Raw genomic sequence first — 42236 nt, 5'->3', positions numbered from 1 at the left:
GCCCTGTCGCTGGCCAACCAGGCCGACCAGAGCATCCTCCAGCTGTTCTGATCGAACGGCTTTCGGAAGAAACGAAAACGGCGGCGGCGAACCTCGGTTCGCCGCCGTCTTTCTTTGTCGCCCGCGTCGCTCGCGCGGTGTTCGCGAAGATGCATCGCGCTCATGCCGGCGAACGATCCGCGCCCTCCCCCCTTGCGCGCCGCACCGTACTCTGTCACCGTTCGCCTCGTTCCGAGGGGTGTTCTCGTACGAGAGCTGAGATGGCGCGGGCCCCGCGCCGAACCCTTCGAACCTGATCCGGGTCATGCCGGCGAAGGGACGGGAACCATGCCGACCGACGTCATTCATCCCTCCGGATCCGCCCGCCCGTGCCGCATGGCCCGTGTCGGAGGATCCCCATGCCCACGACGCTGACGCGCCTCGCCGCGCGCGCCGCCCATGGCCTCGTGCCGCTCGCCGCTTTCCTCGCGGCGTGGTGGATCGCGGTCGCGCTCTTCGCCCCGCCGGTCTGGCTGCTGCCGGGCCCCGACCGCGTCGCCCGCGCCTTCGCCGCCAACCTGCCCCTCCTCCTCGACAACGGCCTCGTCACCGCCCTCGAGATCGTGCTCGGCCTCGTCTGCGGCGTCGTCTTCGGCGTCGCCGCGGCGATCGTCATGGCGCTCGTCCCCTGGACCGCCCGCCTCGTCCTGCCGGCGATCGTGGTGATCCAGACGCTGCCGGTCTTCGCGGTGGCGCCGCTCCTCGTGCTGTGGTTCGGCTTCGGCCTCGCCTCCAAGATCGTCATGGCGACGCTGGTGATCTTCTTCCCCGTCACGGCCAGCCTGCACGACGGCCTCGCGCGACTCGACCCCGGCCTCGTCGACCTCGCCCGCGTCCACGGCGCCTCGCGGCTCGACACGTTCCGCTTCCTGCGCCTGCCCTCCGCCGTGCCGGCGCTCATCTCGGGGCTGAAGATGGCGGCGACCGTCGCCCCCATCGGCGCCATCGTCGGCGAATGGGTCGGTGCCTCGCACGGCCTCGGCCTGATGATGATGCACGCCAACGCGCGGCTCCAGACCGACGTGATGTTCGCCGCCCTCGTCCTCCTCGCTCTGTTCGCCGTGGGTCTGCGCGCCCTCGTCGATCACCTCACCCGCCGCTGGGCCCCCTGGGCGGCGGAACCCGTCGTCCCTCGCTCCTGACAGGAACCCCGACATGAAGCGTCTCGCATCGCTCGCCCTGGCGAGCCTCCTCCTCGCCACGCCCGCCGCCGCCGCCGACAAGATGACGGTGCTGCTCGACTGGTTCGTGAACCCCGACCACGCCACCCTCTTCGTCGCCCGCGACAAGGGCTTCTTCGCCGCCCGCGGCCTGGAGGTCGAGCTCGTCGCCCCGGCCGACCCGTCGGCCCCGCCGCGCCTCGTCGCCGCCAAGCAGGCCGACGTCGCCGTCACCTATCAGCCCGAGCACCTGCTGGCGCTGAAGGAGGGCATGCCGCTCGTCCGCTTCGCCACGTTGATCGAGACGCCGCTCAACTCGGTGATGGCGCTGGAGGGCGGCTCGGTGAAGTCGCTCGCCGACCTCAAGGGCAAGAAGATCGGCTATTCCGTCTCCGGCTTCGAGGACGCCATCCTCGGCGCCATGCTGGAGAAGGGCGGGCTGAAGCTCTCCGACGTGACGCTGGTCAACGTCAACTTCGCCCTCACCGCCGCGCTGCTCACCAACCAGGTCGACGCCGTCGTCGGCGGCTACCGCAACTTCGAGGCGACCGAACTGGAACTCGCCGGCAGACGCGCGATCGCCTTCTTCCCCGAGGAGAACGGCGTGCCGCCCTACGACGAACTGATCCTCGTCGCCCACCGCGACGCGGTGAAGGACGCCCGTTTCGCGAAGTTCAACGCGGCGCTCGAAGAAGCGACGCTGTGGGCGACCAATCACCCGGCCGAGACCCGCGCGCTGATGGAGAAGGCCGACCCCAAGCTCGCCGACGAGCTCAACCGCCGGGCGCTGACCGACACGCTGCCGCGTTTCGCCAAGCGCCCCGGCGCGATCGACACCGTCCGCGCCGAGCGCTTCGCCGCCTTCCTCAAGGCGCGCGGCCTGATCGACACGATTCCGTCGCCCGAGAGCTACATGATCGAGCCGAAGTGATCGGAAGACCGGCATCGGCGCGGACGAGACGTGGCCGATCAGGAGGTCACGATGGATCTGAGCGAGATCGAGATCTCGTCGCCCAGACTGCGGCTGTCGGCCTTCGCGCCCACCGATGTCGCAGAGGTGTTCGCCGCGGTGACGCCGACGCTCACGCGCTTCACGGGGTTTGAGCCGTCGCCTTCGATCGAGGCGCTGGCTACCGTCTGCGCCGACTGGCCGCGGCAGGCGGTCGAGGGACGAACGCTTCATCTCACGGTTCGCCTCGCGCGGACCGGCGCCTTCGTCGGCATGTCCGGACTGCACGCGCTCACCTGCGACGAACCGATCGTCGGGATCTGGATTCGGGAGAGCGAACAGGGCGCGGGTTTGGGCCGCGAGACGGTTGCGGCACTGGCGCGATGGGCCGGCGAGGTTCTCGGCGTCGAGGCATTGCGTTATCCCGTGGCGGACGAAAATCTCGCCAGCCGCGCGATTCCCGAGCGGTTGGGCGGTATCATCGTCGGCCGCTCGCAGGCCCTGAAGGCGGACGGTCGCCGGTTGAGCCTGTCGATCTACCGCATCCCTATCCCGGTGGGGTCGGCATGCGATACAGATGCATCCGAAGGGACCAGCGTGATCCGATGACCCATCCGACCCCCGACGCCTCGAGCTTCGAGGACACCATCACCGTCCGCATCTACTGGGAAGACACCGACGCCGGCGGCATCGTCTATCATGCCAGCCACGTCCGCTTCTTCGAGCGCGGCCGCACCGAATATCTGCGCGCCCTCGACCTGTCGCAGTCGCAGATGCAGGCGATCCGCGGCATCGTCTTCGCGGTCCGCCGCATGGAGATCGACTACCTCCGTCCGGCGAAGCTCGACGACCTCCTGTCGGTGACCACCCGCACCCGCATGGTCGGCGGCGCCCGCGTCGTCATGGAGCAGGTGCTCGCCCGCGGCGAGGAGACGATCGCGAGCGCCGTCGTCACCGTCGTCTGCCTCGATGCCGAGGGAAGACCGCACCGCGTGCCGGCCGACCTCAGGTCGCTCTTCGGCCATCCCGAGTGAGATGCAGGCGCCGCAGCGCAGCATCGTAAACCGATCCTTAACCCTACCAATGGCTTGCTGGCTCGGCGCGGACCCGCTCGGGGTCCTCGTTTGGTCACATTCGCCGGGCAGAAGGAACGCGAGGTTCGAGATCGTCGCCGGTGATCGCGATCCGATGGCCGCTCGTCACGAGCGGGCGTCGGCGAAAGGCGTTCGTTTCTCGCTCGACGCCTCGCACCGCTCCCACCGTCGCCCGAGCCGTTCTCGGCCGAAAAGGTACCCGACACATGAATCCCGAAGTCGCTCAGGCCGCGCTGGCCGCGCCGCATTCCGACATGACGCTCCTCGCGATGTTCTGGAGCGCGCACATCGTCGTCAAACTGGTGATGCTCGGGCTGTTCTCCGCCTCGGTGTGGTGCTGGGCGATCATCGTCGACAAGGTCTTCCTCTACATGAAGACGCGTCGGCAGATGGACAACTTCGAGCAGATCTTCTGGTCGGGCCAGAGCCTCGAGGATCTCTACCGCACGCTGTCGGCGCGCGCCAACCACGGCATGCCGGCGCTCTTCGTCGCCGCGATGCGCGAGTGGAAGCGCTCCCACGAGGGCGGCCGCCCGGCGATCGGATCGCTGCAGCAGCGCATCGACAAGGTGATGGACGTCACCATCAACCGCGAGGTCGAACGCTTCCAGTCGAACCTGCTGGTGCTCGCCACGATCGGTTCGTCGAGCCCGTTCATCGGCCTCTTCGGCACGGTGTGGGGCATCATGACGGCGTTCCAGGGCATCGCGGCCTCCAAGAACACCTCGCTCGCGGTCGTCGCACCGGGCATCGCCGAGGCGCTCTTCGCCACCGCGATCGGCCTCGTCGCGGCCATCCCGGCGGTCATCGCCTACAACAAGCTCTCGGCCGACGCCGGCGCGCTCGGCGGCCGGCTCGAGACCTTCGCCGACGAGTTCTCCGCCATCCTGTCGCGTCAGATCGACGAGCGGCAGGCGGCCTGAGGAGGCGTACCCCATGGCGATGTCGGTCGGCGGATCGGGAGCACAGGGCGGGCGGCGCGGCCGTCGTCGCGCGCGCTCCGGCCCGATGAGCGAAATGAACATGACGCCGTTCATCGACGTCATGCTGGTGCTGCTCATCATCTTCATGGTGGCGGCGCCGATGATGACGGTCGGCGTGCCGGTCGACCTGCCCGAGACCCGCGCCAAGGCGATGGAGGGTCAGACCCAGCCGATCACCGTGTCGCTGGACGGCCAGGGCCGCATCTACATCCAGGACGCCGAGTTCAAGATCGACGATCTGGTTCCCAAGCTTCAGGCGATCGCCAAGAACGGCATCGACGAGCGCATCCTGGTGCGCGGCGACAAGACGACCGACTACGGCTCGATCCTGAAGGTGATGGGGCGGCTGAACGACGCCGGTTACAAGAAGATCGGCCTCGTCTCGCTTCCCGAAACGGCGTCGAGGTAAGGATCGATGCGTCCGGGTCTGCCGTCCTCCGCCGTGCTCCACGCGGCCCTTCTCGCCTGGATCCTGTTCGGATTCCCGGGCTTCGAGAAGCGCGAGGACCAGCCGGCGGTCGAGGCGATGCCGATCGAGTTCGTGCCGATCGCCGACGTCGCCGAGCTCAAGCTCGGCCAGAAGACGGCGAAGCCCAAGGAAGAACTCGTCCAGAAGGACACGGCCAAGTCCGCCAAGGAGGCCGAAGGCGCCCGCGCCGGCACCGACGCGCAGGAAGAGCCGCCGCCGCCGATGCCGGAGGCCAAGCCCAAGCCGCCGGAGCCCAAGGTCGAGCCGAAGCCCGAGAAGGTCGCCGAGATCCCCAAGGTCGAGCCGGTCAAGCAGCCCGAGCCGAAGCCCGTGGTGAAGCCCGAGCCGGTCAAGGCGCCCGAGCCCAAGCCCACACCGGTCAAGCCGCCCGAGCCCAAGCCCGATCTGCCCAAGGAGGCGGAGAAGGCCAAGGACACCGGCGAAGGCGCGCCGCCCAAGCCGAAGGATCCGCCGAAGGACACCAAGGCGCTCGACAAGCTGATCGAGGACCAGAAGAAGGTCGACGAGAAGAAGGCCGCCGACGCCAAGGCGGCCGCCGATGCCAAGGCCGCGGCCGATGCCAAGGCCAAGGCGGACGCCAAGGCCAAGGCCGACAAGGCGGCCGCCGATGCCAAGGCTGCGGCCGACGCGAAGGCCAAGGCCGACGCGGCGGCGAAGCAGGCGGCCAATTCCAAGGCCTTCTCCTCGCAGATGTCGGACATTCTCAACCGCAACCAGTCCGGCGCCTCGCAGGGCAAGGAGCAGAAGACGGCGAGCCTCGGTGCGCCTTCGGGCAAGCTCTCGGTGGTGCGGATGACCCAGGCCGAGACCGACGGACTGATCGGCCAGATCAAGAAGTGCTGGAACCCGCCGATCGGCTCGGCCGAGGCCGGGCTCAAGGTGACGCTGCGCTTCTCGCTCAACCAGGACGGTTCGCTCAACGGCCAGCCGACGGTGGTGGAGGGCCCGGCCCATCCGCTCGGCGTCAGCCTCGCGGCTTCCGCGCGGCGCGCGCTGATGCAGTGCGGCCCCTACAAGCTTCCCGCGGACAAGTTCTCGGCCTGGAGCCAGGTCGAGGCGACGTTCGATCCCAAGGATCTGTGATGTTTCGGGGGCAGTCTCGCGGACGGCGGGAACCCCCAGCGACGAGGACGACGATGACGACGACACCGAACCCGATCCGCTCCGCGAGCGAGGCCACGGCCGCGCCGCGGCTTCGTCGCGGCGGCGCGCTGCGGCGTGTTCTCGCCGCGGCGGCTCTTGCGCTGGCGACCGCCGCGGGCGCGCTCTCGCTCGCCACGGCACCGGCCGAGGCGCAGCTGCGCATCACGGTCACCCCCGGCGGCAGCTTCCAGCCGATGCCGATCGCGGTGCCGCAGTTCGGCGGCGATCCGGCGCTCGCCCAGCAGATCTCGCAGATCGTCGCCTCCGACATGAAGACGTCGGGCTACTTCAACGTCCTCGACCCGAACTCCTATCTGGAGAAGACGGTGGGCGCCGACGTGACGCCCAACTTCAACAACTGGAAGGGCATCGGCGCCCAGGCGGTGATCGCCGGCACGGTGTCGCGCCAGGGCGGTCAGGTCGTGGCGCAGATCCGCGTCTGGGACGTGTTCGGCGGCTCTCAGGTGGTCGGCACCCAGGTCGGCACATCGGGCGACAACATCCGCCGCCTCGCCCACATCGCGGCGGACGCGGCCTATGCCTCGCTGACCGGCTTCAAGGGCTTCTTCGACAGCCGCGTCGTCTTCGTCGACGAATCGGGACCGAAGTCCAACCGGGTGAAGAAGCTCGCGATCATGGACTGGGACGGCGCCAACGTGCGCTACCTCACCCGCGGCCAGGAACTGGTGCTGACGCCGCGCTTCTCGCCGTCGTCGCAGCAGGTCGCCTACATGGCCTACGGCCAGGGCGAGCCGAAGGTCTTCGTGCTCAACGTCGCCTCCGGCGCCCGCCAGCTCGTCGGCGACTTCCCCAACATGACCTTCTCGCCGCGCTTCTCGCCGGACGGCAACACGCTCGTCTTCTCGATGCAGAAGGAAGGCAACGCCAACATCTTCGCCATGGCGATGGGCGGCGGCGGCGTGCGCCAGCTCTCCGACGGCGCGGCGATCGACACCTCGCCCTCCTTCTCGCCCGACGGTTCGCAGATCGTCTTCGAGAGCGATCGCGGCGGCTCGCAGCAGCTCTACGTGATGAGCGCGTCGGGCGGTCCGGCCAAGCGCATCTCCTTCGGCTCCGGCCGCTACGCCACGCCGGTGTGGTCGCCCGATCCCGACAACCCGTTCATCGCCTTCACCAAGCAGGACGGTTCGGGCTTCAAGATCGGCGTCATGAAGCCGGACGGCTCGGGCGAGCGCATCCTCACCGAAGGCTTCCACGCCGAAGGCCCGACCTTCGCGCCGAACGGCCGCTACGTGATGTTCTTCAAGGAAGAGGGCGGCGACCCGGTGCTCTGGCTCGCCGACGTCACCGGCCACGTGCTGACGCAGATCCGCACGCCCGCCGGCGCCTCCGACCCGGCGTGGTCGCCGCTGCTGAAGTGATGCAATTCGGCAACATTGGCGCGGCGACGTCCCTCGCCGCGCCGACGCCGCGCGCCGGACACCTTTTGGCCATGCGCCGAGAGTGAATTCGGCCCCCGTCGAGTTTTGAAGAACGAGTCCTTTCGAAAATCGGTCGAAAACGGTTCGTTCACCACGTTCCTGAACCTCGATTTAACCACGGGCCGTCAAGGTTACCGGCAGGTCACTCGGGGTGGTCCGAAGGAGTTTCTGTAATGTTCACCTCCATCGCGCTGACGCGCGGTTTCAAGTTCGCGGCGGTCATCGCCACCTCGCTGACGCTCGCCGCCTGCGCGAGCCAGCAGGACAACGCCGGTGACGGCGCCGGCGGTCTGGGTGCCGGTGGTGCCGCCACGCCGGGTTCGCAGCAGGACTTCGTCGTCAACGTCGGCGACCGTGTCTTCTTCACCGTCGATTCGACCGATCTCACCACCGAGGCGCGCTCGACGCTCGACCGTCAGGCGGTGTGGCTGGCCAAGTATCCGCGCTACGCCGTGACCGTCGAAGGTCACGCCGACGAGCGCGGCACCCGCGAGTACAACATCGCGCTCGGCGCCCGCCGCGCCGCCGTCACCCGCGACTACCTGATGGCTCGCGGCGTCGCCTCGACCCGTCTCAAGACCATCTCCTACGGCAAGGAGCGCCCGGTGGCGGTCTGCGACGCGGAGAACTGCTGGAACCAGAACCGCCGCGCCGTGACCGTGCTCGGCGGCGCCCAGTGATCGAAGCGGCGCGTTTCGACGCCCGATCGGCATGAACGCGACGGCGGCCCCGCCAAACGGGGCCGCCGTTCGTCGTTTCCGCCCATCGAAATGCCGTGACGGCGACAAATTTTGGCCGAACCGCGCGCGCCATGCTAGATCGAGGCCGATCGGTCGCGATCGGCGCGATCGGCGGACACGAGGGGAAGGAGCGGCGTCTCCATGACGCAACGGAGTGAAGTCACGATCGGGGCTCTCGCCCGTCGGCTGCGCGGCATCGCCGCGTCGCTGGTCGTCGGCCTGGCGCTGACGCTCGGTGCGAGCGCCACGGCCTCGGCGCAGGGGTTCTTCGGCGGCGGCAACAGCCGCAACGGTGGCGGCGACGACGGCCAGGTGGCCGACATGTCGGTGCGCATCAACCAGCTCGAAGGCCAGATGCGCGGCCTCAACGGCCAGATCGAGCAGCTGACCTTCCAGATCCGCCAGTTGCAGGACCAGATGGCCCGGCAGCAGAAGGACATGGAGTTCCGCCTGCAGGAGCTCGAGAACGGTGGACGGGCCAAGGCGTCCGCACCGCAGAAGAAGTCGGAGGCGCCGGATGCCGGCGGCCCGGCGCTCGCCGCGGTGGCGCCGACGCCCGTCGCCGCGCCCCCGGCGGCGGCCCAGCCGCAGGCCGGCAATCGCGGCACCCCGCCGGCGAGCCTCGGCAATCTGTCGTCGAGCGACCCGATCGGCGGCCTGATCGGCTCGGCCGCGCCGATGGAGCTCGGCGCGACGCCGCGGCCGAAGCCGGCCGAGAGCCAGCCGGTGCCGGGCGTCGACCCGCGCTATGCCGCCGTCGCCCCGACGGCCAGCCCGCGCGACGAATACGACGCCGCCTACGGCTACATCCTGAACGGCGAATACGATCTCGCCGAACAGAGCTTCAAGACCTTCATGGGCAACCATCCGACCGACAAGCGGCTCGGCGCGGCGCAGTTCTGGCTCGGCGAGAGCTATTACGCGCGTGCCCGCTACAAGGAGGCGGCCGACAGTTTCCTCAAGAGCTACACCCAGTTTCCCGACGGGGCGAAGGCGCCCGACAGTCTGTTGAAGCTCGGCCTCGCCCTCAACGGGCTCGGCGAGAAGAAGGCCGCCTGCGCCTCCTGGGACGAACTGCTCGCCAAATATCCCAAGGCCTCGAAGGCGGTTCGCGATCGCGCCGCGACCGAGAAGGCCCGTGGCAAGTGCTGACGACGGCCCCGTCTCTCCGGTCGAGGCGCTCGCCGCCTTCGCGCCGTCGAAGGGACGCCGGGGCGTCGCGCTGGCCGTCTCCGGCGGCCCCGATTCGCTCGCACTGATGCATCTGTGGGCCGACGCCCGCACCCTCGATCCCGACCTGCCGCGCGCCGTCGTCCTGACCGTCGATCACGGCCTGCGCCCCGAGGCCCGCGCCGAAGCCGACTTCGTCGCGGCCCAGGCCGCCGCCCGCGGTCTCGACCACCGCGTCCTTCTCTGGACCGGCGCGAAGCCGACCGCCAATCTCCAGGCCGAAGCCCGCGCCGCACGTCGGCGGCTCCTCTTCGCCGAGGCCGCCCGCAACGGGCTCGACACGGTGATCCTCGCCCATCAGGCCGACGATCAGGCCGAGACCTTCCTCTCCCGCCTCGCCCGCGGCTCCGGCGTGCGCGGCCTCGCCGCCATGGCGCCGATGCGCGACGTCGACGGCCTGCTGCTCTTCCGCCCCTTCCTCGACCTCCCCCGCGCCCGCCTCGCCGCGACGCTGGCGGCCCGCGGCATCACGGCGGTCGAGGACCCGTCCAACCGCGATCCCCGCCACGAGAGGGCACGGCTGAGGGCCGCCGCCGATCTCTTCGCCGCCCATGGGCTCACCCGCGAGCGCCTCGTCGCCACGGCGGCGGCGATGGCACGGGCATCGCAGGCGATCGAGGCGGCGGTCGACGCGCTCTTCGCCCGCGCCGGGACCATTCATCCGCTCGGCTTCGCCCGGATCGACGCGGGCGCCTACGCGGCCGAACACGCCGAGATCCGCCTCAGGCTCCTCTCCCGCCTGATCGGGCATCTCGGCGACGCGGACCACGGGCCGCGGCTCGACGCCGTCGCGGCGATCGACGCGGTGCTGACGGGCGCGAGCGGCACGGTCGTCCGCACGCTCGGCGGCGTCCGGATCGAACGCCGCCGGGGGGCGCTCTGGTTCGCGCCCGAGGCGGGACGCGCGGCATCGATCGCGCTCGAGCCGGGGACACGACGGCGATTCGGCGGCTGGCTCTTCGAGCGGGCGCGCGATGCAGAACCGGCGGTCGAGATCGGCCCGCTCGGCGAGACCGAACGTCGCGCCCTGCGCGCCTCGGGGCGCCTCGCGCCGGACGTCGTCGGCGACCCCGCCCCTTCCGCCGCCCTCCTCTGTGGCATCGTCGTGCTGCGCGGCGCCGGCGAGCCGGCGTTGCTTCCCGGCGTCGACGCGATCCCCGCGCGGCTGGATGTCCGGGCACGGCCGCCACGACCGGGCGAAGGCGAACGGTAACGAATTCGTCATGCCTCGGCCCGACTTTCGGGCCGTCGTCTTGGCATTCGCGGGGGGGAGACCTATCTTCACCCGCAGTACAAGGGATCGGACGGCGTCCGCCGAGCATGTGGATGCGGGAACAGGATCTTCGATGAACGCGAATCTCAGGAATTTCGCCATTTGGGTGATCGTCGGTCTTCTGGTGATCGCGCTCTTCCAGCTCTTCCAGAATCCCGGACGCGGCGGCGGCTCGAACGAGATTGCGTTCTCGCAGTTCCTCGACGACGTCGAGAGCGGCAAGGTCAAGCAGGTCACCATCACCGACCAGCAGATCGCCGGCTCCTATCGTGCGCAGGGCACGTTCCAGACCTATGCGCCGCCCGGCGCCAATCTGGTCGACGAGCTGCGCAAGAAGGACGTCGCCATCGTCGCGCGGCCGGCGGGCGAGAACTTCAGCCTCCTCGGTGCGCTGATCTCGTGGATGCCGATGATCGTCATCATCGCCATCTGGCTCTTCGTCATGCGGCAGATGCAGGGCGGGGCCGGCGGCAAGGCGATGGGCTTCGGCAAGTCCAAGGCCAAGCTGCTGACCGAGGCCCACGGCCGCGTCACCTTCGAGGACGTCGCCGGCATCGACGAGGCCAAGGAGGATCTCCAGGAGATCGTCGAGTTCCTGCGCGATCCGCAGAAGTTCCAGCGCCTCGGCGGTCGCATCCCGCGCGGCGTGCTGCTGGTCGGCCCTCCGGGCACCGGCAAGACGCTGACCGCGCGCGCCGTGGCCGGTGAGGCCAACGTGCCCTTCTTCACCATCTCGGGCTCCGACTTCGTCGAGATGTTCGTCGGCGTCGGCGCCTCCCGCGTCCGCGACATGTTCGAGCAGGCCAAGAAGAACGCGCCCTGCATCATCTTCATCGACGAGATCGACGCGGTCGGTCGTCACCGCGGCGCCGGCCTCGGCGGCGGCAACGACGAGCGCGAGCAGACGCTGAACCAGCTGCTCGTCGAGATGGACGGCTTCGAACAGAACGAAGGCATCATCATCATCGCGGCCACCAACCGGCCCGACGTGCTCGACCCGGCGCTGCTGCGTCCCGGCCGTTTCGATCGCCAGATCACCGTGCCGAACCCGGACGTCAACGGCCGCGAGAAGATCCTCAAGGTCCATGTCCGCAAGGTGCCGATGGCACCCGACGTCGACCTGCGCATCCTCGCCCGCGGTACGCCCGGCTTCTCCGGCGCCGATCTGATGAACCTCGTCAACGAGGCGGCGCTGCTCGCCGCGCGGCGCAACAAGCGCCTCGTCACCATGGCCGAGTTCGAGGACGCCAAGGACAAGGTCATGATGGGCGCCGAGCGCAAGTCGATGGCCATGAGCGAGGAAGAGAAGAAGCTGACCGCCTATCACGAGGCCGGCCACGCCATCGTCGGCCTGACCGTGCCGGCGGGCCTGCCCGTCCACAAGGCGACGATCATCCCGCGCGGCCGCGCGCTGGGCATGGTCAAGTTCCTGCCCGAGGGCGACCGCTATTCGATGAAGTACAAGGAATACACCTCGCATCTCGCCGTCGCCATGGGCGGCCGCGTCGCCGAGGAACTGGTCTTCGGCAAGGAGAACATCACCTCCGGCGCCGTCGGCGACATCGATCAGGCCACCAAGATGGCCCGCGCCATGGTCACCCGCATGGGCTTCTCCGACGAGCTCGGCCTCGTCGCCTACGGCGAAAACCAGGACGAGGTCTTCCTCGGCATGTCGATGGGCCGCCAGCAGAACGTCTCGGAGGCGACCGCCCAGAAGATCGACCGCGAGGTCCGTCGTCTGATCGAGGAAGCCTACGAAGAGGCCAAGCGCATCCTCACCGAGAAGCACGACGCCCACATCCGTCTCGCCGAGGCGCTGCTCGAATACGAGACGCTGACCGGCGACGAGATCAAGGACCTGCTCGACGGCAAGCCGCCGAGCCGCGACGGCGGCACGACGACCAGCGCTCCGCGCTCCTCCTCGGCCGTGCCGCCGACCACCGGGCGCGATGCCAAGGGCGGCGAGCCGGGCACCGACCCGATGCCGCAGCCGAGCTGATCGTCCCGCGATCCGAAACGTCACGCGAAGCCCGCCCCTCCGGCGGGCTTCGTCGTTTCCGGACGACAGGATCGGCCGCACGTGCGACGCCCTCGCCGCTGTATACGATCTGGCCCGAGACTTGCGAGGCCATCGACATGGCGCCGAGCCCGTGGGGGGCGGGCGCATCCTGTTCGGAGGGATCCCGCATGTCGGACAAGGTCGAGCCGGTCGACGAACGTCTTCCGGCGCTGCGTCTCGGCGCACTCGGTCTGCAGCATGTCCTGGTGATGTACGCCGGCGCCGTCGCCGTGCCGCTGATCGTCGGTCGCGCCCTGAAACTGCCGCCGGAGCAGGTCGCGGCGCTGATCGGCGCCGACCTCTTCGCCGGCGGCATCGCCACGCTGATCCAGGCCTGGGCCTTCCCCGGCGTCGGCATCCGCCTGCCGGTGATGATGGGCGTGACCTTCGCCTCGGTCGGCCCGATGATCGCCATCGGCACCAATCCGGAGCTGGGGCTCCTCGGCGTCTACGGCGCGGTGATCGCGGCCGGCCTCTTCGGCATGCTGGTTGCACCTTTCGTGAGCAGGTTGTTGCCGCTCTTTCCGCCGGTGGTCACCGGCACGATCATCACGGTGATCGGCATCTCGCTGATGCGGGTGGGCGTCAACTGGGCCGGTGGCGGCATCGGCAACCCGGCCTTCGGCGACCTGCGCTTCCTCGGCATCGCCCTCTTCGTGCTGCTCGTCATCCTCGGCCTGTCGAAATGGGGCAAGGGCTTCGTCGCCAACGTCGCGGTGCTGGTCGGCATCGTCGCCGGCTGCCTCCTCGCCACGGCGACCGGGCTGATGAACTTCGACAAGGTCACCTCCGCCGGCTGGTTCGGGGTGGTGGTGCCCTTCCAGTTCGGCATGCCGAAGTTCGACCTCTTCTCGATCCTCACCATGTGTCTGGTGATGGTCGTGGTGATGATCGAATCGACCGGCATGTTCCTGGCGCTCGGCGAGATGACCGGCTCCAAGGTCGACGAGAAGCGGCTGACCGCGGGCCTGCGGGCCGACGGTCTCGGCACGCTGATCGGCGGCATCTTCAACACCTTCCCCTACACGTCCTTCTCGCAGAACGTCGGTCTGGTCGGCGTCACCGGCGTCAGGTCGCGCTGGGTGGCGGTCGTCGGCGGCTTCATCATGCTGGCCCTCGGTCTGCTGCCCAAGCTCTCGGCGCTGGTCGAGGCGGTGCCGCAGTTCGTGCTCGGCGGCGCCGGCCTCTGCATGTTCGGCATGGTCGCGGCGACCGGCATCCGCATCCTCTCGGCGGTCGACTTCAAGGCGGCGAAGAACAACCTCCTCGTCGTCGCCATCTCGATCGGCTTCGGCATGATCCCGCTGGTGGCGCCGAAGTTCTTCGAACACATGCCGAAGGCGATGGCGCCGCTGCTCGAGTCGGGCATCCTGCTCGCCTCGATCTCGGCGGTGGCGCTCAACGCCTTCTTCAACGGTTTCGGCCGCGGCGACGCCCTCGCCGAGGCCGCGGAGGCCGCCAAGGCCGTCGACCACGCCTGAGGGCTCCGCGTGGCTCCGCCCGTCGTTCACCCTGCCCGACGATCGTCGGGCGGGGCGCGCGACGGGTTTTTCGTCTCGACGCGATCGGTGCTATAGGAGGCCCTTCATCGATGAGGCGGGGCCGCCGAGGCGCCCCCGCGCGAGAGAGAGACTTCGACGATGGCGCGCAAATTCTTCGGCACCGACGGCATCCGCGGTCGCGCGAATGTCTGGCCGATCACGCCGGAACTGGCCATGAAGGTGGCGATGGCGGTGGGTCTGTCGTTCCGCAAGGGGACGCATCGCCACCGCGTGGTGATCGGCAAGGACACGCGCCTGTCGGGCTACATGATCGAGACGGCCATGGTCGCCGGCTTCACCGCGGTCGGCGTCGACGTCTTCATGACCGGCCCGATCCCGACGCCCGGCGTCGCCATGCTGACGCGGTCGCTCCGCTGCGACTTCGGCGTCATGATCTCGGCCTCGCACAATCCCTACCAGGACAACGGCATCAAGATCTTCGGACCGGACGGCTACAAGCTGTCCGACGAGATCGAGGCCGAGATCGAGGCGCTGCTCGAGGAGGACCTGACCGGCCGCCTCGCGCCCTCCGCCGACCTCGGCCGCGCCAAGCGCATCGACGGCGTCCAGGACCGCTACATCGAGTTCGCCAAGCGCACCCTGCCGCGCAACCAGTCGCTCGCCGGCCTGCGCGTCGTCATCGACTGCGGCCACGGCGCCGCCTATCGGGTGGCCCCGGACGCGCTGTGGGAACTCGGCGCCGAGGTCTTCAAGATCGGCGTCGAGCCGGACGGCCGCAACATCAACGACGGCTGCGGCTCGACCGCACCGGGCCTCTTGCAGAAGAAGGTCCACGAGGTGCGCGCCGACATCGGCATCGCGCTCGACGGCGACGCCGACCGCGTCATCATCGTCGACGAGAAGGGCCAGATCGTCGACGGCGACCAGCTGATGGCGGTGATCGCCGAGAGCTGGGCCGAGGAAGGCCTCCTCGCCCGCAAGGGCATCGTCGCCACCGTCATGTCCAACCTCGGGCTCGAGCGCCATCTCGGCGGCCTCGGCCTCGAACTGGTGCGCACCGGCGTCGGCGACCGCTACGTCGTCGAGGCGATGCGGGCGGGCGGCTACAACGTCGGCGGCGAACAGTCGGGCCACATCGTGCTCTCCGACCATTCCACCACCGGCGACGGGCTGATCGCCGCGCTGCAGCTGCTCGGCGTGGTGCAGCGGCGGGGCCGGCCGGTCTCCGAGATCTGCCATCGCTTCGATCCGGTGCCGCAGATCCTCAAGAACGTCCGCTTCAAGGGCGGCAAGCCGCTCGAGGATGCGTCCGTCAAGCAGGTCATCCGCGATGCCGAGGCGCGTCTCTCCGGTTGCGGACGCCTGGTGATTCGCCCCTCCGGCACCGAGCCGTTGATCCGCGTGATGGGCGAGGCCGACGACGCCTCGCTGCTCGGCGCGGTGGTCGACGACATCGTCGACGCCCTCGGACGCGTCGCCGCCTGAGATTGCATTTTTCGAAGCATCGCCGAAGCGGCGCGATCGCGCCTTCGCCCCCCGTGTCGCCACGGGGGGCTTTTTCGTCTTCGAACGATCGCCTTCAGTTTTCGTCAACCATGTTTCTCGTGGTTAATCGACACGGTTAAGAAATTATCGACGTTTCTACTCCAGAAACCGGCCTCGAAGCGCGGTGGAGAAACCATTCGCGTCGGGCGCGTTTCGGCGCTCTTCGGCAAAAATTCGCGGAAATCGGGGGTTTCGTCTCATCACCGCACGATCGCTCGAACGCGGGCTTCCGCGACGATCGACAGATGTCGGGTGACGACAACGATGATCATGGTGAACGCGGCATGCCGAACACTGTCGAGACTAAACGCTTCATTAACCAAATGCGTGCTGAAATCGGCTCGATCGAGACAGCGGGTCGGTTCGCCGTGCGAGCCTCCGAAAACGGCAGGAATGTTCCGATGACCAAGATCATGACGTCTCTTCTGGCCGGTACGGCCTTCTTCGGGCTCGCCGCAGCCGCTCAGGCGGCCGACATGGCGTCGCCCCTGCGCGGCCCGACCGTGGTCCCCTCCATGGCCGAGCCGGCGTCGACCGCCAGCGGCTGGTATCTGCGCGGCGACATCGGCGTCGTGATCGACAACAAGTCGGGCTTCTCCGAATACGAGCCGGGCATTCCGAAGTCGATCGTCTCCGACAAGCTGTGGACCGCGCCGTCGATCGGCCTCGGCGTCGGCTATCAGTTCAACGAATATCTGCGTGGCGATCTGACCGGCGAGTTCATCTCGACCCGCGCGATGAAGGCCACCGCCCGCTACACCGGCGGCACGCTGGCGGCCCCGACCAACAACACCAACGAGTACCACGGCGACGTCACCTCGGCCGTGCTGCTGGCCAACGTCTACGCCGAACTCGGCACCTATTCCGGCTTCACGCCCTATGTCGGCGCCGGTGCCGGTGTGGCCTACAACCACATGTCGAACATCTACGAGTACGCCTCGTGGACCGGCTCGTCGTCGGGCACCAACTTCGGCATCATCCCGGGCGGTTCGAAGTGGAACCCGGCCTGGGCGCTGCATGCCGGCTTCGCCTACGACCTGTCGCCGAACCTGAAGCTCGACGTCGGCTACTCCTACAAGGACCTCGGCAAGGTCGCGAGCGTCGGCAACTCGAACTGCAACACCTCGGGCTGTCTGCCGGAGTCGATCGAGCTGAAGCGCATCCAGAACCACTCGCTGCACGTCGGTGCGCGCTGGATGTTCGATGCCCCGGCTCCGCGCCAGCACTACTCGGCCCCGGTCATCGCCAAGTACTGATCCGGTCCGATCCGATCCCTTCGGAGGGCGCGACGAGCGATCGTCGCGCCCTTCGGCGTTCCGGGTAAGGGATTCCGCGTGCGACGAAAGCTCCCGCGGTGCAGCGACGGATTTGTTTGCTTCCCAGTCCGGAAACCGCTATCGGCGACGGCGGGACACCCCTCCCCACCGAGGGGCGCCCATCTGAAAGGATGGAATCAATGACGATTGCTCGCCCGGCCACCAAGCCCGCCTGCCCGAACTTCTCTTCCGGCCCCTGCGCCAAGCGCCCCGGTTGGTCTCTCGATGCTCTCTCCGGCGCCCTCGTCGGTCGCTCGCATCGCGCCAAGCCCGGCAAGGCCCGCCTCCAGCTCGCCATCGACCTGACCCGCGAAGTGCTCGGCGTCCCCGCCGACTACAAGATCGGCATCGTGCCGGCGTCCGACACCGGCGCCGTCGAGATGATCATGTGGTCCGCCCTCGGCGCCCGCGGCATCGACATGCTGGCCTGGGAGAGCTTCGGCGAAGGTTGGGTCACCGACGTCGCCAAGCAGCTGAAGCTCGAGGACGTGCGCGTCTTCAAGTCGGCCTACGGCGAGCTGCCGGACCTCTCGGCCGTCGACACCAAGACCCGCGACGTCGTCTTCACCTGGAACGGCACCACCTCCGGCGTCCGCGTGCCGAACGCCGACTGGATCGCCGCCGACCGTGAAGGCATCACCATCTGCGACGCGACCTCGGCCGCCTTCGCGCAGGACCTCGACTGGGCCAAGCTCGACGTCGTCACCTTCTCCTGGCAGAAGGTGCTGGGCGGCGAGGCGGCGCACGGCATGCTGATCCTCTCCCCGCGCGCGGTGGAGCGGCTCGAGAGCTACAAGCCGGCCTGGCCGCTGCCCAAGATCTTCCGCATGACCAAGGGCGGCAAGTTGATCGACGGCATCTTCGTCGGCGAGACCATCAACACGCCCTCCATGCTGGCGGTCGAGGACTATGTCGACGCGCTGAAGTGGGCGCAGTCGGTCGGTTCGCTGAAGGGCCTGATCGCCCGTGCCGACGCCAACACCAGGGTCATCGCCGACTGGGTGGCGGCGTCCAAGTCCTTCGCCTTCCTGCCGAAGGTCGAAGCGACGCGGTCGAACACCTCGGTCTGCCTGTCGATCGTCGATCCGCAAGTGGTCGCCAAGGGCGACGAGGTCGTCGCCAAGGTCGCCAAGGCGATCGTCGCGGCCCTCGACAAGGAAGGCGTCGCCTACGACATCGGCGCCTATCGCGACGCGCCTGCCGGCCTGCGCATCTGGTGCGGCGCCACGGTGGAAGCCTCCGACGTGAAGGCGCTCACCTCTTGGCTCGACTGGGCACTGGCCGAGGAAAAGGCCAAGCTCTGATCGCATGATCTCTCCGGCGACGCGCGGGTCGCGTCGCCGGCCTTTCCTCTCATCACCCATTTTCCAGGACGTCGCGGTCGCGGCGACACGACGCGCGCGGCTCCGTCCCGACGAGGTGCTCCCATGGCTCCGCGCGTACTCATCTCCGACAGCATGTCTTCCGCCGCCGTCCAGATCTTCAAGGATCGCGGCATCGAGGTCGATTACCTGCCGTCCCTCGGCAAGGACAAGGACAAGCTCGCCGAGGTCATCGGCGACTACGACGGCCTCGCCATCCGCTCCGCCACCAAGGTCACCGCCAAGCTGCTCGAGAAGGCGACCCGGCTGAAGGTCATCGGCCGCGCCGGCATCGGCGTCGACAACGTCGACATCCCGGCCGCTTCCGCCAAGGGCGTGATCGTCGAGAACACCCCCTTCGGCAACTCGATCACCACCGCCGAACACGCCATCGCGCTGATGTTCGCCGTCGCCCGCGAGATCCCCGCCGCCGATGCCTCCACCCAGGCCGGCAAGTGGGAGAAGAACCGCTTCATGGGCGTCGAGATCACCGGCAAGACGCTCGGCATCATCGGCTGCGGCAACATCGGCGCCATCGTCGCCGACCGCGCCCAGGGCCTGCGCATGAAGGTGATCGCCTTCGATCCCTTCCTGTCGCCGGAGCGTGCCGCCGACATCGGCGTCGAGAAGGTCGAGCTCGAGGACCTGCTGAAGCGCGCCGACTTCATCACCCTCCACACGCCGCTGACCGAGAAGACCCGCAACGTCCTCTCGGCCGAGAACCTCGCCAAGTGCAAGAAGGGCGTCCGCATCATCAACTGCGCCCGCGGCGGCCTGGTCGACGAGGCGGCGCTGCGCGCGGCGCTCGACAGCGGCCACGTGGCGGGTGCCGGCTTCGACGTCTTCGTCGAGGAACCGGCGACGGCGAACGTGCTCTTCGGCCATCCGAGCGTCGTCTGCACGCCGCATCTCGGCGCCTCGACCTCGGAAGCCCAGGAGAACGTCGCCCTGCAGGTCGCCGAACAGCTGTCGGACTACCTGCTGACCGGCGCCGTCACCAACGCGCTCAACATGCCGTCGGTCTCGGCCGAAGAAGCGCCGAAGCTGACGCCCTTCGTGCGGCTCGCCGAGATGCTCGGCTCCTTCGCCGGCCAGCTGACGGAGGCCGGCATCACCGGCGTGCGCATCGAATACGAGGGCGAGGTGTCGGGCATGAACACCCGCGCGCTGGGTGCGGCGGCGATCGCCGGCCTGCTCAAGCCGCAGCTCGACGCCGTCAACATGGTCTCGGCCCCGGTCATGGCCAAGGAGCGCGGCATCGCCGTCGAGGACGTCCGCCGCGATTCGGCCGGCACCTTCGACAGCCTGATCCGCCTCGTGGTGAAGACCGAAGGTCAGGAGCGTTCGGTCGCCGGCACCGTCTTCGCCGACGGCAAGCCGCGCATCGTCGAGATCAAGGGCATCCAGATGGACGCCGAGTTCGCGCCGTCGATGCTCTACGTCACCAACAAGGACAAGCCCGGCTTCATCGGCCGTCTCGGCACGCTGATGGGCGAGGTCGGCGCCAACATCGCCACCTTCGCGCTCGGCCGCAAGGCGGCGGGCGAGGACGCGATCTGCCTGATCGCCGTCGACGGCCCGGTGTCGGACAAACTCATCGCCCGCGTCGGCGCGCTCGAGGGCGTGGTGCATTCCAAGCGCCTGACCTTCTGAGATCGGCGCGAGCACGAACGAGAGCGGCGGCGGGAACGATCCCGCCGCCGTTTCTCATTTGATCAGACCCAACCGCCGCGGCAGACGCCCGTCGATCGCCGCGAGGCCGGCGCCGATCAGCACGACGCCGGCGATGTGCTGCGGCGCGAGCCTTTCGCCGAGCACGGCGAAACCGAGGAAGATGGCGCTCGGCGGGATCAGGAAGGTGACGAGCGTCGTGTTGGTCGGCCCGACCAGCGTGGTCAGGCGGAAGAACAGGATGTAGGCGACCGCCGTCGACAGGATCGCCAGCGCGACGACGCAAGCGATCGCCGCGGCACTCGGCACCGCCGCCGCCCAAGGCGGCGAGACGATCAACGCGACCGGCACCAGCACCACGCTCGACGCCGTGAACTGGCCGAGCGCCGTCGTGATCGGCGGGCGCCCGCGGAAGCGTCGGCTCCACAGGGCGGCGACGCCGTAGGAGAGCGCCGCGCCGAGGCAGGCGAGTTCGGCGGCGAGGTGATCGGCGAGACCGGCGAGCGCATCGATGCCGACCAGCACCACGACGCCGAGAAAGGCGACGGCGATGCCGACGATCTTCGCCGGCGGCGCCTTGTCGTCGGCGGTGAAGAGATGGGCGACGATCACCCCGAAGATCGGCGTGGTGGCGTTGAGGATCGAGGCGAGGCCGGCACCGATCGTCTTCTGGCCCCAGACGATGAGGCAGAAGGGAACGATCGTGTTGAGCACGCCCATGACCGCGTAGTCGCGCCACGAGGCCCGGTCGCGCGGCAGCGTCGCTCCGGTCACCCGCGCCGCGACGAAGAGCACGAGCGCGGCGAGGAAGACGCGGGCGGCGACGATGTCGAGCGTCGCGATCTCGGCGACGGCGACCCGGTTGAACAGGAAGGATCCGCCCCACAGGGTGGACAGGACGAGGAGCATTCCCCAGGCGGCGACGGGCATGTCGGCTCCGTTTCTCGTTGGTCGAGGGGCATGAATGGAGCGGCGCGGTCCACCGCGCCACCCGGTTTTCGACGTCAGCGCCGCTGCGCCAACACGATTCCCGCCATCACCAGAGTGAGGCCGGCGGCCTGATACCAACCGAAGGGCTCGCCGAGGAAGACGACCGCCATCGACGCCCCGAAGATCGGGATCAGGTTGACGAAGATGCCGGCCCGCCCCGGGCCGATCAGCTCGACGCCGCGGATGTAGAACACCTGCGCCAGGAACGACGGGAAGATGGACACCAGGATGGTGATGATCCAGCCCTCCGGTGTCGGCCAGAAGGTGCCGGAGGTCGCGGCCTCGGCGATCGTCAGCGGCAGGGAGGTGACGAGCGCCACGGCGACCAGCGCGGTGAAGAGCGACAGCGAGGCGACCCGCGGCCGATCCTCGAGCCCGACGGTGTAGATCGCGTAGGAGATCGTCGCACCGACCATGAAGAGGTCGCCGAGATTGAAGGCGAGCGTTCGGGCGACCTCCCAGTCGGCCCGTGTCGCCACGATCGCCACGCCGGCGACGCCGAGCGCCATGCCGAGCCCCTGCGCCAGCGAGATCTTCCGACCGCGCATCAGGAAGGCGAGCGAGAAGACGAAGGCCGGCATCGCGCCCTGGACGATCGACATGTTGGCGCCCGAGGTGTGATGGGCGGCGGCATAGAAGAAGGCGGTGAAGGCGGTGTAGCCGGTCAGCCCGAGCAGCGTCAGCAGCCAGGGCTTGGCCTTCAGCGCCGGCAGGTCGGGCGCGATCGCCCGGCCGTGGACGACCGCCAGCACCACCAGCACGATGCCCCAGCGCAGGGAGACGAGCAGCATCGGCGTGACGTGACCGACCGCGAGGCGTCCCGCCACGGTGTTCGCCGCCCATTGCAGCGAGGCGAGCGTCAGCAGGGCATAGGGGCTCGCCCACAGGGCGGAAGGAGAGGCACGCACGGGGTCGGTTCACCGCAGCTCGAGGGAGGCGAAGGGAAGCCGAGCGGCGCGCGAATGTAAAGCGGCGGCGTGCGGACAAGGCATGCGACGGCTCCCGGCCGCCGCGCCTCGACCTCAGCAGGCGAGATAGATCGTCTCGGGCTGGAGCACCGCCTCGCAGGCATGCGCCGCCGCGTCTTCGCCCGAGGCCGTGGTCTGGGCGGCGACGACGCGGTTGCGGCCACCGGTCTTGGCGGCGTAGAGCGCGACGTCGGCCTGTTTCAGCAACTGGTCGACCGTCTGGCCGTGACCGTGCTCGGCGACACCGATCGAGACGGTGACCGGAATCGCCTGGCCGCAGACCGAGATCGGCCGCTGGAGCACCAGTTGCCGGAGCCGCTCGGCCTCCTGATAGGCGTCGAGCAGATCCCAGCCCTCGAGCAGCACGGCGAATTCCTCCCCGCCGAGACGCGCGGCGAGCCCGGCGCGCGAGCGGAGCACGTCGGCGACGGCGCGCAGCACCTCGTCGCCGGCATCGTGGCCGAAGGTGTCGTTGACCCGTTTGAAGTGGTCGATGTCGAGCATCAGCACCGAGACCGGCTGTTCCGATCCGCCGCGGCGGGTCGCCTCGCCGGCACGATCGAAGAAGGCACGGCGGTTGGGCAGCTCGGTCAGCGCGTCGAGTGTCGCCATGCGCAGCAGTTCGCGGGCGGCGCGCGTGGCACGTTCGGCGGCGCGCAGACGGGCGAAGAGCTCGGCCGGGACCGGCGGCTTGGTGACGAAGTCGTCGGCGCCGGAATCGAGCGCCTCGATCAGGCGGTCGCGGTCGTGCGTCGACGACATGGCGATGACGTGGATCGGGCGGTGGGAATTGGCGATCAGGCGCGCTTCCCAACACAGTTCGAGGCCGGAGATGCCGGGAATCTCGAAGGAGGTCATCAGCACGTCGACGCTCTCGTCGGTGCGCAGGCAGTCGAGGACCGCGTGGCCGTCGCCGAACGCGAGAACCTCGTGCCCGCCGTCGGCGAGCATCTTCGTCATCAGACGCTGTCCGATGCGGCTGGGTTCTGCCAGGACGATTCGCATGACTTCCTCGTTCGCAACCCTGCGGCCGTTCCCGGAACGGTGCCGAGCCTCGATCAGCACGTCGTTGTGCGGTCGTAAGCCTGACGCTAACGTCACCGGGTTAAGGGGATCTTTCGGCGAGAAGGTTCTCCAGCGAAAACCCGTAGTGGAAACCCCCGAGGCTTGCGACCCGCCGTCGCAGGCGGAGAAGCCTTCGTGCTCACCCCGACAAGGGGAGGGTCGCGCGGGCTGGCGTTTGTCGCTATAGTCCGCGCGCCGTCGCCGGCCCGGTCGCGTCGCGCGGGCGAAAAGGCGGATCGATTCGATCGCTTCCCCCCTTCTTTCGTGCCCGATCACGAGGCGGAAAGGCGGGGCGAGGTGTCGTCGCGCGTCGTCGGCCGCAGTCGACGGATCGCACCGGTCGCCGCCGGTGCGGGTGTTGGAACATGCCGGCCGAGGCCGGTGCAGAGTTTGAATCATGCCGGCTCCCGCCGGCAGGGGAAAGGGCGCAATGGCCAACGTGGTTGTCGTCGGGTCGCAGTGGGGCGACGAGGGTAAGGGCAAGATCGTCGACTGGCTTTCCGAGCGCGCGGACGTGGTGGTCCGCTTCCAGGGCGGACACAACGCCGGCCATACGCTGGTCATCGACGAGGTCTCCTACAAGCTCTCGCTGCTCCCCTCCGGCGTCGTGCGTCCGGGCAAGCTCGGCGTCATCGGCAACGGCGTGGTCTTCGATCCGCATGCCTTCATCGCCGAGGTCGGCCGCATCTCCGCCCAGGGCGTGAAGATCTCGCCGGAGAACCTGCGCATCGCCGAGAACGTGACGCTGATCCTGTCGGTCCACCGCGAGCTCGACCAGCTGCGCGAGGCGGCGGCTTCGGCCAACGGCACCAAGATCGGCACCACCGGCCGCGGCATCGGTCCGGCCTACGAGGACAAGGTCGGCCGCCGTGCCATCCGTCTGATGGATCTCGGCGAACCGGCTTCGCTGCCGTCGAAGATCGACCGCCTGCTCGCCCATCACAACGCGCTGCGCCGTGGTCTCGGCCAGCCCGAGGTGGCGCCGGCGACGCTGCTCGAAGAGCTGACCTCGATCACCGACGCGGTGCTGCCCTACATGGACGTCACCTGGCGTCTGCTCGACGAGCGCCGCCGTGCCGGTGCCCGCATCCTGTTCGAGGGCGCCCAGGGCGCGATGCTCGACATCGACCACGGCACCTACCCCTACGTGACCTCGTCGAACACCGTGTCCGGCCAGGCCGCCACCGGTTCGGGCCTCGGACCGGGCGCCGTCGGCTACGTGCTCGGCATCACCAAGGCCTACACCACCCGCGTCGGCGAAGGCCCCTTCCCGACCGAGCTCAAGGACGCCGTCGGCGAGAAGATCGGCGAGCGCGGCCACGAGTTCGGCACCGTCACCGGCCGCAAGCGTCGTTGCGGCTGGTTCGACGCGGTGCTGGTGCGCCAGACCGTACAGGTCTCCGGCATCGACGGCATCGCGCTGACCAAGCTCGACGTGCTCGACGGCTTCGACGAGATCAAGGTCTGCGTGAAGTACCTGCTCGACGGTCGCGAGCTCGACCACCTGCCGGCGAGCCAGGCCGAACAGGCCCGTGTCGTGCCGGTGTGGGAGACCATCGAAGGCTGGAAGGGCTCGACCCAGGGCGCCCGCTCCTGGGCCGATCTGCCGGCGCAGGCGGTCAAGTACGTCCGTCGCATCGAGGAGCTGATCGGCGCGCCGGTGGCGATGCTGTCGACCTCGCCCGAGCGCGAGGACACGATCTTGGTGCAGGACCCGTTCCGCGACTGAACGGGAACTGAAATCTCGCGGAGCGGGCGGGCAGGTCCTGTTCGCTTCGCGTCACGGTTGGAGTAGGCTCTCGCCGGAACTCTCGGGAACGGGGGCGACGGCGGACGGGGCGTTTCCGGGGGGGTCTCGCGGCGAGCCCCTCGGCGGATTCTCGGAAGGCTCTGAATGGCTGACTATCATGCGATCCTGAAGCGGGCGATCTCGTCCCTTCCGTCCGCGAACGGCGAGGCTCGCCGCGCGGTCTACGAGAAGGCCCGTTCCGCGCTGGTCAACCAGCTCAAGGCCTTCGATCCGCCGCTCACCCCTTCCGAGATCACCCAGCAGCGCCTCCAGCTCGAAGAAGCCATCCGCAAGGTCGAGTCTGAGGCCGCCAAGGGCCTGCTGAAGCCGACGCCGCCGGTACCGCCGGTGCTGCCGCCCGATGCCCCCGCCGTGTCGCAGCCGGCGCCGCAGCCCCATGCCGGAACGCCGACCGGCCATGCCGAGGCGGCGGCGCACGAGATGCCCGCCCGTCCGCCGGTCGTCGACGACGCGCCCTCGCGCGAGACGCCGCCCCATGTCTCCGGCCCGACGGCGCCCACGGCGGCGCTGCGCACCGTGGTCGACGAAGCCGGCCAGCTCGGTTCGGCGACCAAGGAACTCGGCCGTCAGGCCCGCGATGCGCTGGCCGAGACCGGCATGCCGAGCTTCGGCCGCGAGAACGCCGAACCGCCGCGCCGCCGCGAGACGGCCGAGCGCCGCCGCCGGCGCGACGAGGCGGTCAACGGCGAACGCGGCCCCTCGCGCCTGCCGGTGGTGATCGGTCTCGGCGCCGCGATCGTCGTCTTCGTCATCGGCATCGTCGCGCTGTGGTCGCAGCGCGAGGCGATCTCCGCCTTCTTCGGCGGCCGCGGCGAGAAGGTGGTCGACATGGCCTCGCGCGGCGGCGAGAAGCTGACGCCGAAGGTCACGGATCGCATCGCCACGGACGACGCCGGCAAGAACGGTCCGGCCAAGCCCGTGCCGACCCAGACCATCACCGCCTCGCCGCAGTTGCAGAGCGCCGACGGCACGCGAACCGGCGACGGTGCCGTGCCGAAGCAGGCGGTGCCGCTGGTCGCCCAGAAGGCCATCCTCTACGAGGAGGGCAAGGCCGGCGCCCAGGCGATCATCTCGCCCGGCAAGGTGGTGTGGCAGGTGGTGCCCGACCCGACCGCCGGCCGCGACGCCGTGCTGCTTCGGGTGCGCGCCGAGATTCCCGACCGCAAGATGGTCGTGAACCTGTCGATGCGCCCCAACGCCGACACGTCCTTCCCGGCGAGCCATCTCGTCGAGATCAAGTTCCAGCTGCCGCCCGACTTCGACGGCAAGGCCGTCACCGGCGTGCCGGGCATGATCATGAAGGCGACCGAACAGTCGCGCGGCGATCCGCTGATCGCGGCGTCGGCCAAGGTCGCCGACAACTTCTTCTGGATCGCGCTGGGCTCGGCGGAGACCGATCGCGAGCGGAACTTCAAGCTCATCAAGGAGCGTGGCTGGATCGACATCCCGATCCTCTACGACAACGGCCGACGCGGCATCCTGACGCTCGAGAAGTCCGGCGCGGGCGACGCCGCCTTCGCCGACGCCTTCGCCGCCTGGGGCCAGGCCAACTGATCCGATCGATCGGCATTCCTGTGGCCCCGTCCGTCGAGGCCCGAACCGCGAGTCCATCATGAGCACCCACGCAGAAGTCCGGCGCCGCACCGTCCGCGACATCCGCAACGCCAAGGGCAAGACGCCGATCGTCTCGCTCACCGCCTACACCGCGCCGATGGCACAGATGCTCGACGACGAGGTCGACTTCCTGCTCGTCGGCGATTCGCTCGGCATGGTCGTCTACGGCCTGCCGTCGACGCTCGCCGTCACGCTCGACATGATGATCGCCCACGGCGCCGCCGTGGTGCGCGGCTCGAAGCGCGCCATGGTCGTCGTCGACCTGCCCTTCGGCGCCTATCAGGAGAGCCCGGAACAGGCCTTCCGCGCCTCGGCCCGCGTGCTCGCCGAGACCGGCGCCCAGGCGGTCAAGCTCGAGGGCGGCACCGAGATGGCGCCGACCATCCGCTTCCTCGTCGAACGCGGCGTGCCGGTGATGGCCCATGTCGGCCTGACGCCCCAGGCGGTCAACGCCTTCGGCGGCTTCCGCACCCAGGGCCGCAACCCGGAAGAGGCGGCGAAGATCTTCGCCGATGCCGTCGCCGTCGCCGAGGCCGGCGCCTTCGCCGTGGTGGTCGAGGGCACGGTCGAGCCGCTCGCCCGCAGCATCACCGAGGCGATCGCCATCCCCACCATCGGCATCGGCGCCTCGGTCGCCTGCGACGGTCAGGTGCTGGTGATCGACGACCTGCTCGGCGTCTTCTCCGACTTCACCCCGAAGTTCGTGAAGCGCTATGCCGAACTCGCCCCGGTGATCCGTGCCGCCGCCAAGACCTACGGCGACGAGGTGCGCGAGCGCCGCTTCCCCGGACCGGAACACGTCACGCCGGGTGCGTGAAACGCGCACCGACGACGAATCGACGTGGCGTTCGGGCCGACGATCGGCTAATCGGACGCCATGGCCGCACCTCTTCTCACGCTTCGCGACGTCACGCTGACCTTCGGCGGCGCCCCTCTGCTCGAGGGCGCCGAACTGATGGTGCACGAGGGCGAACGCATCTGTCTCGTCGGGCGCAACGGCTCGGGCAAGTCGACCCTGCTCAAGGTCGCCGCCGACATCCTCCAGGCCGACGGCGGCGAACGCGTCGTGCAGGGCGGCGTCACCATCCGCTATCTGCCGCAGGAGCCGGATCTCTCGGGCTTCGCCACCACGCTCGCCTATGTCGAGGCCGGCCTCGGACCGGGCGACGACGGCCACCGCGCCCGCCTGCTGCTGGAAGACCTCGGCCTGACCGGCGACGAGGATCCGAAGACGCTGTCGGGCGGCGAGATCCGCCGCGCCGCGCTCGCCCGCGTGCTCGCACCCGAACCCGACGTGCTGCTCCTCGACGAGCCGACCAACCATCTCGACCTGCCGGCGATCGAATGGCTCGAAGCCGAGTTGAAGACGATGCGCTCGGCGCTCGTCCTGATCTCGCACGACCGGCGCTTCCTCGAGAACCTGTCGCGGGCGACCGTCTGGCTCGACCGCGGCCGGACGCGGCGGATGGATCGCGGCTTCCACGACTTCGAGGCCTGGCGCGACGACCTGCTGGAGCAGGAAGAGGCGGCGCGCCACAAGCTCGACCGCAAGATCGCGATGGAACTCGACTGGCTGCGCTACGGCGTCACCGCCCGGCGCAAGCGCAACCAGCGCCGCCTCGCCGATCTCGGCGCCCTGCGCGAGCGGCGCAAGACCGAGCGGCGGGTGCAGGGCGAGGTCAAGATGGCGCTCGCCGAGGCCGAACAGTCCGGCAAGCTGGTGATCGAGGCCAAGGGCATCGCCAAGAGCTATGACCGGCCGATCGTCGCCGACTTCTCGATGCGCATCGCCCGCGGCGACCGGATCGGCGTCGTCGGTGCCAACGGCGCCGGAAAGTCGACGCTGCTGGGGCTCCTAACCGGACGCCTCGCGCCCGACGCGGGCTCGGTGCGGATCGGCGCCAACGTCGAGATGGTGACGCTCGACCAGAAGCGCGAGGCCCTCGACCCGACCGCGAGCCTCCGCGAGACGCTGACCGGCGGCCGCGGCGACCACGTCTCGGTCGGTGGCGAGATGCGCCACGTCATCGGCTACATGAAGGACTTCCTGTTCTCGCCCGATCAGGCCAACACGCCGGTGTCGGTCCTGTCGGGCGGCGAGCGCGGCCGCCTGATGCTGGCGCGCGCGCTGGCGCGGACGGCGAACCTGATGGTGCTCGACGAGCCGACCAACGATCTCGACCTCGAGACGCTGGACCTGCTCGAGGAGATGCTCGGCGATCACCCCGGCACCGTCATCGTCGTCAGCCACGACCGCGACTTCCTCGATCGCGTCTGCTCCTCCGTGGTGATGGCGGAAGGCGACGGGCGCTGGGTCGAATATGCCGGCGGCTATTCCGACATGGTCGCCCAGCGCGGCGCCGGCGTCGCCGCCCGCCGCGTCGAGAAGGCCGAAGCCCCGGTGCGCGCGCCCAAGGCGGAGACGCCGCGGGCCGAGGAACCGGCGAAGAAGCGGCGGCTCTCCTTCAAGGAGAAGCACGCGCTCGAGACCCTGCCGGGAAAGATCGAGGCGCTGCAGAAGAAGCTCGGCGAGCTCCATGGCCTGATGGCCGACCCCGACCTCTACGCCCGCGACCCCGCCCGTTTCGACAAGGTGTCGAAGGCGGTCGACGAGACGCAGACGGCGCTGTCGGCGGCCGAGGACGAGTGGCTGGCGCTGGAGATGCTCCGCGAGGAGATCGAGGGCTGAGGGCGCGGGCGCGAGACTCTGCAGTTCGACCGTCTCGCAGAGACCCTTCATCCTGAGGTGCTCGGCAAAGCCGGGCACCTCAGGGTGAAGCCGAACAGAGGTGGTGGACGTGCAGAGACGCCGGGAATTCGGCGTCACTCCTCGTCGAGCCCGAGCCCCAGTTGCTCCGGCCGGCCCGTCGGCGGCTCCATGCCGATGTGGCGGAAGGCGGCCTGCGTCAGCATGCGGCCGCGCGGCGTGCGCTGCACGAAACCCTGCTGGATCAGATAGGGCTCGACGATCTCCTCGATCGCGTCGCGCGGCTCTGAGAGCGCCGCCGCGATCGTTTCGATGCCGACCGGCCCGCCGCCGAAGGACACCGCGATGACGTCGAGATAGCGCCGGTCGAGCTGATCGAGCCCGGCGCGGTCGACCTCGAGCCGCAACAGCGCCCGATCGGCGATCTCGCGATCGATCGCGTCCTTGCCGGCGACGATGGCGAAGTCGCGCACCCGGCGCAGCAGGCGGCCGGCGATGCGCGGCGTACCGCGCGAGCGCCGCGCGATCTCGTTGGCGCCCTCTTCCGTCATGGCGAGGCCCATCAGCCGTGCGCCGCGCTTCACGATGTATTCGAGTTCGGCGACCGTGTAGAAGTTCAGCCGGATCGGGATGCCGAAACGATCGCGCAGCGGCGTCGTCAGCAGGCCGAGGCGCGTGGTGGCGGCGACCAGCGTGAACTTCGCCAGATCGATCTTCACCGAACGCGCCGCCGGTCCCTCGCCGATGATGAGATCGAGCTGATAGTCCTCCATCGCCGGATAGAGGATTTCTTCCACCGCCGGATTGAGCCGATGGATCTCGTCGATGAAGAGGACGTCGCGTTCCTCGAGATTGGTGAGAAGGGCCGCGAGATCGCCCGCCTTGGCGATCACCGGTCCCGAGGTCGAACGGAAGTTGACGCCGAGTTCGCGCGCCACGATCTGGGCGAGCGTCGTCTTGCCGAGGCCGGGCGGGCCGACGAAGAGCACGTGGTCGAGCGCATCGCGGCGATGCTTGGCGGCCTCGATGAAGACCGAGAGGTTCTCGCGCGCCGCCTGCTGGCCGACGAAGTCGCCGAGCGCCTGCGGCCGAAGCGTCGCGTCGAGGTCCTCCTCGCGCTTCTCGCCCGATATCAGTCGCTTGGGTGTCGTCATCGAATCGTCCGTCCGCAGGCCGTCGCGCGCATCCCTAGCACGGGGCGTCGGCGGGACGAAGCGAGAACGCGAGAGGCGCGCGCCCTGCCCCCGCCCTCGGCGCGCCGACGCGGAACTTTCCACCGCCGCGACGGATTCGCCCCCTCCCGCATCGCCGTTCCGGTGTAGGATCGCCCGAACGCATCCCCAAGGAGACGCGACGATGCCCCTCTTTGCCCGGCTTTCCGCCCCGGCTTCCGCCCTCGCCTCGATCCTCGCCCTCGCCGCACCCGCCGCCGCTCAGGAAGCCGCCGCGCCGGTCCTCTCCTGCACCGGCCCGCTCGGCGCGGACACGTCCCATGCCAAGCTCGTCGCCGCCTTCGGCAAGGACAACGTCGTCTGGAAGCAGGTCGACGGCGCCGAGGGCGAGAAGATCGGCGCCACCGTCCTCTATCCCAAGGACGCCAAGAAGCGGCTCGAGTTCTTCTGGGCCGACGACAAGAAGCGCGAGAAGCTCTCCTCGGTGCGCCCGGCCCACGACAACAAGGTCGGCGCCCAGAACGGCGTCCGCCCCGGTCTCACGATCGCCGAGGTCGAGAAGCTCAACGGCAAGCCCTTCGCGCTCTCCGGCTTCGACTGGGACTACGGCGGCTCGGTCACCGACTGGAAGGGCGGCGAGCTCGACAAGCCGGCGCCGGGCGGCTGCATCGTCTCGGTGCGTTTCGCCCTGCCGGCGGGCGTTCCCGACAAGGCGGCGAGCGCGGTTGCCGGCGATCGCGAATTCGCCTCCAACGATCCGAAGATGAAGGCCGCCAAGCCGATCGTCGATTCCATCGCCTTCGGCTGGCCGGTCGAGTGATCGACCGGACGGCGTGAGCCCACCCATGTCGCGCGCCGCCCGCCTCCTCGCCCTCGTCCAGGCGCTGCGTCGTCGCCGCACCCCGGTGACGGGGGCGGAACTGGCGGCCGAACTCGGCGTGTCGCTGCGCACCGTCTATCGCGACGTGGCGACGCTCGTCGGCGAGGGCGCCGACATCGAGGGCGAGGCCGGCGTCGGCTACCTGCTGCGCTCCGGCTTCCTGCTGCCGCCGCTGATGTTCCGCGACGAGGAGATCGAGGCCTTGATGCTCGGCTCGCGCTGGGTCGCCGCCCAGACCGACGCGCGCCTCGCGCTGGCCGCCCGCGACGCCATCGCCAAGATCGCCGCCGTCCTGCCGGCCGACCGCCGCGCCGCGCTCGACGAGCCGACGCTGCTCGTCCCCACCAAACGCGCGCATCCGCCGGAAGTCGTCGACCTCGCCGAGCTGCGCCGCGCCCTGCGCGAAGAGAGGAAACTCGCCCTCGTCTACCGCGACGCCGAGGGCCGCGAGACCCGCCGCGTCGTCTGGCCGGTCGCCCTCGGCTTCATGGAGGAGACGCGGGTGCTCGCCGCCTGGTGCGAGACGCGCGGCGCCTTCCGCCATTTCCGTGTCGACCGCATGGTGACGGCGACGATCGAGGAGGCGCGTCCGCCGCGCCGCCGCCGCACCCTCGTCGCCGAATGGCGCCGTGCCGAAGGCATCGGCTCACCAAAATGAGGAAGTGCAGACTGCTGACGGAAACTGTCGGCAGCCCGTCGCATGGTGGCTCGTCCTTTCCAACACGAGGTGACACCATGACGACCGAAACCGAGACCACCATCACCCCCGGCCTGCTGATCCTCTACGTCTCCGACGTCCGCCGCTCCGCCGCCTTCTGGTGCGACCTCCTCGGCCGCGAGACGATCGACATCTCCGACACCTTCGCCATGCTGCCGCTCGCCGGCGGTCTGGCGCTCGGCCTGTGGCGCGCCGACGGCGCCCGGCCCGCGGCCTCCCACCTCGGCGGCGGCGGCGAGATCGCCGTCAGGGTCGCCTCCGACGACGCGGTCGACGCCACGCATGCCGACTGGGCCGCGCGCGGACTGACGATCGCGCAGGCGCCGACCGCCATGGACTTCGGCCGCACCTTCACCGCCCTCGACCCCGACGGCCATCGCATCCGCGTCTTCCATCCATCGGTGGACTGACACCGATCCTTCGACCGAGCGATGCGGCGGGAAACGCCGCATCGCAACATCCCCGATCTGGCGCCGCGTCATCGGCCGTGCTCTCCTGTGGCCATCAGGGGGGCGAATGAACACGGACCGGACGATCGGACATTCCACCAATCTCGTCGGTCTGCCGACGGACTATCTCGGCACCGTCGCCTTCGTCGAGGCGCCGCGCCCGGTGCATGTCGCCGGCGTCGTCGAGATGAACCGTCCGCTGTTCGAGATGCTCGACCTCGCCGAGGACCTCGAGGAGGCCGGCCGCGCCTTCTCCGCCTACATGCGGGCGATGTTCGCCATCGATCGCGAGCAGCGCGAGGGGGCCGAGAGTGGGCCGAAACGCTATCTCTCCTCCTGGCTGCGCCTCGTCGCCGGCTGGGGCTTCGATTCCAACGGGCCCGAGGGCGCCGTGCTGAAGGGCTGGGTCGAGAGCCGTTTCGGCATCTTCCCGACCTGGCACAAGGGCCCGATCACCCGCATCGGCACCGGTCGCTGGACGACCTATGTCGAGGAGAAGATGTCGAGCCGCTTCCATTCGAACTCGATCATGACGCAGCTCGACTTGCTCTACGAGTTCTGCCAGTGGGCGCTCCATCGTTTCGTCGCGCCGGGCGTCAGCCACCTGACGCTCCACCGCGGCGTCAACGACTTCGGCGAACACGTCGCGCTGCAGCGGCTCGACAAGCGCCATGCGGTCGTCCGCATGAACGCGCTCGTCTCCTTCTCCGCCGATCGCGACACCGCCGGCTGCTTCGGCGACACCATCCTGACCGCTCGCGTGCCGCTGCAGAAGGTCCTGTTCTTCTCCGGCCTGATCGCCGACCACCCGTTGAAGGGCGAAGGCGAATGGCTGGTGATCGGCGGGGATTATCCCGTCGAGACCTCGTGGTGAGGATCGCCCCATGACCACGCAGCTCTCCCCCGAGATCGCCGACCGCGCCCATGCCGCCTTCCTCGGGCTCGCGATCGGCGATGCGCTCGGCGCCACGGTCGAGTTCATGACGGCGCGCGAGATCGCGGCGGAGTACGGCGTCCACCGCGACATCGTCGGCGGCGGCTGGCTGAAGCTGAAGGCCGGCGCCGTCACCGACGACACCCAGATGTCGCTCTGCCTCGCCCGCTCGCTCACCCGGCGCGGCGGCTTCGACGCCATCGACGTCTGCGAGGAATTCGCCGCCTGGCTGCGCTCCAAGCCGCCGGACGTCGGCAACACCTGCCGGCGCGGCATCCGCCGCTACATCACCGCCGGCACCGTCGAGGGCCCCTTCGCCGAGGGTGACGCCGGCAACGGCGCCGCCATGCGCTGCCTGCCGGTGGCGCTCGCCAATCTCGAAGACGCGAGCCGCGCCGCCGCCTGGGGCATCGCCCAGGCCCACACCACCCACAACCACCCGCTCTCCGACGCCGCCACGCTGGCGCTGATCGACATGGTGCGGATCCTGGTCGCGACCGGCGACGTCGCCGCCGCCCGCGCCCGCGCCGATGCGCTCGTCGCGGCCTTCCCCAACTTCGCCTTCACCGGCTACCACGGGCCGGCGACCGCCTACATCGTCGACACGATGAAGACGGCGCTCGCCGCCTTCTTCACCGCCGCGTCGTTCGAGGCGTGCATCGTCGCCACCGTCAACCGCGGCGACGATGCCGACACCACCGGCGCCATCGCCGGCATGCTGGCGGGTGCGCGTTGGGGCACGAGCACCATCCCGAAACGTTGGCTGAAGGCGCTGGAAGCCGGCGCCCGCGCCGAGATCGCGACCGTGGTGCCGGCCCTGCTGGCGCTCTCCGCCGCCGCGCCGTGACGAGAGCGTCGCCCGCGTCGACGTGACGGTCGCCAGCCATCGACGAAACCACCGTTCGGCGCCACCATGCGCCCGACCGACGGGCCGAGTCGCCCCGTCCGCCAGCGGAGATCCGACGTGCAGCGCGTGACCCTGACCTTCGACGACGACCTGATGGGCGAGATCGACCGTTTCATGGTCACCCGCGGCTATTCCAATCGCTCGGAAGCGGTGCGCGACCTGTCGCGCGCCGGGCTCGCCCGCGGCATCGAGGTGGTCGGCGAGAGCCGTGACTGCGTCGCCTCGCTGACCTTCGTCTTCGATCCCGAGACCCGCGAACTCGCCAAGCGGCTCGCCGCCGCCTATCGCGACCGCACCGACGTCCGCGCCACCCGCCTGCAGCAACCGCTGCCCGGCGGCGAGATCCTGGAGATCGCCGCGCTCTCCGGCGACGTCGCCGCCGTCCGCGCCTTCGCCGAGGCGATCCGCGCCGAACGCGGTGTGCGGAACGGTGAACTGGTGGTCATCCCGGCGCCGACCTGAGGCCCCTCACGCCAGCGCCAGTTCCTTGAGCCCCAGGCGGATCAGCGTCTCGGTCGTGGCGTCCTCGCCGGCGCTGCGGGCAGCGGCCGCCACCGCGGCACTCGCCCGGATCTGCGGATAGCCGAGATTGACCAGGGCGGAGACTGCATCGGCGAGCGGCTTCGGCGCCGTCTTCTCGGCGATGCCGCCGGCGAGCGCGACGAGGCCCGGATCGACCGAGGCGAAGCCCGGCGTCTTGTCCTTCAGCTCCTGACAGATGCGCTCGGCGAGCTTCTTGCCGACGCCCGAGGCGCGGCAGAGCGCGGTGACGTCCTTCAGCGCGATGGCCGAGGCGAGTTCGCTCGTCCTGAGCACCGACAAGATCGCCAGCGCCACCTTGGTGCCGACGCCCTGCACCGTCGTCAGGATGCGGAACCATTCGCGTTCCTCGAGATCGGCGAAGCCGTAGAGGCGGATCATGTCCTCGCGCACGATCGTCTCGATCGACAGCACCGCCGCCTCGCCCGGCGAGGGCAGGTTCTGCAGCGTGCGGCTCGAGCAGAAGCAGACGTAGCCGACGCCGTTGACGTCGAGGATGACGAAGTCGTCGCCGTATTCGTCGACGATGCCCTTGAGCTTGCCGATCATCGATCTCTCCTCAGGCCCCGGCGATCCGCAGGGCGCGCGTCAGCGTCTGGCGATGGTGGGCGTGGCAGATGGCGATGGCGAGCGCGTCGGCCGCGTCCGCCCCCTTCCACACCGCCTTGGGCAGCAGGATCCTGACCATGTGCTGGACCTGCTCCTTGTCGGCATGCCCCGCCCCGACGATCGCCTTCTTGACGGCGTTCGGCTGATATTCGGCGACCGACAGCCCCGCCTTGGCCGGCACCAGCAGCGCCACGCCGCGCGCCTGACCGAGCTTCAGCGTCGAGGTCGGGTTGGTGTTGACGAACGTGTGCTCCACCGCCGCCTCGTCGGGCGCATGGTCGGCGACGACCGCGGCGAGCCCGTCGTGCAGCTCCACGAGGCGTCCGGCCAACTCGTCCTTGGCGGTCGAGGTGATGGTGCCGCAGGCGACGAAGGAGAGGCGGTTTCCCGCGACGTCGATCACCCCCCAGCCGGTGCGCTGGAGGCCGGGATCGATGCCGATGATTCGAACGGTCGATGTCATGCCCGCGACGCTAGCATGTTCTCGGTTCGTTTCGCAAAGGGGGAGGCGGGAGAGAGGCGGCGACAGATCCTGATTGCCGGCGCCGACATCAACACAGAATGACAAAATATAAAAGAAAATAAAAATACTAAACACGATAATTAAGTCGCGCTATATCTATCTAGCACATCACATTTAAACACCTCTTGCCTCCAGCCGTCGCATAAGAACAGACGCGATAGACAAATGATCCAGACATCCATCTATCGTATCAAGAACGATTTCATGGCCACGAGGATTTCTAATAGCCGAAATAACGCCGGAAAATATAAATTTATATCCGAGTTGCTCGTCTATTTCACTCTGCGTACCCAAATTTGTCAATTTAATTTTGGGATTAGTCTCGGAAAAAGCAGACATCATAAGAGATGAACCAGAAGAATGAAGCTGCGATAGCATTTTTACCTCGCTCTCAAGGAGCTTAAACGCTTCAAATGTAGCTTGCGCGTAGTGTCCATTGTCGAACAATTTACGAGACACCCTGCCAATTTCGGAATGTATGTTCCTCTCGTCGAATGGGTGAGAAGACGCGATCAATCCGTCGTCAGCAAGACAAAAACGCCCAGCAAGACGAACAATGCGCTCGAATTTCTTAAAATCATCACCCATCTAGTAAGTTCGCGCGAATACTTTTAAATATAGCATCATATACCTCCTGCGAGCCGTTCGCCGGAAGGTTGACTTCAACACGAACCGTTAGCGCCATATTTTTGCGAATATCACCACCCCCGGTATCATTAACATCATAAACAGGAGGAACATCCTGGACCTTCACAGAACCTTGCTTTGACTTCGCCGCTTTAGGCCGACTTGGAGACTTAGCAGGAGCAGGAGCGCTTGAACCATTCGAAGCAGAATGACCGGCCATGGACGCGAACGCCTGAAACAGACCAGCCTGACGCCCTCCAATAATCTCGCTCGTCTTATCTGTTGTTCTGAAGTACGTCGTAAGCTCCTTTCGACTCAAACTCCACACATCTTCGCCACGCAGATCAAATAAATCGCGATAAGCAGACCGCACTAAGCCTTCAAATGCCGACGTAAAGGCATCCTCACCCAACAAGAAAACATCATGACCGCTTTCCGTCCGTTTGCATTCCCCATCAATTACACCAATAAACTGAAGAGCATTAATTACATAGCTTTCATTATTTGGTGCGAGCCCGAATTTCTTGACGGTATCGGATGTCACAACAGATGGGAAGTTACGCCTGAGATGACCAATCATCTGTTCGACGCTGCCCGGGCCAGAAATATATGGATGTGTTGGCACTTTCTTGCCCTCGATTGAAAGAGAGACGGAATCACACGCCAATTGGCTTAAAGTCAGCACACATTGAGCGCATTTGCAATAACCGGTTGTATAGGAGAAATAATCTTGTAGATGATGCGGATGGTCAACGCGCGTCGACAAAAACGGGCGCCGGAGGTCTCCCTCCGGCGCCCGCCGAGATCGTCCGCGCTCCGCCTGCTCACATCGCGGCGAGCTTGGCCATCACTTCTTCGGAGATGTCGAAGTTGGTGTAGACGTTCTGCACGTCGTCGTCGTCTTCGAGCTGGCCGATGAGCTTCATCAGCGTCGTCGCCTTCTCCTCGTCGACCGGAACGGTGTTCTGCGGCCGCCAGTTGGGCTTGATCGACTCCGCCTGACCGAGCGTCGCCTCGAGCGCCTTGGAGACTTCCGAGAGGCCCTCGAAGGTGGTGACGATGACGTGGCTCTCCTCGTCGGAGACGACGTCGTCGGCACCCGCCTCGATGGCGGCCTCGAGCACCGCGTCGGCGCTGCCGGCGGAGGCCGGATAGGTGATCTCGCCGATCCGGTCGAACGAGAACGACACCGAATTGGTCTCGCCCAGCGCGCCGCCGAACTTGGTGAAGGCGGCGCGGACGTTGCCGCCGGTGCGGTTGCGGTTGTCGGTCAGCGTCTCGACGATGACCGCCGTGCCGCCCGGACCATAGCCCTCGTAGCGGACCATCTCGTAGGTCTCGGCGTCGGAGCCGGAGGCCTTCTTGATGGCGCGCTCGATGTTGTCCTTCGGCATGTTCTCGGCGCGGGCGTTGAGGATGGCGAGACGCAGCTTGGCGTTCATCCCCGGATCGCCGCCGCCGTCCTTGGCCGCCACGGTGATTTCGCGGGCGAGCTTGGAGAAGAGCTTGGAGCGGACTTTGTCCTGCTTGCCCTTCCGGTGCATGATGTTCTTGAACTGTGAATGTCCGGCCATGGTCGTCGTCTCTCGCGATCGCGGTCGTGCGGGCTCGAGCGGGAACCGCCGACGCCCGGGAATGTCGGAAAGTGCGCCCTTATAGGCGGAGGCGCGGCGAAAATCCAGCCGGGCCGAATACGCGCATCACGCCTTCGGCATCGCCTGCGACAATCGCCCGCCCAGACGCAGCGGCTCGACCCGTTTCGCAAGTCCCGTGCGCTCGTCGGTCTCGACGAAGAGGCCGCAGACCGTCGCCTCGCCGCCGGCCGGCTCGAAACGGGCGCGGCCGATCTTGGTGGTGAAGCGGTTGATCGGCTCGTCCTTCTCCATGCCGATGACGCTGTCGTAATCGCCGCACATGCCGGCATCCGACTGGAATGCCGTGCCTCCGGGCAGGATCTGGTAGTCCGCCGTCGGGACATGCGTGTGCGTGCCGACGACGAGGGAGACGCGGCCGTCGAAATGGTGCGCCATCGCCTGCTTCTCGGAGGTCGCCTCGGCATGGACGTCGAGGATGATCGCGTCGGCCTGCTCGGCGAGCGGACAGGCGGCGATCTCGCGTTCGGCCACCGCGAAGGGGTCGTCGAGCGGGTCCATGTAGATCCGCCCCATCACCGAGACCACCAGCACCCGCGCGCCGTTCCTGGCGATGTAGAGATTGGCCCCCTTGCCCGGCGTGCCGGCGGGATAGTTGGCGGGGCGCAGCAGTCGCGGCTGGCGCTCGATGAAGACCAGCGCCTCGCGCTGATCCCAGGAATGGTTGCCGAGCGTCAGCGCATCGGCGCCGGCGTCGATCAGGTCCTGCGCGATCTCCTCGGTGATGCCGAAGCCGCCGGCGGCGTTCTCGGCATTGACCACGACGAAGTCGAGCCCGAGGTCGTCGACGAGACCCGGCAGGCGCTCGAGCACCGCCTTGCGTCCGGCCTTGCCGACCACGTCGCCGAGAAAGAGAAGTCGCATGGGGTCACTCCGAAGCGGTGGTCGCCGGCCGGATCGCACCGGCCTCGGTGAGGATCAGATCGAGCGGCCGATCGTGCGGTTCCGCCGGCACCTCGTCCACCCGTTGGGTCGAAAAGGCAAGACCGATCGCCAGCCTGCGACGGCCCGCGTCGAGCCGGGCGAGCGCCCGGTCGTAATGGCCCTTGCCGTAGCCGATGCGGTGGCCGAGACCGTCGAAGGCGGCGAGCGGCACCAGCAGCACGTCGGGATCGACCACCGGCGCACTCGCCGGCGGCACCGACAGGCCGAAGGAGGCGCGCTCCAGCGCTTCGCCCTCCCGCCACAGACGGAAGACCAGGCTCTCGCCGTCGCCCAACACGACCGGCAGCGCGAGATGCGCGCCGGACGCCTCGAGCCGCCGCATCAACGGGCGCGGATCGATCTCCGAGCGGATCGGGAAATAGCCGGCGACGATGGTCCCGGCAGGAAGCGCAGGCGTCGCCGGATCGGCCGCCAATGCTTCCGCCGCACGCATGCGGAAGGCCGCGTCGAGCTCGTCGCGGCGGGCGAGGGCCGCGCGGCGGAGCGTGTCCTTGAGGGGAGCGAGGGCTGTGGGCGTGGCGGTCATCGACGGTCCGGCGGGGCGGGGTTGGTGCCCGCGTGTTCGGCGACCGGCGCCACGAAAGGGGCAGAGTGACGAAGCCACCTCGACCGGTGGAGAATTCGATCCCGGGAAACCTACGAAGTAGGTGGGCGCCGTAATGAGAAAGTCCACGGACCTCCCCAGTGACAGCTCCCGTTAGGATCGATAAGGCCCCGGGGATGCAGACTCCTGCCGCGTCGCGCAGCCTCGTCGGGATCGAATATAGGGCTTGGCGCAGCGAAGTGCCAGTGCGGGCACTGTCGCCGGCTCACATCACCGCCGCCACCACGAAGGGCAGCGCGGTATAGGAGAGCAGCGTCGAGCCGAGCACCACGCCGGCGACCTCCTCCGGCGAATTGTCGTGCATCCGCGCGAAGAGATAGTTGAAGACCGCGCTCGGCATCGAACTCTGCACCACCAGCACGCCGCGCTCCGCCCCGGTGAAGCCGAAGGCGGCGGCGATGGCGAAGCCGGTCGCGATGCCGATGCCGATCCGGAGCACCGAGACGACGAAGGCCCGCGGCAGCGCCGCCACCTCGAGCCGGGCGAGCGCCGCTCCGAGCGCCAGCAGCATCAGCGGGATGGTCGCCCCGCCGGCGAGCGAGGCGGTGTTGGCGACCCATGGCGGGATCGCCAGCCCCAGCCCGCCGACGAGGAGCGAGATCCACACCGCGTGGATGAAGGGCACCTTCAGCAGCATCGCCGGCGTGGGCCTGCCCGAGGCGATCGCCGGGCCGACGGTGAACTGGAACACCGAGGTGATGGCGAAGAAGATCGTCGCCAGCGTCAGTCCCCGTTCGCCGAAGGCGAAGAAGCAGATCGGCAGCCCCATGTTGCCGATGTTGGGAAAGACCACGGCCGGCAGATGGGTGCGCAGCCTCAGCCGCAGCGCGAGGAGTGCCGCCGTGCCGGCGAGCGCGAAGACGGCGAGGCAGACGGTCGTCGCCGTCACCATGGAAGCGACGTCGCGCCCCGGCAGCGGCGTCTTGGTCAGGGCCGAGAAGACGAGGCAGGGCGCACCCACCAGGGTGACGAGCCGAGTGACGAAGGCCTGATCGAAGGGATGCGGGCTGCGTCCCCAGAGAAAACCGGCGAGCGTCAGCACCAGCGACGGCGCCAGCACCGCCGCGAGATCGGAGACGAGTTGCAGCGACACGCGATCGATCCGTCGTTGGGGGACAACAGAAGGGCTCAGCCCTCGTCGGTCTCGTCCGGTTCGGCGCGCCGGCGCCCCAGCGCCTCGGCCACCGCGACGACGCGGCTCGCCGCCTCGTCGATCCGCCGGGCGATCTCGATCTCGACCTCGTCGCGCCGTTCGATCACCGCGGTGCGGGTCTCGCGCAGCAGGCTGTTCTCGGCCTCGAGGCTCTTCAACCGGCGCTGGGTCTCGACCAGATCGTCCATCACCGTGACGGCCGCCATCACGGTCAGCCGCTGGTCGCCGATCTCGCCGAAGGAGCCGCGCAGCCCGTGGATGATCTCGTCCACCCGCTGGGCGAGGCTCTGGAGGTGCCCCTCCTGCCCGTCCTCGCAGGCCATCCGGTAGACCCGGCCGTTGATGGTCACGTTGACCTGCGCCATGCCGCCTCGCCTCACCCGCCGTGCGCGTCGAGAACGGAGCGGATCGACTCCATCGCCGCCACCAGGCGACGCGACACTTCGCGATTGGTCTCCTCGAGGAGATTGCCCCGCGCCTTCTCCTGATCGAGGCTCTGGCCGAGGCGAGAGCGGTCGTCGGCGATCCGCGCCACCTCTTCCTCGAGCTCGAGCGTGGTCCGGTCCGCCTCGAAACGGCGTTCGACAGCCGCCTCGAGCATCTCGAGGGCCGCCGTCAGCCGACCGAGCGCCGCCTCGACGGCGGGTGCCTGAACCATCCCGACCTCCTGCGACCGACGCCGTCGCGCCCGATCGATGACGCGATGCGCCGTCACGATGCCGCCTCCGGACGCCGTCCCGGATGCGGCCAAGCGGTGCGCGCGCCCCGTCCGTCCGGCCGGAGGCACGCTTCGAACTCCGTGGAAACCGCGTGCGGAACATCCGCCCGACGCGGGATCGATCGCCTCGACCGATCGCGGCCCGCGCGATTCGTCGCGAGGCCGTCTCGGCCGGAATTTAGGCTTCCCGCGAAGGTCGGGTCAATGCGATCGCTCCGTCGTTTCGGTGCTTTCCCCGCCCTGCACATCCGGTTGCCGCCCGCGCACCGCCGCTTGCAGCGTCGCGCGCGACCGCAAGGGCGGAATGGTTCGGATTGACACCCCCGACCGACCTGCTACGAGTGCCCCGTCCTCGATTTCGGGTTCGATCCCGGCCGGTGCACCCCCATGGGATGCACGATCGTCTCCGGAGGCAAGAATTCCCGGTGCCGCCCGGCCCCCAGTGGCCCCAAGGGCGCCCGGTCCGAGTGGTCCCTCCTCGCCCGACCGCGTGACGGACGTCGAGGCCCGCTCGCAAGACGTTCGAGTGCCGATCGGGCCCTCCGGTCGGCCGGCTGATCATTCGAGAGGAGAACTCCCATGGCTGTTCGTGTCGCCATCAACGGTTTCGGTCGCATCGGTCGCAACGTGCTCCGCGCCATCGTCGAGTCCGGC

At 68.6% G+C, this 42236-nt stretch carries 42 protein-coding genes, 1 other RNA gene and 1 riboswitch; of the genes, 28 read left to right on the top strand and 15 right to left on the bottom strand.

Annotated features, from left to right (window positions below):
• The first annotated feature begins 224 nt into the window (after nt 1-224).
• A riboswitch (TPP riboswitch) is annotated at nt 225-336 on the top strand.
• Between the two features lie 62 nt (nt 337-398).
• The 17 genes from ACT541_RS20505 (at nt 399) to serA (ending at nt 19979) form a co-directional block, all read left to right on the top strand.
• On the top strand, nt 399-1181 hold the full coding sequence (locus ACT541_RS20505; protein WP_476139260.1) for an ABC transporter permease: 783 nt from the start codon (nt 399-401) through the stop codon (nt 1179-1181).
• A gap of 13 nt (nt 1182-1194) precedes the next feature.
• On the top strand, nt 1195-2130 hold the full coding sequence (locus tag ACT541_RS20500) for an ABC transporter substrate-binding protein (protein WP_476139258.1): 936 nt from the start codon (nt 1195-1197) through the stop codon (nt 2128-2130).
• Nucleotides 2131-2181: 51 nt separating this feature from the next.
• Complete coding sequence (locus tag ACT541_RS20495; protein WP_476139256.1) at nt 2182-2757, top strand: GNAT family N-acetyltransferase; 576 nt, start codon at nt 2182-2184, stop codon at nt 2755-2757.
• Entirely contained in the window at nt 2754-3182 is a 429-nt protein-coding gene (gene ybgC / locus ACT541_RS20490; RefSeq protein ID WP_476139254.1) for a tol-pal system-associated acyl-CoA thioesterase, read from the top strand. The genes ACT541_RS20495 and ybgC overlap by 4 nt, the downstream gene beginning before the upstream one ends.
• A gap of 266 nt (nt 3183-3448) precedes the next feature.
• Nucleotides 3449-4165: a protein TolQ gene (tolQ, locus tag ACT541_RS20485; protein WP_476139252.1), complete on the top strand. Its 717-nt coding sequence runs from the start codon at nt 3449-3451 to the stop codon at nt 4163-4165.
• A gap of 13 nt (nt 4166-4178) precedes the next feature.
• Complete coding sequence (tolR, locus tag ACT541_RS20480) at nt 4179-4634, top strand: protein TolR (protein WP_476139250.1); 456 nt, start codon at nt 4179-4181, stop codon at nt 4632-4634.
• A 6-nt stretch (nt 4635-4640) separates the two neighbouring features.
• Entirely contained in the window at nt 4641-5798 is a 1158-nt protein-coding gene (gene tolA, locus ACT541_RS20475; RefSeq protein ID WP_476139248.1) for a cell envelope integrity protein TolA, read from the top strand.
• Nucleotides 5799-5851: 53 nt separating this feature from the next.
• Complete coding sequence (gene tolB, locus ACT541_RS20470) at nt 5852-7240, top strand: Tol-Pal system beta propeller repeat protein TolB (protein ID WP_476139246.1); 1389 nt, start codon at nt 5852-5854, stop codon at nt 7238-7240.
• 233 nt (nt 7241-7473) lie between these two features.
• The gene (gene pal / locus ACT541_RS20465) at nt 7474-7980 is read left to right on the top strand and encodes a peptidoglycan-associated lipoprotein Pal (RefSeq protein ID WP_476139244.1); all 507 of its coding nucleotides are present in this window, start codon (nt 7474-7476) and stop codon (nt 7978-7980) included.
• A gap of 201 nt (nt 7981-8181) precedes the next feature.
• Nucleotides 8182-9192, top strand: a complete 1011-nt coding sequence (gene ybgF, locus ACT541_RS20460) for a tol-pal system protein YbgF (RefSeq protein WP_476139242.1) — start codon at nt 8182-8184, stop codon at nt 9190-9192.
• Nucleotides 9179-10483, top strand: coding sequence for a tRNA lysidine(34) synthetase TilS (gene tilS, locus ACT541_RS20455; protein ID WP_476139240.1), 1305 nt, complete (start codon nt 9179-9181; stop codon nt 10481-10483). Before ybgF ends, tilS begins: the two co-directional genes overlap by 14 nt.
• Before the next feature lie 133 nt (nt 10484-10616).
• On the top strand, nt 10617-12542 hold the full coding sequence (ftsH, locus tag ACT541_RS20450; protein ID WP_476139238.1) for an ATP-dependent zinc metalloprotease FtsH: 1926 nt from the start codon (nt 10617-10619) through the stop codon (nt 12540-12542).
• Nucleotides 12543-12730: 188 nt separating this feature from the next.
• Nucleotides 12731-14083, top strand: coding sequence for a nucleobase:cation symporter-2 family protein (locus ACT541_RS20445; protein WP_476139236.1), 1353 nt, complete (start codon nt 12731-12733; stop codon nt 14081-14083).
• A 159-nt stretch (nt 14084-14242) separates the two neighbouring features.
• The gene (gene glmM / locus ACT541_RS20440) at nt 14243-15589 is read left to right on the top strand and encodes a phosphoglucosamine mutase (RefSeq protein ID WP_476139234.1); all 1347 of its coding nucleotides are present in this window, start codon (nt 14243-14245) and stop codon (nt 15587-15589) included.
• Nucleotides 15590-16062: 473 nt separating this feature from the next.
• Nucleotides 16063-16905: an outer membrane protein gene (locus ACT541_RS20435; RefSeq protein WP_476139232.1), complete on the top strand. Its 843-nt coding sequence runs from the start codon at nt 16063-16065 to the stop codon at nt 16903-16905.
• 200 nt (nt 16906-17105) lie between these two features.
• A complete protein-coding gene (locus tag ACT541_RS20430; protein ID WP_476139230.1) occupies nt 17106-18269 on the top strand; it encodes a phosphoserine transaminase in 1164 nt (387 codons plus the stop codon).
• A 123-nt stretch (nt 18270-18392) separates the two neighbouring features.
• Entirely contained in the window at nt 18393-19979 is a 1587-nt protein-coding gene (gene serA, locus ACT541_RS20425; RefSeq protein ID WP_476139228.1) for a phosphoglycerate dehydrogenase, read from the top strand.
• Between the two features lie 54 nt (nt 19980-20033).
• Here serA and ACT541_RS20420 read toward each other — a convergent pair whose 3' ends face one another.
• The 3 genes from ACT541_RS20420 to ACT541_RS20410 all read right to left on the bottom strand — a co-directional run bounded on the left by ACT541_RS20420 (nt 20034) and on the right by ACT541_RS20410 (nt 22960).
• Nucleotides 20034-20927, bottom strand: a complete 894-nt coding sequence (locus ACT541_RS20420) for a DMT family transporter (RefSeq protein ID WP_476139226.1) — start codon at nt 20925-20927, stop codon at nt 20034-20036.
• 74 nt (nt 20928-21001) lie between these two features.
• Entirely contained in the window at nt 21002-21895 is an 894-nt protein-coding gene (locus ACT541_RS20415) for a DMT family transporter (RefSeq protein WP_476139224.1), read from the bottom strand.
• A gap of 114 nt (nt 21896-22009) precedes the next feature.
• Nucleotides 22010-22960 carry a GGDEF domain-containing response regulator gene (locus ACT541_RS20410; RefSeq protein ID WP_476139221.1) on the bottom strand — a complete coding sequence of 317 codons (951 nt, stop codon included), beginning with the start codon at nt 22958-22960 and terminating at the stop codon, nt 22010-22012.
• A gap of 490 nt (nt 22961-23450) precedes the next feature.
• Between ACT541_RS20410 and ACT541_RS20405 the strand changes: the two genes are divergently transcribed.
• The 4 genes from ACT541_RS20405 (at nt 23451) to ACT541_RS20390 (ending at nt 29133) form a co-directional block, all read left to right on the top strand.
• On the top strand, nt 23451-24749 hold the full coding sequence (locus ACT541_RS20405; protein WP_476139219.1) for an adenylosuccinate synthase: 1299 nt from the start codon (nt 23451-23453) through the stop codon (nt 24747-24749).
• Nucleotides 24750-24914: 165 nt separating this feature from the next.
• Nucleotides 24915-26384 (top strand): hypothetical protein, encoded by a 1470-nt coding sequence (locus ACT541_RS20400; RefSeq protein WP_476139217.1) that lies wholly within the window; start codon nt 24915-24917, stop codon nt 26382-26384.
• Nucleotides 26385-26442: 58 nt separating this feature from the next.
• Entirely contained in the window at nt 26443-27261 is an 819-nt protein-coding gene (panB, locus tag ACT541_RS20395; protein WP_476139215.1) for a 3-methyl-2-oxobutanoate hydroxymethyltransferase, read from the top strand.
• 60 nt (nt 27262-27321) lie between these two features.
• The gene (locus ACT541_RS20390) at nt 27322-29133 is read left to right on the top strand and encodes an ABC-F family ATP-binding cassette domain-containing protein (RefSeq protein ID WP_476139213.1); all 1812 of its coding nucleotides are present in this window, start codon (nt 27322-27324) and stop codon (nt 29131-29133) included.
• A gap of 134 nt (nt 29134-29267) precedes the next feature.
• Here the strand turns inward: ACT541_RS20390 and ruvB are convergent, their stop codons facing one another.
• Complete coding sequence (gene ruvB / locus ACT541_RS20385) at nt 29268-30305, bottom strand: Holliday junction branch migration DNA helicase RuvB (protein WP_476139211.1); 1038 nt, start codon at nt 30303-30305, stop codon at nt 29268-29270.
• A 202-nt stretch (nt 30306-30507) separates the two neighbouring features.
• Here ruvB and ACT541_RS20380 point away from each other — a divergent pair, with 202 nt between their 5' ends.
• The 6 genes from ACT541_RS20380 (at nt 30508) to nikR (ending at nt 34673) form a co-directional block, all read left to right on the top strand.
• Entirely contained in the window at nt 30508-31143 is a 636-nt protein-coding gene (locus ACT541_RS20380; protein ID WP_476139209.1) for a hypothetical protein, read from the top strand.
• A 25-nt stretch (nt 31144-31168) separates the two neighbouring features.
• The gene (locus tag ACT541_RS20375; RefSeq protein ID WP_476139207.1) at nt 31169-31861 is read left to right on the top strand and encodes a helix-turn-helix transcriptional regulator; all 693 of its coding nucleotides are present in this window, start codon (nt 31169-31171) and stop codon (nt 31859-31861) included.
• Between the two features lie 77 nt (nt 31862-31938).
• Nucleotides 31939-32331: a VOC family protein gene (locus tag ACT541_RS20370; RefSeq protein ID WP_476139205.1), complete on the top strand. Its 393-nt coding sequence runs from the start codon at nt 31939-31941 to the stop codon at nt 32329-32331.
• 106 nt (nt 32332-32437) lie between these two features.
• Complete coding sequence (locus tag ACT541_RS20365; RefSeq protein WP_476139203.1) at nt 32438-33244, top strand: NAD(+)--dinitrogen-reductase ADP-D-ribosyltransferase; 807 nt, start codon at nt 32438-32440, stop codon at nt 33242-33244.
• A 10-nt stretch (nt 33245-33254) separates the two neighbouring features.
• Entirely contained in the window at nt 33255-34151 is an 897-nt protein-coding gene (draG, locus tag ACT541_RS20360; protein ID WP_476139201.1) for an ADP-ribosyl-[dinitrogen reductase] hydrolase, read from the top strand.
• 117 nt (nt 34152-34268) lie between these two features.
• Complete coding sequence (gene nikR / locus ACT541_RS20355) at nt 34269-34673, top strand: nickel-responsive transcriptional regulator NikR (RefSeq protein ID WP_476139199.1); 405 nt, start codon at nt 34269-34271, stop codon at nt 34671-34673.
• A gap of 6 nt (nt 34674-34679) precedes the next feature.
• On the opposite strand, the gene ruvA is transcribed toward nikR, so the two are convergent.
• From ruvA to ACT541_RS20300, 11 genes are all read right to left on the bottom strand, one after another.
• Entirely contained in the window at nt 34680-35300 is a 621-nt protein-coding gene (gene ruvA, locus ACT541_RS20350; RefSeq protein WP_476139197.1) for a Holliday junction branch migration protein RuvA, read from the bottom strand.
• Between the two features lie 10 nt (nt 35301-35310).
• Nucleotides 35311-35823: a crossover junction endodeoxyribonuclease RuvC gene (gene ruvC / locus ACT541_RS20345; protein WP_476139195.1), complete on the bottom strand. Its 513-nt coding sequence runs from the start codon at nt 35821-35823 to the stop codon at nt 35311-35313.
• Between the two features lie 174 nt (nt 35824-35997).
• Nucleotides 35998-36471: a TIGR02391 family protein gene (locus ACT541_RS20340; protein ID WP_476139193.1), complete on the bottom strand. Its 474-nt coding sequence runs from the start codon at nt 36469-36471 to the stop codon at nt 35998-36000.
• Nucleotides 36464-37135 carry a DUF5343 domain-containing protein gene (locus ACT541_RS20335; protein WP_476139191.1) on the bottom strand — a complete coding sequence of 224 codons (672 nt, stop codon included), beginning with the start codon at nt 37133-37135 and terminating at the stop codon, nt 36464-36466. The genes ACT541_RS20340 and ACT541_RS20335 overlap by 8 nt, the downstream gene beginning before the upstream one ends.
• Nucleotides 37136-37334: 199 nt before the next feature.
• A complete protein-coding gene (locus tag ACT541_RS20330; RefSeq protein ID WP_476139189.1) occupies nt 37335-38084 on the bottom strand; it encodes a YebC/PmpR family DNA-binding transcriptional regulator in 750 nt (249 codons plus the stop codon).
• A gap of 126 nt (nt 38085-38210) precedes the next feature.
• Nucleotides 38211-39026, bottom strand: coding sequence for a TIGR00282 family metallophosphoesterase (locus ACT541_RS20325; RefSeq protein WP_476139187.1), 816 nt, complete (start codon nt 39024-39026; stop codon nt 38211-38213).
• A 4-nt stretch (nt 39027-39030) separates the two neighbouring features.
• Nucleotides 39031-39633: a 5-formyltetrahydrofolate cyclo-ligase gene (locus ACT541_RS20320; RefSeq protein WP_476139185.1), complete on the bottom strand. Its 603-nt coding sequence runs from the start codon at nt 39631-39633 to the stop codon at nt 39031-39033.
• A gap of 67 nt (nt 39634-39700) precedes the next feature.
• A non-coding RNA gene (ssrS, locus tag ACT541_RS20315) (6S RNA) lies at nt 39701-39859 on the bottom strand.
• Nucleotides 39860-39916: 57 nt separating this feature from the next.
• On the bottom strand, nt 39917-40804 hold the full coding sequence (locus ACT541_RS20310; RefSeq protein ID WP_476139183.1) for an AEC family transporter: 888 nt from the start codon (nt 40802-40804) through the stop codon (nt 39917-39919).
• Nucleotides 40805-40839: 35 nt separating this feature from the next.
• Complete coding sequence (locus tag ACT541_RS20305) at nt 40840-41229, bottom strand: cell division protein ZapA (protein WP_476139181.1); 390 nt, start codon at nt 41227-41229, stop codon at nt 40840-40842.
• Between the two features lie 11 nt (nt 41230-41240).
• Nucleotides 41241-41522, bottom strand: a complete 282-nt coding sequence (locus ACT541_RS20300; protein ID WP_476139179.1) for a DUF4164 domain-containing protein — start codon at nt 41520-41522, stop codon at nt 41241-41243.
• A 639-nt stretch (nt 41523-42161) separates the two neighbouring features.
• Here ACT541_RS20300 and ACT541_RS20295 point away from each other — a divergent pair.
• Nucleotides 42162-42236 (top strand): glyceraldehyde 3-phosphate dehydrogenase NAD-binding domain-containing protein (locus ACT541_RS20295; protein ID WP_476139262.1); only part of this gene is annotated, 75 nt, incomplete at its 3' end.

The organism is Pinisolibacter sp. DMC100 (genome assembly GCF_056313705.1).
The sequence above is the reverse complement of the archived record's forward strand: the minus strand, read 5'-3'. Positions and strand labels throughout refer to the sequence as shown.

Bases quoted from the DNA above. Each gene is read 5' to 3' on its own strand.
- ruvB (WP_476139211.1), bottom strand. From the start codon at position 30,305: ATGACGACACCCAAGCGACTGATATCGGGCGAGAAGCGCGAGGAGGAC.
- ACT541_RS20420 (WP_476139226.1), bottom strand. From the start codon at position 20,927: ATGCCCGTCGCCGCCTGGGGAATGCTCCTCGTCCTGTCCACCCTGTGG.
- ACT541_RS20495 (WP_476139256.1), top strand. From the start codon at position 2,182: ATGGATCTGAGCGAGATCGAGATCTCGTCGCCCAGACTGCGGCTGTCG.
- ybgF (WP_476139242.1), top strand. From the start codon at position 8,182: ATGACGCAACGGAGTGAAGTCACGATCGGGGCTCTCGCCCGTCGGCTG.
- ACT541_RS20320 (WP_476139185.1), bottom strand. From the start codon at position 39,633: ATGACCGCCACGCCCACAGCCCTCGCTCCCCTCAAGGACACGCTCCGC.
- ACT541_RS20505 (WP_476139260.1), top strand. From the start codon at position 399: ATGCCCACGACGCTGACGCGCCTCGCCGCGCGCGCCGCCCATGGCCTC.
- ACT541_RS20300 (WP_476139179.1), bottom strand. From the start codon at position 41,522: ATGGTTCAGGCACCCGCCGTCGAGGCGGCGCTCGGTCGGCTGACGGCG.
- tolB (WP_476139246.1), top strand. From the start codon at position 5,852: ATGACGACGACACCGAACCCGATCCGCTCCGCGAGCGAGGCCACGGCC.
- ACT541_RS20305 (WP_476139181.1), bottom strand. From the start codon at position 41,229: ATGGCGCAGGTCAACGTGACCATCAACGGCCGGGTCTACCGGATGGCC.
- serA (WP_476139228.1), top strand. From the start codon at position 18,393: ATGGCTCCGCGCGTACTCATCTCCGACAGCATGTCTTCCGCCGCCGTC.
- pal (WP_476139244.1), top strand. From the start codon at position 7,474: ATGTTCACCTCCATCGCGCTGACGCGCGGTTTCAAGTTCGCGGCGGTC.
- ACT541_RS20375 (WP_476139207.1), top strand. From the start codon at position 31,169: ATGTCGCGCGCCGCCCGCCTCCTCGCCCTCGTCCAGGCGCTGCGTCGT.
- ACT541_RS20365 (WP_476139203.1), top strand. From the start codon at position 32,438: ATGAACACGGACCGGACGATCGGACATTCCACCAATCTCGTCGGTCTG.
- ACT541_RS20430 (WP_476139230.1), top strand. From the start codon at position 17,106: ATGACGATTGCTCGCCCGGCCACCAAGCCCGCCTGCCCGAACTTCTCT.
- ruvC (WP_476139195.1), bottom strand. From the start codon at position 35,823: ATGACATCGACCGTTCGAATCATCGGCATCGATCCCGGCCTCCAGCGC.
- glmM (WP_476139234.1), top strand. From the start codon at position 14,243: ATGGCGCGCAAATTCTTCGGCACCGACGGCATCCGCGGTCGCGCGAAT.
- ACT541_RS20380 (WP_476139209.1), top strand. From the start codon at position 30,508: ATGCCCCTCTTTGCCCGGCTTTCCGCCCCGGCTTCCGCCCTCGCCTCG.
- tolA (WP_476139248.1), top strand. From the start codon at position 4,641: ATGCGTCCGGGTCTGCCGTCCTCCGCCGTGCTCCACGCGGCCCTTCTC.
- ACT541_RS20330 (WP_476139189.1), bottom strand. From the start codon at position 38,084: ATGGCCGGACATTCACAGTTCAAGAACATCATGCACCGGAAGGGCAAG.
- ftsH (WP_476139238.1), top strand. From the start codon at position 10,617: ATGAACGCGAATCTCAGGAATTTCGCCATTTGGGTGATCGTCGGTCTT.
- ACT541_RS20390 (WP_476139213.1), top strand. From the start codon at position 27,322: ATGGCCGCACCTCTTCTCACGCTTCGCGACGTCACGCTGACCTTCGGC.
- ACT541_RS20370 (WP_476139205.1), top strand. From the start codon at position 31,939: ATGACGACCGAAACCGAGACCACCATCACCCCCGGCCTGCTGATCCTC.
- ACT541_RS20325 (WP_476139187.1), bottom strand. From the start codon at position 39,026: ATGCGACTTCTCTTTCTCGGCGACGTGGTCGGCAAGGCCGGACGCAAG.
- ACT541_RS20410 (WP_476139221.1), bottom strand. From the start codon at position 22,960: ATGCGAATCGTCCTGGCAGAACCCAGCCGCATCGGACAGCGTCTGATG.
- ACT541_RS20400 (WP_476139217.1), top strand. From the start codon at position 24,915: ATGGCTGACTATCATGCGATCCTGAAGCGGGCGATCTCGTCCCTTCCG.
- ybgC (WP_476139254.1), top strand. From the start codon at position 2,754: ATGACCCATCCGACCCCCGACGCCTCGAGCTTCGAGGACACCATCACC.
- tolR (WP_476139250.1), top strand. From the start codon at position 4,179: ATGGCGATGTCGGTCGGCGGATCGGGAGCACAGGGCGGGCGGCGCGGC.
- ruvA (WP_476139197.1), bottom strand. From the start codon at position 35,300: ATGATCGGCAAGCTCAAGGGCATCGTCGACGAATACGGCGACGACTTC.
- panB (WP_476139215.1), top strand. From the start codon at position 26,443: ATGAGCACCCACGCAGAAGTCCGGCGCCGCACCGTCCGCGACATCCGC.
- ACT541_RS20445 (WP_476139236.1), top strand. From the start codon at position 12,731: ATGTCGGACAAGGTCGAGCCGGTCGACGAACGTCTTCCGGCGCTGCGT.
- draG (WP_476139201.1), top strand. From the start codon at position 33,255: ATGACCACGCAGCTCTCCCCCGAGATCGCCGACCGCGCCCATGCCGCC.
- tolQ (WP_476139252.1), top strand. From the start codon at position 3,449: ATGAATCCCGAAGTCGCTCAGGCCGCGCTGGCCGCGCCGCATTCCGAC.
- ACT541_RS20435 (WP_476139232.1), top strand. From the start codon at position 16,063: ATGACGTCTCTTCTGGCCGGTACGGCCTTCTTCGGGCTCGCCGCAGCC.
- ACT541_RS20340 (WP_476139193.1), bottom strand. From the start codon at position 36,471: ATGGGTGATGATTTTAAGAAATTCGAGCGCATTGTTCGTCTTGCTGGG.
- ACT541_RS20500 (WP_476139258.1), top strand. From the start codon at position 1,195: ATGAAGCGTCTCGCATCGCTCGCCCTGGCGAGCCTCCTCCTCGCCACG.
- ACT541_RS20405 (WP_476139219.1), top strand. From the start codon at position 23,451: ATGGCCAACGTGGTTGTCGTCGGGTCGCAGTGGGGCGACGAGGGTAAG.